General features: G+C 58.6%; 79 protein-coding genes and 2 tRNA genes (1 of these 81 only partly in view). 50 read left to right on the top strand and 31 right to left on the bottom strand.

Features of this window, described 5'->3' with window-relative positions; all coding sequences use genetic code 11:
• The 7 genes from rpmI to IE038_RS20285 form a co-directional block, all read left to right on the top strand.
• Positions 1-95 carry the final stretch of a 50S ribosomal protein L35 gene (gene rpmI / locus IE038_RS20315; RefSeq protein ID WP_009394045.1) on the top strand. Its footprint begins 100 nt before the window's first position, so the window shows 95 of its 195 coding nt (coding positions 101-195); the start codon falls outside the window, past its left edge; it ends in the stop codon at positions 93-95.
• Between the two features lie 28 nt (positions 96-123).
• Positions 124-480: a 50S ribosomal protein L20 gene (gene rplT / locus IE038_RS20310; RefSeq protein ID WP_009394046.1), complete on the top strand. Its 357-nt coding sequence runs from the start codon at positions 124-126 to the stop codon at positions 478-480.
• 107 nt (positions 481-587) lie between these two features.
• Positions 588-1,604: a phenylalanine--tRNA ligase subunit alpha gene (pheS, locus tag IE038_RS20305; RefSeq protein ID WP_189396185.1), complete on the top strand. Its 1,017-nt coding sequence runs from the start codon at positions 588-590 to the stop codon at positions 1,602-1,604.
• Between the two features lie 36 nt (positions 1,605-1,640).
• Positions 1,641-4,016 (top strand): phenylalanine--tRNA ligase subunit beta, encoded by a 2,376-nt coding sequence (gene pheT / locus IE038_RS20300; protein ID WP_189396184.1) that lies wholly within the window; start codon positions 1,641-1,643, stop codon positions 4,014-4,016.
• A 3-nt stretch (positions 4,017-4,019) separates the two neighbouring features.
• The gene (ihfA, locus tag IE038_RS20295; RefSeq protein WP_002553164.1) at positions 4,020-4,322 is read left to right on the top strand and encodes an integration host factor subunit alpha; all 303 of its coding nucleotides are present in this window, start codon (positions 4,020-4,022) and stop codon (positions 4,320-4,322) included.
• Positions 4,303-4,659 carry a MerR family transcriptional regulator gene (locus IE038_RS20290; RefSeq protein ID WP_010222411.1) on the top strand — a complete coding sequence of 119 codons (357 nt, stop codon included), beginning with the start codon at positions 4,303-4,305 and terminating at the stop codon, positions 4,657-4,659. The genes ihfA and IE038_RS20290 overlap by 20 nt, the downstream gene beginning before the upstream one ends.
• A 100-nt stretch (positions 4,660-4,759) precedes the next feature.
• A tRNA-Pro gene (locus IE038_RS20285) sits at positions 4,760-4,836 on the top strand.
• A 69-nt stretch (positions 4,837-4,905) separates the two neighbouring features.
• Here the strand turns inward: IE038_RS20285 and IE038_RS20280 are convergent.
• The 12 genes from IE038_RS20280 to IE038_RS20230 all read right to left on the bottom strand — a co-directional run bounded on the left by IE038_RS20280 (position 4,906) and on the right by IE038_RS20230 (position 13,228).
• The gene (locus IE038_RS20280) at positions 4,906-5,415 is read right to left on the bottom strand and encodes an HNH endonuclease (RefSeq protein WP_163932406.1); all 510 of its coding nucleotides are present in this window, start codon (positions 5,413-5,415) and stop codon (positions 4,906-4,908) included.
• Positions 5,412-6,536 carry a tyrosine-type recombinase/integrase gene (locus tag IE038_RS20275; protein WP_229775705.1) on the bottom strand — a complete coding sequence of 375 codons (1,125 nt, stop codon included), beginning with the start codon at positions 6,534-6,536 and terminating at the stop codon, positions 5,412-5,414. The genes IE038_RS20280 and IE038_RS20275 overlap by 4 nt, the downstream gene beginning before the upstream one ends.
• Positions 6,458-6,859, bottom strand: coding sequence for a hypothetical protein (locus IE038_RS24560; RefSeq protein ID WP_229775704.1), 402 nt, complete (start codon positions 6,857-6,859; stop codon positions 6,458-6,460). Before IE038_RS24560 ends, IE038_RS20275 begins: the two co-directional genes overlap by 79 nt.
• Before the next feature lie 45 nt (positions 6,860-6,904).
• Positions 6,905-7,234: a hypothetical protein gene (locus IE038_RS20270; RefSeq protein ID WP_163932413.1), complete on the bottom strand. Its 330-nt coding sequence runs from the start codon at positions 7,232-7,234 to the stop codon at positions 6,905-6,907.
• 52 nt (positions 7,235-7,286) lie between these two features.
• Positions 7,287-7,766, bottom strand: coding sequence for a class I SAM-dependent methyltransferase (locus tag IE038_RS20265; RefSeq protein ID WP_163932415.1), 480 nt, complete (start codon positions 7,764-7,766; stop codon positions 7,287-7,289).
• The gene (locus IE038_RS20260) at positions 7,763-8,161 is read right to left on the bottom strand and encodes a phage protein NinX family protein (protein ID WP_163932418.1); all 399 of its coding nucleotides are present in this window, start codon (positions 8,159-8,161) and stop codon (positions 7,763-7,765) included. The genes IE038_RS20265 and IE038_RS20260 overlap by 4 nt, the downstream gene beginning before the upstream one ends.
• Positions 8,158-8,358 carry a hypothetical protein gene (locus tag IE038_RS20255; RefSeq protein ID WP_163932421.1) on the bottom strand — a complete coding sequence of 67 codons (201 nt, stop codon included), beginning with the start codon at positions 8,356-8,358 and terminating at the stop codon, positions 8,158-8,160. The genes IE038_RS20260 and IE038_RS20255 overlap by 4 nt, the downstream gene beginning before the upstream one ends.
• Positions 8,355-8,603: a hypothetical protein gene (locus tag IE038_RS20250; RefSeq protein ID WP_163932424.1), complete on the bottom strand. Its 249-nt coding sequence runs from the start codon at positions 8,601-8,603 to the stop codon at positions 8,355-8,357. Before IE038_RS20250 ends, IE038_RS20255 begins: the two co-directional genes overlap by 4 nt.
• Entirely contained in the window at positions 8,600-8,896 is a 297-nt protein-coding gene (locus IE038_RS20245) for a hypothetical protein (protein ID WP_163932427.1), read from the bottom strand. Before IE038_RS20245 ends, IE038_RS20250 begins: the two co-directional genes overlap by 4 nt.
• A 429-nt stretch (positions 8,897-9,325) precedes the next feature.
• Entirely contained in the window at positions 9,326-10,102 is a 777-nt protein-coding gene (locus tag IE038_RS20240; RefSeq protein ID WP_189396183.1) for a DUF3850 domain-containing protein, read from the bottom strand.
• Between the two features lie 358 nt (positions 10,103-10,460).
• Positions 10,461-12,245, bottom strand: a complete 1,785-nt coding sequence (locus IE038_RS20235) for a DNA cytosine methyltransferase (RefSeq protein WP_163932430.1) — start codon at positions 12,243-12,245, stop codon at positions 10,461-10,463.
• 389 nt (positions 12,246-12,634) lie between these two features.
• A complete protein-coding gene (locus IE038_RS20230) occupies positions 12,635-13,228 on the bottom strand; it encodes a hypothetical protein (protein ID WP_229775703.1) in 594 nt (197 codons plus the stop codon).
• A gap of 113 nt (positions 13,229-13,341) precedes the next feature.
• Here IE038_RS20230 and IE038_RS20225 point away from each other — a divergent pair, with 113 nt between their 5' ends.
• The gene (locus IE038_RS20225) at positions 13,342-13,542 is read left to right on the top strand and encodes a hypothetical protein (RefSeq protein ID WP_163932436.1); all 201 of its coding nucleotides are present in this window, start codon (positions 13,342-13,344) and stop codon (positions 13,540-13,542) included.
• Here the strand turns inward: IE038_RS20225 and IE038_RS20220 are convergent, their stop codons facing one another.
• From IE038_RS20220 to IE038_RS20170, 11 genes are all read right to left on the bottom strand, one after another.
• Positions 13,543-13,854 (bottom strand): hypothetical protein, encoded by a 312-nt coding sequence (locus tag IE038_RS20220; protein ID WP_189396182.1) that lies wholly within the window; start codon positions 13,852-13,854, stop codon positions 13,543-13,545.
• 244 nt (positions 13,855-14,098) lie between these two features.
• A complete protein-coding gene (locus tag IE038_RS20215) occupies positions 14,099-14,644 on the bottom strand; it encodes a hypothetical protein (protein WP_189396181.1) in 546 nt (181 codons plus the stop codon).
• Positions 14,645-14,666: 22 nt separating this feature from the next.
• Complete coding sequence (locus tag IE038_RS20210; protein WP_189396180.1) at positions 14,667-15,338, bottom strand: 3'-5' exonuclease; 672 nt, start codon at positions 15,336-15,338, stop codon at positions 14,667-14,669.
• Positions 15,335-16,201, bottom strand: a complete 867-nt coding sequence (locus tag IE038_RS20205) for an ATP-binding protein (RefSeq protein ID WP_163932441.1) — start codon at positions 16,199-16,201, stop codon at positions 15,335-15,337. Before IE038_RS20205 ends, IE038_RS20210 begins: the two co-directional genes overlap by 4 nt.
• An 11-nt stretch (positions 16,202-16,212) precedes the next feature.
• Positions 16,213-16,359, bottom strand: a complete 147-nt coding sequence (locus tag IE038_RS20200) for a hypothetical protein (protein WP_167523954.1) — start codon at positions 16,357-16,359, stop codon at positions 16,213-16,215.
• Between the two features lie 120 nt (positions 16,360-16,479).
• Positions 16,480-16,674, bottom strand: coding sequence for a hypothetical protein (locus IE038_RS20195; RefSeq protein WP_163932444.1), 195 nt, complete (start codon positions 16,672-16,674; stop codon positions 16,480-16,482).
• A complete protein-coding gene (locus IE038_RS20190) occupies positions 16,671-16,910 on the bottom strand; it encodes a hypothetical protein (RefSeq protein WP_163932447.1) in 240 nt (79 codons plus the stop codon). Before IE038_RS20190 ends, IE038_RS20195 begins: the two co-directional genes overlap by 4 nt.
• Entirely contained in the window at positions 16,910-17,194 is a 285-nt protein-coding gene (locus IE038_RS20185; RefSeq protein ID WP_189396179.1) for a hypothetical protein, read from the bottom strand. The genes IE038_RS20190 and IE038_RS20185 overlap by 1 nt, the downstream gene beginning before the upstream one ends.
• Positions 17,195-17,278: 84 nt before the next feature.
• Positions 17,279-17,767, bottom strand: a complete 489-nt coding sequence (locus IE038_RS20180; protein ID WP_163932454.1) for an HNH endonuclease — start codon at positions 17,765-17,767, stop codon at positions 17,279-17,281.
• A gap of 343 nt (positions 17,768-18,110) precedes the next feature.
• Complete coding sequence (locus IE038_RS20175; RefSeq protein ID WP_163932457.1) at positions 18,111-18,464, bottom strand: hypothetical protein; 354 nt, start codon at positions 18,462-18,464, stop codon at positions 18,111-18,113.
• A gap of 30 nt (positions 18,465-18,494) precedes the next feature.
• Positions 18,495-18,752, bottom strand: a complete 258-nt coding sequence (locus IE038_RS20170; RefSeq protein ID WP_163932460.1) for a hypothetical protein — start codon at positions 18,750-18,752, stop codon at positions 18,495-18,497.
• Positions 18,753-18,892: 140 nt separating this feature from the next.
• Here IE038_RS20170 and IE038_RS20165 point away from each other — a divergent pair, with 140 nt between their 5' ends.
• Positions 18,893-19,354 carry a hypothetical protein gene (locus IE038_RS20165; RefSeq protein ID WP_163932463.1) on the top strand — a complete coding sequence of 154 codons (462 nt, stop codon included), beginning with the start codon at positions 18,893-18,895 and terminating at the stop codon, positions 19,352-19,354.
• Here IE038_RS20165 and IE038_RS20160 read toward each other — a convergent pair.
• Positions 19,322-19,492 (bottom strand): hypothetical protein, encoded by a 171-nt coding sequence (locus tag IE038_RS20160; RefSeq protein WP_163932466.1) that lies wholly within the window; start codon positions 19,490-19,492, stop codon positions 19,322-19,324. The two genes, IE038_RS20165 and IE038_RS20160, sit on opposite strands and share 33 nt — an antisense overlap.
• 509 nt (positions 19,493-20,001) lie before the next feature.
• On the opposite strand from IE038_RS20160, the gene IE038_RS20155 reads away from it, so the two are divergent.
• Positions 20,002-20,328 carry a DUF1654 domain-containing protein gene (locus IE038_RS20155; RefSeq protein ID WP_163932469.1) on the top strand — a complete coding sequence of 109 codons (327 nt, stop codon included), beginning with the start codon at positions 20,002-20,004 and terminating at the stop codon, positions 20,326-20,328.
• A 62-nt stretch (positions 20,329-20,390) separates the two neighbouring features.
• On the opposite strand, the gene IE038_RS20150 is transcribed toward IE038_RS20155, so the two are convergent.
• The 6 genes from IE038_RS20150 to IE038_RS20130 form a co-directional block, all read right to left on the bottom strand.
• Entirely contained in the window at positions 20,391-20,954 is a 564-nt protein-coding gene (locus IE038_RS20150; protein WP_163932472.1) for a hypothetical protein, read from the bottom strand.
• A 185-nt stretch (positions 20,955-21,139) separates the two neighbouring features.
• Positions 21,140-21,349: a hypothetical protein gene (locus IE038_RS20145; protein WP_189396178.1), complete on the bottom strand. Its 210-nt coding sequence runs from the start codon at positions 21,347-21,349 to the stop codon at positions 21,140-21,142.
• A gap of 203 nt (positions 21,350-21,552) precedes the next feature.
• Positions 21,553-21,960, bottom strand: a complete 408-nt coding sequence (locus IE038_RS20140; protein WP_189396177.1) for a PIN-like domain-containing protein — start codon at positions 21,958-21,960, stop codon at positions 21,553-21,555.
• The gene (locus tag IE038_RS20135; protein ID WP_189396189.1) at positions 21,957-22,544 is read right to left on the bottom strand and encodes a DUF433 domain-containing protein; all 588 of its coding nucleotides are present in this window, start codon (positions 22,542-22,544) and stop codon (positions 21,957-21,959) included. Before IE038_RS20135 ends, IE038_RS20140 begins: the two co-directional genes overlap by 4 nt.
• A gap of 216 nt (positions 22,545-22,760) precedes the next feature.
• Positions 22,761-23,051, bottom strand: a complete 291-nt coding sequence (locus tag IE038_RS24555) for a hypothetical protein (RefSeq protein ID WP_229775702.1) — start codon at positions 23,049-23,051, stop codon at positions 22,761-22,763.
• Positions 23,052-23,053: 2 nt separating this feature from the next.
• Positions 23,054-23,857, bottom strand: a complete 804-nt coding sequence (locus IE038_RS20130) for an XRE family transcriptional regulator (RefSeq protein ID WP_189396176.1) — start codon at positions 23,855-23,857, stop codon at positions 23,054-23,056.
• A gap of 103 nt (positions 23,858-23,960) precedes the next feature.
• On the opposite strand from IE038_RS20130, the gene IE038_RS20125 reads away from it, so the two are divergent.
• The 34 genes from IE038_RS20125 to IE038_RS19960 all read left to right on the top strand — a co-directional run bounded on the left by IE038_RS20125 (position 23,961) and on the right by IE038_RS19960 (position 43,950).
• Positions 23,961-24,176, top strand: coding sequence for a helix-turn-helix transcriptional regulator (locus IE038_RS20125; RefSeq protein WP_163938228.1), 216 nt, complete (start codon positions 23,961-23,963; stop codon positions 24,174-24,176).
• A gap of 28 nt (positions 24,177-24,204) precedes the next feature.
• Entirely contained in the window at positions 24,205-24,399 is a 195-nt protein-coding gene (locus IE038_RS20120) for a hypothetical protein (protein ID WP_028941800.1), read from the top strand.
• A 20-nt stretch (positions 24,400-24,419) separates the two neighbouring features.
• On the top strand, positions 24,420-24,656 hold the full coding sequence (locus tag IE038_RS20115) for a hypothetical protein (protein WP_099774147.1): 237 nt from the start codon (positions 24,420-24,422) through the stop codon (positions 24,654-24,656).
• Positions 24,657-24,739: 83 nt separating this feature from the next.
• The gene (locus IE038_RS20110) at positions 24,740-25,375 is read left to right on the top strand and encodes an HNH endonuclease (RefSeq protein ID WP_229775701.1); all 636 of its coding nucleotides are present in this window, start codon (positions 24,740-24,742) and stop codon (positions 25,373-25,375) included.
• Positions 25,375-26,223 (top strand): DnaT-like ssDNA-binding domain-containing protein, encoded by an 849-nt coding sequence (locus tag IE038_RS20105; protein WP_163938232.1) that lies wholly within the window; start codon positions 25,375-25,377, stop codon positions 26,221-26,223. Before IE038_RS20110 ends, IE038_RS20105 begins: the two co-directional genes overlap by 1 nt.
• A complete protein-coding gene (locus IE038_RS20100; RefSeq protein WP_189396175.1) occupies positions 26,220-26,981 on the top strand; it encodes a replication protein P in 762 nt (253 codons plus the stop codon). The genes IE038_RS20105 and IE038_RS20100 overlap by 4 nt, the downstream gene beginning before the upstream one ends.
• Complete coding sequence (locus tag IE038_RS20095; protein WP_163938234.1) at positions 26,978-27,247, top strand: hypothetical protein; 270 nt, start codon at positions 26,978-26,980, stop codon at positions 27,245-27,247. The genes IE038_RS20100 and IE038_RS20095 overlap by 4 nt, the downstream gene beginning before the upstream one ends.
• Positions 27,247-27,555, top strand: coding sequence for a phiTE_015 family protein (locus IE038_RS20090; protein WP_163938237.1), 309 nt, complete (start codon positions 27,247-27,249; stop codon positions 27,553-27,555). Before IE038_RS20095 ends, IE038_RS20090 begins: the two co-directional genes overlap by 1 nt.
• Complete coding sequence (locus tag IE038_RS20085; RefSeq protein WP_163938241.1) at positions 27,552-28,103, top strand: HNH endonuclease signature motif containing protein; 552 nt, start codon at positions 27,552-27,554, stop codon at positions 28,101-28,103. The genes IE038_RS20090 and IE038_RS20085 overlap by 4 nt, the downstream gene beginning before the upstream one ends.
• Positions 28,100-28,570, top strand: a complete 471-nt coding sequence (locus tag IE038_RS20080) for a hypothetical protein (protein ID WP_163938244.1) — start codon at positions 28,100-28,102, stop codon at positions 28,568-28,570. The genes IE038_RS20085 and IE038_RS20080 overlap by 4 nt, the downstream gene beginning before the upstream one ends.
• Positions 28,567-29,172, top strand: coding sequence for a recombination protein NinG (locus IE038_RS20075; RefSeq protein WP_163938247.1), 606 nt, complete (start codon positions 28,567-28,569; stop codon positions 29,170-29,172). Before IE038_RS20080 ends, IE038_RS20075 begins: the two co-directional genes overlap by 4 nt.
• A gap of 113 nt (positions 29,173-29,285) precedes the next feature.
• Entirely contained in the window at positions 29,286-29,789 is a 504-nt protein-coding gene (locus tag IE038_RS20070) for a hypothetical protein (RefSeq protein WP_229775700.1), read from the top strand.
• Positions 29,790-29,864: 75 nt separating this feature from the next.
• A complete protein-coding gene (locus IE038_RS20065; protein ID WP_189396174.1) occupies positions 29,865-30,455 on the top strand; it encodes a hypothetical protein in 591 nt (196 codons plus the stop codon).
• Between the two features lie 325 nt (positions 30,456-30,780).
• Positions 30,781-30,857 (top strand) — tRNA-Gly (locus tag IE038_RS20060).
• A gap of 82 nt (positions 30,858-30,939) precedes the next feature.
• Positions 30,940-31,251, top strand: a complete 312-nt coding sequence (locus IE038_RS20055) for a peptidase M48, Ste24p (RefSeq protein WP_163933492.1) — start codon at positions 30,940-30,942, stop codon at positions 31,249-31,251.
• Positions 31,251-31,520, top strand: a complete 270-nt coding sequence (locus IE038_RS20050; RefSeq protein ID WP_163933489.1) for a hypothetical protein — start codon at positions 31,251-31,253, stop codon at positions 31,518-31,520. The genes IE038_RS20055 and IE038_RS20050 overlap by 1 nt, the downstream gene beginning before the upstream one ends.
• Positions 31,521-31,593: 73 nt before the next feature.
• The gene (locus IE038_RS20045; protein ID WP_075044589.1) at positions 31,594-31,851 is read left to right on the top strand and encodes a hypothetical protein; all 258 of its coding nucleotides are present in this window, start codon (positions 31,594-31,596) and stop codon (positions 31,849-31,851) included.
• Positions 31,848-32,276 (top strand): Ntn hydrolase family protein, encoded by a 429-nt coding sequence (locus tag IE038_RS20040; RefSeq protein WP_189396173.1) that lies wholly within the window; start codon positions 31,848-31,850, stop codon positions 32,274-32,276. The genes IE038_RS20045 and IE038_RS20040 overlap by 4 nt, the downstream gene beginning before the upstream one ends.
• A gap of 176 nt (positions 32,277-32,452) precedes the next feature.
• The gene (locus IE038_RS20035; protein WP_229775699.1) at positions 32,453-32,974 is read left to right on the top strand and encodes an HGGxSTG domain-containing protein; all 522 of its coding nucleotides are present in this window, start codon (positions 32,453-32,455) and stop codon (positions 32,972-32,974) included.
• Entirely contained in the window at positions 32,955-34,202 is a 1,248-nt protein-coding gene (locus IE038_RS20030; RefSeq protein WP_163933487.1) for a terminase large subunit domain-containing protein, read from the top strand. The genes IE038_RS20035 and IE038_RS20030 overlap by 20 nt, the downstream gene beginning before the upstream one ends.
• 5 nt (positions 34,203-34,207) lie before the next feature.
• Positions 34,208-35,581 (top strand): DUF4055 domain-containing protein, encoded by a 1,374-nt coding sequence (locus IE038_RS20025; RefSeq protein ID WP_163933484.1) that lies wholly within the window; start codon positions 34,208-34,210, stop codon positions 35,579-35,581.
• A gap of 1 nt (position 35,582) precedes the next feature.
• Entirely contained in the window at positions 35,583-36,698 is a 1,116-nt protein-coding gene (locus tag IE038_RS20020) for a putative phage head morphogenesis protein (protein ID WP_163933482.1), read from the top strand.
• Positions 36,699-36,797: 99 nt separating this feature from the next.
• Positions 36,798-37,541: a DUF6651 domain-containing protein gene (locus IE038_RS20015; protein WP_163933479.1), complete on the top strand. Its 744-nt coding sequence runs from the start codon at positions 36,798-36,800 to the stop codon at positions 37,539-37,541.
• Between the two features lie 13 nt (positions 37,542-37,554).
• Complete coding sequence (locus IE038_RS20010; protein ID WP_163933476.1) at positions 37,555-38,523, top strand: major capsid protein; 969 nt, start codon at positions 37,555-37,557, stop codon at positions 38,521-38,523.
• A 99-nt stretch (positions 38,524-38,622) separates the two neighbouring features.
• The gene (locus IE038_RS20005; RefSeq protein ID WP_163933472.1) at positions 38,623-39,114 is read left to right on the top strand and encodes an HNH endonuclease; all 492 of its coding nucleotides are present in this window, start codon (positions 38,623-38,625) and stop codon (positions 39,112-39,114) included.
• Between the two features lie 60 nt (positions 39,115-39,174).
• On the top strand, positions 39,175-39,444 hold the full coding sequence (locus IE038_RS20000) for a hypothetical protein (RefSeq protein ID WP_163933469.1): 270 nt from the start codon (positions 39,175-39,177) through the stop codon (positions 39,442-39,444).
• Positions 39,445-39,447: 3 nt separating this feature from the next.
• The gene (locus IE038_RS19995) at positions 39,448-39,825 is read left to right on the top strand and encodes a hypothetical protein (protein ID WP_163933466.1); all 378 of its coding nucleotides are present in this window, start codon (positions 39,448-39,450) and stop codon (positions 39,823-39,825) included.
• A gap of 1 nt (position 39,826) precedes the next feature.
• The gene (locus tag IE038_RS19990; RefSeq protein WP_163933463.1) at positions 39,827-40,210 is read left to right on the top strand and encodes a glutamate 5-kinase; all 384 of its coding nucleotides are present in this window, start codon (positions 39,827-39,829) and stop codon (positions 40,208-40,210) included.
• A complete protein-coding gene (locus tag IE038_RS19985; RefSeq protein ID WP_163933460.1) occupies positions 40,210-40,761 on the top strand; it encodes a hypothetical protein in 552 nt (183 codons plus the stop codon). Before IE038_RS19990 ends, IE038_RS19985 begins: the two co-directional genes overlap by 1 nt.
• Positions 40,761-41,183 (top strand): hypothetical protein, encoded by a 423-nt coding sequence (locus tag IE038_RS19980; RefSeq protein ID WP_163933457.1) that lies wholly within the window; start codon positions 40,761-40,763, stop codon positions 41,181-41,183. Before IE038_RS19985 ends, IE038_RS19980 begins: the two co-directional genes overlap by 1 nt.
• Positions 41,184-41,369: 186 nt before the next feature.
• The gene (locus IE038_RS19975) at positions 41,370-41,885 is read left to right on the top strand and encodes a hypothetical protein (RefSeq protein WP_163933454.1); all 516 of its coding nucleotides are present in this window, start codon (positions 41,370-41,372) and stop codon (positions 41,883-41,885) included.
• 95 nt (positions 41,886-41,980) lie between these two features.
• Complete coding sequence (locus tag IE038_RS19970; RefSeq protein WP_189396172.1) at positions 41,981-43,141, top strand: phage tail tube protein; 1,161 nt, start codon at positions 41,981-41,983, stop codon at positions 43,139-43,141.
• A gap of 81 nt (positions 43,142-43,222) precedes the next feature.
• Positions 43,223-43,693: a phage-derived protein YdaY family protein gene (locus IE038_RS19965; RefSeq protein WP_163933447.1), complete on the top strand. Its 471-nt coding sequence runs from the start codon at positions 43,223-43,225 to the stop codon at positions 43,691-43,693.
• Between the two features lie 17 nt (positions 43,694-43,710).
• Positions 43,711-43,950: a hypothetical protein gene (locus IE038_RS19960; protein ID WP_163933443.1), complete on the top strand. Its 240-nt coding sequence runs from the start codon at positions 43,711-43,713 to the stop codon at positions 43,948-43,950.
• Between the two features lie 36 nt (positions 43,951-43,986).
• Here the strand turns inward: IE038_RS19960 and IE038_RS19955 are convergent, their stop codons facing one another.
• Positions 43,987-44,415 carry an Arc family DNA-binding protein gene (locus IE038_RS19955; RefSeq protein ID WP_163933440.1) on the bottom strand — a complete coding sequence of 143 codons (429 nt, stop codon included), beginning with the start codon at positions 44,413-44,415 and terminating at the stop codon, positions 43,987-43,989.
• 127 nt (positions 44,416-44,542) lie between these two features.
• Here IE038_RS19955 and IE038_RS19950 point away from each other — a divergent pair, with 127 nt between their 5' ends.
• The 6 genes from IE038_RS19950 to IE038_RS19925 all read left to right on the top strand — a co-directional run.
• A complete protein-coding gene (locus IE038_RS19950) occupies positions 44,543-44,698 on the top strand; it encodes an Arc family DNA-binding protein (RefSeq protein WP_163933437.1) in 156 nt (51 codons plus the stop codon).
• 74 nt (positions 44,699-44,772) lie between these two features.
• The gene (locus tag IE038_RS19945) at positions 44,773-45,693 is read left to right on the top strand and encodes a BRO-N domain-containing protein (protein WP_163933434.1); all 921 of its coding nucleotides are present in this window, start codon (positions 44,773-44,775) and stop codon (positions 45,691-45,693) included.
• Complete coding sequence (locus tag IE038_RS19940) at positions 45,690-46,496, top strand: KilA-N domain-containing protein (RefSeq protein WP_163933432.1); 807 nt, start codon at positions 45,690-45,692, stop codon at positions 46,494-46,496. The genes IE038_RS19945 and IE038_RS19940 overlap by 4 nt, the downstream gene beginning before the upstream one ends.
• A gap of 97 nt (positions 46,497-46,593) precedes the next feature.
• Complete coding sequence (locus IE038_RS19935; RefSeq protein ID WP_163933428.1) at positions 46,594-47,148, top strand: hypothetical protein; 555 nt, start codon at positions 46,594-46,596, stop codon at positions 47,146-47,148.
• Between the two features lie 58 nt (positions 47,149-47,206).
• A complete protein-coding gene (locus IE038_RS19930) occupies positions 47,207-50,098 on the top strand; it encodes a phage tail length tape measure family protein (RefSeq protein ID WP_163933426.1) in 2,892 nt (963 codons plus the stop codon).
• Between the two features lie 8 nt (positions 50,099-50,106).
• Positions 50,107-50,358, top strand: a 252-nt coding sequence (locus IE038_RS19925) for a phage tail protein (RefSeq protein WP_189396171.1), incomplete at its 3' end; no start/stop codon positions are given.

Below are 50,358 nucleotides of genomic sequence, written 5' to 3'. Positions count from 1 at the left end.
AAATGTCGACCAAGCGTAAGCGTCAACTGCGTGGTAGCAGCCTGCTGCACCCGTCTGACGTTGCAAAAGTCGAGCGCATGCTGCGCGTACGTTAATTTCGGTCAAAGATAGAGGAAGTTACTCATGGCTCGTGTAAAGCGTGGCGTCATCGCTCGTAAGCGTCACAAGAAAATTCTGAAACTGGCTAAAGGCTACTACGGCGCTCGCTCGCGCGTATTCCGTGTTGCCAAGCAAGCGGTCATCAAGGCAGGCCAATACGCCTACCGCGACCGTCGTCAGAAAAAACGTCAGTTCCGCGCTCTGTGGATCGCTCGTATCAACGCTGGTGCTCGTAACAACGGTCTGTCTTACAGCCGTTTGATCGCTGGTCTGAAAAAAGCGTCCATCGAGATCGACCGTAAGGTTCTGGCTGATCTGGCAGTGAACGAAAAAGCGGCGTTTGCTGCGATTGTCGAGAAGGCTAAAGCCGTTCTGGCTTAAGTACCCACGACAATCATTCGCCGTCGACGTTGGCGGCGAATGTTAAACGTCATAAATAGGGGAAGAGCCTGTAAGCTCTTCCCCTATTTCGTATCTGGAGTCTGTACATGGAAAACCTGGATGCGCTGGTCTCCCAAGCCCTGGATGCTGTGGAGCGCGCTGAAGACATCAATGCCCTGGAGCAGATCCGGGTTCAATTCCTTGGCAAGAAGGGCGAGCTGACTCAGGTGATGAAGACCCTGGGCAACCTGCCAGCCGAAGAGCGGCCGAAAGTCGGTGCGCTGATCAATGACGCCAAGGAACGTGTTACCGAGGTGCTCAATGCCCGTAAGGTCGCCTTTGAAGAGGCTGAGCTCAGTGCTCGCCTGGCAGCCGAATGCATTGACGTGACCCTGCCGGGCCGTGGCCAGACTTCCGGTGGCTTGCACCCGATCACCCGTACTCTGGAGCGGATCGAGCAGTTCTTCACCCATATCGGTTACGGCATTGCCGAAGGCCCTGAGGTCGAAGACGACTACCATAACTTTGAAGCGCTCAACATTCCTGGCCATCACCCGGCGCGGGCAATGCATGACACCTTCTATTTCAACGCGAACATGCTGCTGCGTACCCACACCTCGCCGGTGCAGGTGCGGACCATGGAGTCCACTCAGCCGCCTATCCGCATTGTCTGCCCAGGTCGCGTCTATCGCTGCGACTCGGACCTGACCCACTCGCCGATGTTCCACCAGGTCGAAGGCCTGCTGGTTGATCGCGGGATCAATTTTGCCGATCTCAAAGGCACCATCGAAGAGTTCCTGCGGGTGTTCTTCGAGAAAGAGCTGGCGGTGCGTTTCCGTCCATCGTTCTTCCCCTTCACCGAGCCTTCGGCTGAAGTCGATATTCAGTGTGTGATGTGCAGCGGCAAAGGCTGCCGTGTCTGCAAGCAGACCGGCTGGCTGGAAGTCATGGGCTGCGGCATGGTTCACCCGAACGTGCTGCGCATGTCTGGCATCGACCCTGAAGAGTATCAGGGCTTCGCCTTCGGCATGGGTGCCGAGCGCTTGGCCATGCTCCGTTACGGCGTCAACGATTTACGTCTGTTCTTCGACAACGATTTGCGGTTCCTTGCGCAATTTCGCTAGGTCGCGCACCCGTAACGAATCTTTCAGGAGAGCAGAATGAAATTCAGTGAAAAGTGGCTGCGCGGTTGGGTAAACCCGCAGGTATCCCGTGACGAGCTGGTTGCTCGTCTGTCGATGGCGGGCCTCGAGGTCGACAGCGTCACCCCGGCCGCCGGCCAGTTCAGCGGTATCGTCGTAGGCGAAGTGCTGAGCACCGAGCAACACCCGGATGCCGACAAACTGCGCGTGTGTCAGGTCAGCAACGGTAGCGAGACCTTCCAGGTCGTGTGCGGTGCACCAAACGTGCGCCCAGGCCTGAAGATCCCATTCGCCATGATCGGTGCCGAACTGCCAGGCGACTTCAAGATCAAGAAAGCCAAGCTGCGTGGCGTCGAGTCCAACGGCATGTTGTGTTCGGCAGCCGAGCTGCAGATCAGCGAAGAAAACGATGGCCTGTTGGAGCTGGCTGCCGACGCACCGGTTGGCCAGGACATTCGTGAATACCTGGACCTGGACGACGCCAGCATCGAGGTCGACCTGACTCCGAACCGTGGTGACTGCCTGTCCCTGGCCGGCCTGGCCCGCGAAGTCGGCGCCCTGTATGACGCGCCTGTCACCCGTCCAGCCGTGCCTGCAGTGGCTCCGGCCCACGATGACGTGCGTTCGGTTGAAGTGCTGGCCCCGGCGGCCTGTCCGCGTTACCTGGGTCGTGTTATCCGTAACGTTGACCTGTCGCGTCCGACCCCGTTGTGGATGGTTGAGCGTCTGCGCCGGGCCGACGTCCGCAGCATCGACGCTGCGGTCGACATCACCAACTACGTAATGCTCGAACTGGGCCAGCCGCTGCACGCATTCGATCTGGCTGAGATCAATGGCGGCATTCGTGTGCGTATGGCTGAGGAAGGCGAGAAGCTGGTCCTCCTGGACGGTCAGGAAGTGGCACTGCGTAGCGATACCCTGGTCATCGCCGACCATAATCGCGCCCTGGCCATCGCTGGCGTGATGGGTGGCGAACATAGCGGTGTATCGGCAACGACCCGTGACATCTTCCTCGAAAGCGCCTTCTTCGAGCCCATTTCGGTCGCTGGCAAGGCTCGTTCCTACGGCCTGCACACCGACGCTTCGCACCGCTACGAGCGTGGCGTTGACTCGCAACTGGCCAAGGAAGCCATTGAACGGGCTACTGGCCTGCTGCTGGAGATCGTTGGTGGCGAAGCGGGTCCGGTCATCGAAGCGGTCAGCGAGCAACACCTGCCGAACGTTGCGCCGATCACCCTGCGTGCCGAGCGCATCGACCAGATGTTGGGCATGGAGATGGACAGCGCAGAAGTCGAGCGCCTTCTCAACGCCTTGGGTCTGAAAACCGTTGGCGGAGCAGGGCAGTGGCAGGTCGAAGTGCCTAGCCACCGTTTCGACATCAGCCTGGAAGTCGATCTGATCGAAGAACTGGCCCGCCTGTACGGTTACAACCGCTTGCCGGTCCGTTACCCGCAAGCGCGCCTGGCGCCGCAAGCCCGTGCCGAGGCGCGTGGCGAGTTGCCGGCCCTGCGTCGCCTGCTGGTCGCCCGTGGTTATCAGGAAGCGATCACCTACAGCTTTATCGACCCGAAACTGTTCGAACTGTTCAGCCCTGGCGTCGAGCCTCTGCTGCTGGCCAACCCGATCTCCAGCGACATGGCGGCCATGCGTGCCTCCCTGTGGCCGGGCCTGGTCAAGGCTTTGCAGCACAACCTTAACCGACAGCAGGATCGCGTACGCCTGTTCGAAAGCGGCCAGCGTTTCGTTGGTCAGCTTGAAGGCCTTCAGCAGCAACCCATGCTTGCCGGTGTGGTCTGCGGTAGCCGCATGCCTGAAGGTTGGGCCAATGGTCGTGACAGCATCGACTTCTTCGACGTGAAGGCTGACGTTGAAGCGCTGTTGGGCTTCTCCGGCTCGCTGGGTGATTTCACCTTTGCGGCTGGCAAGCACCCGGCACTGCATCCAGGGCAGACCGCACGCATTGAGCGTGATGGGCGTGAAGTGGGCTACCTGGGTGCCATTCACCCAGAGCTTGCAAAAAACCTGGGTCTGGATCGTCCGGTGTTTGTCTTCGAGCTGGTGCTGGGTGATGTGGTCGAAGGTCGTCTGCCGAAGTTCCATGAACTGTCGAAATTCCCGGAAGTGCGTCGTGACCTGGCTTTAATCGCAGGACGTGATGTGGCTTCGAGCGCAGTGCTCGAGGTAATCCGTGAAAATGCAGGTGAATGGCTCACAGACCTCAGGCTGTTTGACGTCTATCAGGGTAAAGGCATTGATCCCGATAGAAAAAGCCTGGCCGTCGGCTTGACCTGGCAGCATCCATCGCGCACTCTTAATGACGATGAGGTGAACGCTGCGACTCAAAACATCCTCACCTCGCTCGAACAAAGGTTGAACACCACGTTAAGGAAATAGCGTATGGGTGCTCTGACGAAAGCTGAAATGGCCGAACGTCTGTACGAGGAGCTGGGCCTGAACAAACGTGAAGCCAAGGAATTGGTCGAACTGTTTTTCGAGGAAATCAGGCACGCTCTTGAAGACAACGAGCAGGTCAAATTGTCCGGTTTCGGCAATTTTGACCTGCGTGACAAGCGCCAGCGACCGGGCCGAAACCCGAAAACGGGTGAAGAGATCCCGATCACGGCACGTCGCGTCGTCACCTTTCGTCCAGGGCAGAAGTTGAAAGCCCGAGTTGAGGCATATGCTGGAACCAAGTCATAACGACGAGCTTCCGCCGATTCCTGGCAAACGCTACTTCACCATTGGTGAAGTCAGCGAGCTGTGTGCCGTAAAACCGCACGTGCTTCGTTATTGGGAGCAGGAATTTCCTCAACTCAACCCAGTCAAACGCCGCGGAAATCGCCGGTATTATCAGCGCCAAGACGTGCTGATGATCCGGCAGATTCGCGCCTTGTTGTACGACCAGGGTTTCACCATCGGCGGCGCGCGCCTGCGCTTGTCGGGTGATGAAGCCAAGGATGACACCACCCAGTACAAACAACTGATTCGGCAGATGATTGTCGAGTTGGAAGATGTACTGGTGGTTTTGAAGAAATAGCCCGGCGAAGGATCAGGAAAATAATACTTCCAAAATTCAAAAGCTTAAGGTAAATTCTTCAACGTTCTCAGCAACATCGAGAACGGGTTTCAAGCCCAGTCGGGGCGTAGCGCAGCCCGGTAGCGCACTTGCATGGGGTGCAAGGGGTCGAGTGTTCGAATCACTCCGTCCCGACCATATAATTCAATGACTTAGCCCAATCTTCACAGGTTGGGCTTTTTCATGCGTGGGGACTTTTTCGGGACATCATCCGATTTTCCGGTGGAACTCCCCAAAAAGCTCCGCTGCCGATTTCTCGTAAGCGGCAGATGCTTCCTCGGCCTTCTGAAACAACCCCAAGTGGATCTGCTTTCGATTCACTACGATGTAGGCTCTGAATTTCCCCAATTTACCTATGTAGCTGACTCCTTTGAATCCGGTGGAGTTGTTCTTCCGCATGCCAGTATTTCGACTCTGTTCAAGTCGAGTCGCAACCCGTAGGTTGCAGCGCCGGTTGTCCAAGGTGTCGCCATTGATGTGGTCGACCTCGGTTCCCGCCTCAGCTCCCATGATGAGGCGATGCATTCGAAGGTAGCGAGCATTTTTGCGCCCACCGACTCGAGTCCTCGCATATGCCAGCTTATATCCAGCGCCGCCCATGTATGCGATACCCCACTTGTACCCCGAAACCAGTTCAAGGTCTGCATGGTCAATCTTGCATTTGGCGTCGGGATAGGCTGCGGTGCCGATATCGAAAATCACGTAGCTATCTTTCATGCTCTATGCCTCAAAATCGTAAGCGTTGGCGTACTGCGCCCAACATTAGCGACAAGGTTGGCTGCATCAATCAGTTGCTTGAGCTCGGCCCCCGAGTAGTGGGTTGTCACATTCCCGCTCTTGTGACCGAGAAGTGACTGACGATCTTCATGGCTCACACCTGCTGCCCGCAGCCTTCGCCCGAAGGTCATCTTGAGGTCGTGAACCCTGAATGATGCGAATCCAGGGTGCGCGGGCCTCAAGTTCTCTTCCTGCCATTTCTTTGCCGCGCGCAATCTTGCTTTTCGCCAGGCCGAGTCGTTCATGCGGTGCATTGCGGTGCCGTTGTATGGGAAAACCCACTCCCGGCTGATTCCGCGCTGCTTCTCAATGATCGACTTGGCCACGCTGTTCAATACCACCAGGCGTTCGTCGCCATTCTTTACGCCCGACCGGGCGTGCCTCCCGCCGAAGTCAGCAGGTATCAGGAAAACACTGGTACCCAGTTCCGGCACTGATATCTCCCAATCCCACCTCAGTTTGCATACCTCCTGCTCCCGACACCCAGTGTTCACCTTGAACAGGGCCATGGTCTGCAGGTGGCCTGGAAGCTCACCAAATAGAATCGACTGCTCTTCCCATGACATTGGGTAGGGCTTTCGGCTCGACTTCTTCTCCTCCAGCTTTTTCAGCATTGGCACGCTATCCAGCCACGGCCGACGATCATCATCCCGCCACTTTCGAGCACACAGGGTCAACACCCTGACTGCTCGCTCGATCGCGATGTTGATCGTCCGGTTGCTCACTGGCTTCTGCACGCGCCCATCATCCAAGACCTTCGCCGTCTGCCGATCCTTGATGAACGGTTCAAGCGCCTGATCATCGATATGGGTGAGCGGCAGATGCCCGATGAATGGGTGAAGCTGTTTCATGCACAGCGCTGTCAGGTGAATGGATGGCTGGTCCTTTGACTCCAGGAGGTAGCGCGTAGCCGCTTCCTCCCAAGTTCTGACCTGACGAACCCCATAAACCTTCTGCTGCCGAAGCTGCTCCAGCTTGTGAATCAGGTACTGCTCTGCTTCTTCCCGGTCACCAGTGCCAGTGCTCTCTCGAATTCGCTCCCCCCTGTAGACTTTGTCGATTTGCCAGACACCGCCTTTCTCGTAGAGACCGGTGATCGTTTTTCGCGCCATATGGTGTCTCCTCGGCGCTCGCTGCGGGGCCGATTGTTGTCCTGAACCGATGCTTTTTCAATCGACTTTGCCTGCACATAGGCGTCTGCCCACTCGTCCAGCTCTAACCGGTCGAAGGCAACGCCCTGTTTTCCAATTGGAAACTCCTGTACGTGGGGTCTTACTGTTTTGTTGAATTCGTCTCGGCACATGCCGAGGTAGCCAGGGGCTTCGCCGAACCGGATGAATCGCGGGGCGATGGCGGAAACCCTGGCTGCACTTGCGTTTGCCATGGGTGCATATCTCCACGCCGCGCATGGCGGCAGAGGTGGGGAGGGTTAGTAGTCGGTGCTGGAGCTTGAACTGCTATCGCTCGAACTGGATGAGCTGCAGCTGTCGCTCGACGAATAGCTGCTGCCGCTGTCATGCCCGCCAGAACTGTGGCTTGAGCAACTGCTATGGGATCGGGGTGGCTCGTAGCTGTCGATCTGGTTGACCGGGTTCAGAGGACTGAACGGGCTCAGGGGGTTGAGCGGGTCAAGCATTGGGTCTGGTCTTCCGGCAGCCGTGCTGCGGCCAGCGGCGTAACCGGTTGATGCGGGCGCAGAGGGTGCCTGGCGCTTTGGCTTTGCCTTGCGGCGAAACAGGCGGGTCAGGAAATTGGGCATGACTCATCCTCGCCCGCCTACCGGCAGGCTTGAGTTGTTGTAGGGGGAGGGGTTAGGCGCGGTGCTTCATGAAGGTGATCCAGTGCGTTTTCTCGCGCTTACCGGACTTGTGGCCAAACAGCGGCTTTTCATCGGTCAGGGCGAGCAGTTCGCTTACCAGCACCTGTGTTTCATTCCACTTGAAGATTAGGATTCCCTCCGGCTCCAGCACCCTGAAGCACTCGGCGAAGCCTTGGCGAATATCTTCTCGCCAGTCGGAGGTGAGCACCCCGTACTTGGCCCGCATCCAGCTGTCGACGCCGGCGCGGGTTAGGTGAGGCGGGTCGAACACCACCAAGCGGAAGGTCGAGGCCTCGAACGGCAAATGCCGGAAGTCCATCAGCACATCGGGCTCAACCTTCAATACTCGGCCGTCGCAGAGCAGGTGCTCTTCATCGCGGATGTCGCCGAACAGTGCGCGCTGGTCCTGCTTGTCGAACCACATCATGCGGCTGGCGCTGCAAGGGTCGAGGACTTTGGCTACAGCGCTCATGGCAGCAACTCCCTCGGTACCTTGGCGATGTCGACAAATTTTGCAGCGACGATTGCACGGCATGCGGCGATCAGCGGCGTGCCGCCTCCACCGCTCGGCAACTGCTCTTTGCCGGCATCGCTGCAGACATAGGCACACCAATACTCTCCGGACGCGGTACGGAAGCCTTTGCCGTTAAAGCTGGTCTGGATGTGATGCTTCTCGATCAGCGGGCCACCCACTGCCCAATCTGTTGACGGCGAGTACTTCCCGCCAAAGTCAGGTTTGTAGACCCGCCAGTCGGTTCCATAGTGGAGAGCAGCGATGGCAACGGGTACTGCTTCAACCTGGGCGACCATCCAGTCCAGTGCCGCCCCAGTCAGGTCGGCTGTCTTCACTTCGATCAGGTCTGTCATGGCCGCTTCTCCAGAGAATCCTTCCAGTCGACACCAGAGGCGCTTTTGCCGGCCAGGGTATGCTCGGTGTCGTAGTCCGCGAGCCACAGAACTTGTCGGCAGTCCGGAAACGCCTGGAACCAATACCACTCGCCGAAGCTGTCCCTGGCCAACCATTCCGCCCATTGCGGGGCGTCCTTCCAATCTGGCTTGCTCACAGCGAATACCTCTCTTCATTCCAGAGCGCAGGCGCCTGTGTAGGGGTAGGGGTGTCTTGTTCGTGCGGGGAAAACTGGCGCTCGTTGCCGGCCTGTAGCTGGCTGTCGGGGATGCAGCTAATGCCGACCCCATTCAGCAGGTAGCAGGTCACACCGCGCTGGCTGTCGTGCTGCACATCGATGACGTTCTCGGTTGCGCTGGCGCCGGTGGCCAGCAGCAGGAGGCAGAGGGTTAGGCGGGTCATCGCTGCGCCTCGGCGTTGTAGCGTTTGTAGTCCTCGCCGAACTCCCAGCAGTAAGTGGCCGGCCAGGCGCCTGGCGTCCCTTCATCGACGAACACATACCGGCAATCAAATTCACCTGACCGGTCCGGTACTGTCTTGCACCATTTGTGCTGCGGGCCGCCCAGGAACCAACCCGGGCATTCCCTCACGGCCGCGACCATGAACTCTTCGAGGTCGTGGTGACCCTTGCTCATTGCGATGTAGGTGTCGCTGCCGACGCTCTGAACCTCTAATTGGTACTTTTTCTGAGGCATGACTTTATCCTTGCCCGACAGTCCTGCCGGGATGTCAATAAATTGGGAAAGTGGCAAGATAGAGCCTCGGCGCACTTGCCGAGCGATCTAGGAAACGTATGAAAAAAGCTATGTTGATGCTTGTGCTAGCGGCCCTTTCAGCCTGCAGTTCACATGATTCGAAAGTGACCTCAACCAATCCTGACTGGCTCAGAATTGGTGACGAGCCGAAGGGTTATCCAAGGACTTTTATCGAAAACATCAATGGAAACTGCAATCAAGTTACCGAGACATGGAGGAAGGGATCGTATAAAGATCAGGACATGTGGACTAAAGAGCAGCGCCGAGCACCGGTAGCTTGCCATTAGCGTCACGCAAGGCCGCCATATCGCGGCTATTCAATAGAGGGGAGAGGGGTATTTCGCGTTGGAGTACAAATGTACTCTTTGGTCAATTTGGCTTGGTGTCGGCGTTCAGGGAGTCATGGAAAGCAACCACTGCTCGATTGTATGCAGCTGAACCCTGCACGCTCATGCCGATGATCCGCAGCAGCTCTCGCGCCGAGTGCTCCTGCTCGGCCAGTTTGGCGCGCAGGGTGGCGATCTGGTTGTTGCGCCCTCCGCAGAGGAGCGCCCACTTTTCCTCGCGCCGCCGAACACTACGCAGCATCTTGCGAGCAAGCTCCAGCTCGCCAGCATCGGCGGGATTCACCGATGTTCGTTTCTCAGCTGGGTTTTTCGCATACCACGCAGTGTCATAGCCCGCCTGCCAAGAGCGCTGGAGAGAATCAGAATCGGCGTGGGTGTAGAGCGGTCCGAGTTTGGAAATTTCTTCGAGGCAGTCTTTCCAGCCATCGGAGTGCCCCTGATCCCAGTCGTGAGACATGCTCAACTTGGCTTTGCATGATGGAAGCGCCACCGGCTCGCCCTGGTGCTGCTCGGCTGGCTTCCCATAACTCAGCACGCACAGGTGATCAGGCAGTCCATAGTGTTTTTGGACATGGGTGATGGTTCGTCGTGCGGTCCTACCGGTATAGGAGCGGTCCTCGGCGACCTCACGAAGCAGGACGGTGTCGCCCACGGCGAAATCCCGGTCGTAGCAGTCACGGATTTCTCCAGTTTTGGCCCCGCTGAGCAGGTCATTGAGCGGGACCGTGTGAATCTTCAGCTCGTGCTCGCGGGGCCCGCCGGCCACCTCGGTGTTGCTGTATCGGTTTTCTGTGGGCATGGGTATATCTCAAACTGTTAGCTACAGTTGAACGAACACTCACAAGGAGGTAGGTATGGGTAAAGACAAATGTGTTATCTGTGGCGCGCCTGCACATCGGATGCTTCCAGTGGCGAACTTTGTCGAGTTCGACTGCCAGGACTGCCGCAATTACGCGATCAACGAAGATATTCTTCGAGCCCTTGTTGAAGATGGGCGAAGTTTCAACGTTGAACGAACACGGACGTATTTGGAATCTGAGCGCGTAGACGGGAGAGCCCCGACTATCACCAGATTAGAGACTGTGTTACACGATCTTCTGGGGCCGATCACCATCTGGGACTAGGCGGCCGTTTTTTGGCTTAGCCTTAGAAGCGAGTCAGGCGGCCAGGCGCTGATAGAGCTTGATGAGGTCCGATGCGTTGGCCTCAACCAGCGCCCGGGCTTCGTCCTTGCAGACGCTGTTGCCCAGCAGCTTTACCTGGTTGGCGCCTGAGATTCCTTTCCAGTACAGCTGGCCAGTTTCCTCATCGAGGAACAGTCCGCGATCAATGATGTAGTCAGCCCTGAAGCCTTGCGCACGCTTCAGCTCTTGCGGCTTGAGCATTCGTAGAGTGATGTCGACCATCACGTAGTCGCCGACCATCACCACGTCGGCGTGCTCGGTGAAGTGCTGTGGCAGATACTTGCGCAAGAAGGCTGCGCACTGGCGGGCGCCTGCCAGTTGATCGTCCGACAGCGTATGGCTGTGTAACTGGACGACCTGGACGACCGCCATCCGGTCCTTAGACGGGATGGTGTGCATTGGCTCTCGCATGGAGATGCCGTCTTTCTCCGCGCCGTAGTACTTGACCAGATAGGCAGTGACCAGCCGCTGGTTGGACCCTTTGCCCAGGATCGTCGAGAAGGGATCCACAGCGCTCCGCCCGTCGCCCTTGTAGAACCCGCCGTTCGCCTGCTCGAGGTGGGCTGAGGCGATGGCGTGGTGCCCACCGCTCTGGGTGATACAGCCGACCGGGTTGGCCATTGGAGCCCCGACGCAACCGCTGCGCAAGGTGACTAAGCTGGCGGTGATCAGCGCAAAGTGTCCGCCCTTGATCTGGGCCACTTGCGTCCGAAGCGGCTCCTCGGCGTCGAAGGTGCGCTGTGTTGAGCCGTTAGCATGCTCGGTCAGGCAACCGGCCACAGCCATTGTTGACTGTACCAACGCGTGGTGGGTGCCGCCGCCGCTGATGGTCGATACGGGATCCTCGACGCTGTGCGTGCTGGTGTGTGATTTCGAGGTGCCGCGCAGCGGGACAATGAATGGATCGTTGCAGGCCAGCGTGTGGCGCCACAGGCCCTTGGCGATACGGTTCATGGTGTTCTCCACCAAGGCGTCTTCGCGGAAGATCGTGCGGCCCTCCAGCTCCCAGTCGATGCACTCGGCGGCAGAACGCCAGGCTTTCTGGCCCTTGGCTGGATTCTTGTGGTATTTCGGCGACGGCCAGACGATTGGCTTGCTGTCGCGCCGGGCGATACCGTACAGGCGCTTGCGGATGGTTGGGGCGCCCTGATCTGCAGCTACCCGTACCTGGTGATCGAAGTTGTAGCGTAGGCCGCGAACCAGCGCTTCCTTCGGTACGTGCTCGCCGATCTCGGCCAAGATCTCTGGCAGGTCTGGGTGATCCTCCGGGATGCCGCTGCCCAGAACGTTGACGAAAGCCTTGAAGGTACGGCCCTTTTCGGCCTTGACCGGCTTGCCCTCATCGTCGAGCGGCCCCCAGTCGGCGAACTCTTCAACGTTCTCAAGGAAGATCAGGCGCGGCCTGGTCTGGTAAGCCCAGCGGATGATGACCCAGGCCAATCCGCGAATCTTGCGGTTGCGTGGCTTGCCGCCTTTGGCCTTGCTGTGGTGGCGGCAGTCGGGCGATGCCCACAGGATTCCGACTGGCTGACCCTTCGTGGCTAGGATTGGGTCGACCTCAAACACGTCGGCCACGTAGTGCTCGGTGTTCGGGTGGTTCGCGCGGTGCACGGCCAGAGCGATGGGATTGTGGTTTACCGCCACGTCTGGCTCGCGGTATGCCTCGGCGATGCCGCTGCTGGCGCCGCCGCCGCCGGCGAATAGATCGACAACCAGCTCTTTTTCGAAGGGCAGGGCGAGGGAGGTCATACAGGTCATGTTGTGGTCCTTGCGTGCAGGCGCCGCCCTCGCCGGGGTGGCGTGATTCGTTGAAGTGGGCTATTCGTATTCGTTATGGAACTGTGCCGAAGGGAGCTATACCGATGCGCGGCGCGCCAACAAACAGAGAAATTGCACTTGCAATCGGAATAGATGAGCTTGAAGTTGAGCGATATCGTGGCGATACGTTCCTGTTAGGGGACGGCTCATGGCTGATCCATTTCGCGTTCGAGATGCCGAGGGGACTCCGTCAACGGCTTACCGGTAGCTTCACGCTGATTTTTAAGCGGGCTCCTGCGATGGCTGACGCTCGGCAGGAAGACTGAGCGGATGGTTTCGCCGCTTTGATTCTTTGAGGTCGTGATGGGCTGGCGGGCAGCACTGGATGGTCAGGCAGCTTCGGCGTTGTCAGCTGCTGGCTTTGGCTGGTAGATCAGCGTGCCGTCGAGAATGGCTGCCTTGATCGCTTCAAACTCCCAGGCGTAGTACTGGGACTCGACGTAGACCCTCAGCTCTGGGTAGTCATGCTGCTTGCGGCGAATGAACGCTTCGGCCGCTTCCTTGGTGAAGTGACTGTTCACGATTTCCCATCTCTTGTTCCAGCCAGTGACGGTGTGGTCGTCTAGCTCGGCCAGGAATTCCCACTGGTCATCGGCATCAAGCTCAAGAAAATCACACTCGTTCCTGTCCTGGATTGTTCGGTTTATTTCCTCCCGCTCATCCTCATCGAGATCCGCCCAGTACTCATCTGGGCTGAGCCACGACCGGTCTTCCAGGCAGACCACCAATCCCTCGGCGTAGTCAGGCTCGAAGCCGTAGTCGATTCGTTTCTGCTCCACGGTGAACAGGGCGCACGCCGTGTGGTGCCATTTCACACCCTGGCCGTTGCAGTGGTGACGAAGTCGGGCCACAAAGTCAGACCAGGTGTCGGCTGATAAAGGGTGGCCTGTTGCCAGGCTCTGGCTGGCTTCGGTATCGCTCATGGCTTTCTCCATGCATGCGCCGCCCTCCGTGGCCGGATTGGGCATGGTGGCAATTTGGTTTGGGATGGGGTATTACGGGTGACCGGCATGGGGCCGGATACAAGGAGGAAAATATGAGTCAACAGGCACAAATTGACGCTCTGGAGCACCTGGTGTTTACGCTGATCAAGAAGAATCGATCCAGCCTTACCACCGCCGAACTCTTTGCTGATGCCAAGTCTTCGGTAATGGGTGAGAAAAATTCCAGCGGCACTGAGCACAAGGCTGCGTCCCATACTTATCTGGAGCATCTGGAGACGATCTGGAAGATCTAATTAGGATTCGCTTCCAATCCGCAGCGCTTCACGCGCCCGGAAATTCTCAAGCTTCCGCACCACAGCCGGTGACACCGTGATTTCGTGGCGCGGAGGTGTCAGCAGCGGAACAGCAGCGCCCGGGCCTAACCCATGTAGGTGATGAATCATCAGCGTCATCGCCTCGCCCTGTTCCTCGATCCCGGCCCACTCCATCAGTTCCAGCAGGGCCTGCTTAGTCCCTGGTCGAACCTTCAAGCGCAGGTCTTCTTCCTGAAGCTTGGCGGCCTTCAAGCGGCGGCGCTCGTCGCGCTGTGTTTGCGTCATCGCCATTCGGAACCCCCTTAAATCCGCTAGGCGGCAAGTGAACCTGTGCCCGGCGCTGGTGGCGCTGCAGGGCCATTCGTTTGAGTTTCATGGGATAGCTCCATATCAGTGTCGTGCCAGCCCGCGAGCCACCACCCGCCGTCTACGGTCATATTGCCGTAGGGCTGGGAGAGGCGGCACTTCCCATCTTGGCGGCAGGCCCGGCCTTGGTAATAGGCCGTGGGATAGATGAGGCGAAACCGTCGAGCCTTCATGATGATTCTCGACTGGAGGCTTCACGTCGTTCACCCCGCTTCGGGAAATCGGTGTCGAACTCTTTGAGGATTCGAACCAGTGTCCCGTTGCCGATCCCGATCTTCTTCTCCACCTGGTGGCGAGTCAGGCCGGCATCCCGAAGGGCGGTGATTCGTTCTGCCAGCTTCGCGTCTGCCGCCGCGTCGGTGTATGGCGTCTTCCGCTTACCCTGGCAGCCCGGGGCAAACGTGAAGTCTTCCCGCTGCGACATCGTCCACAGGGTGTTCTGTGGGATGCCTAGCTTCTGGGAGACTTCCCGGCAGGTCATCGTTTTGGCCATTTCGGCGATCAAGGCTGCACGCTCTTTTGAACGCTGTTGCCGGGCGCCGTGCTGAACGCCTTTCGGGATCTTCTGGGCTGGCTCTGGGTGCCGCCGGAAGGGAAGCGGCTTGTAGGTGAATCCAGCCAGCTTGACTGCCCGACCTCCAGATGCGAAGAAGGCAGCTTTCGCTGCCTCCAGTTGCGCCTGGCGTTCTGCATAGGACTGGGTTAGGTAGTCCATGTGATCTCCTTGGCTTAACGCGTCAGCGCATCAGTGCTTTTCGGACGAATGGGTCAAGGTCAGGCTGATTCAACAGCCAGCGGCGATAGTCGACTGGCAATTCAGCGAACTTGGCGCCGCGGTGTTTGCCGAAGCCGATAACAGTGGGGATTCGCGCATCTTCGGAGATGGTCCAGAGCTCTTCCCAGTCAGCAACGGGTCGACCAAGCTCAGCCGCGAGGGCTTCGAGGATTTTGATCAGCAGCAGTCGGCAGTTTTTCACGTCGTCCAGCGCGGCGTGGGCGTTGCGCAGCAGTCCAGGAGCCTCACTGCGGTAGTGCAGATAGATCATTGCCGACTGCGTGTGGGTGTCGGCGTCTGGCCAAAGACGACGGCTCAGAGCCGCAGTACAGATCCGCTTGATCTCTGGTCGACCGATGACTCCCCAGTCGTAGTCGACGTTGTGCCCGATCAGGTACTCGATCTCGGCAGGCAGTTGGAATTCAGTGTGGTCCGGGCAGTCCGCCAATTCCTCGTCGAGGATGTGGCTGGTGGCCAGGGCGCCGAGCTCGATCGGCTTGCCCGGCTTGTAGCGTTGAAGGAACTCGGTGGCCACCGGCAGATCAGGAATGGCAGCCAGTTGCAGGTACGCAGCCTCGACCAGTTGAGGGTCGTTCAGGCCAGTGGTTTCGCTGTCGAAGATGCAGGCATTCATGCCGATTGCTCCTGAGGGGTGAGTTCGTGCTTGCGTTTGTCTTTTGCGGCTATGACCTGGGCAATTAGGTCGTCGAAGCCCATGGCAATGGATTTGGCAGCGTTGAAAGCTGCCTGAAGGTCTGCCATGTTCGGAGCCTTGGCGATGTCAGCGATAGAGTCGACGAGAAGCTCTTTGGCTCGTTGCTCCGGGTTTACGCCGGAGTTCAGCCAGTTCAGCAGCATCCGCCCCGTTTCTTCGCTGATCAGCTCAGGGCCCGAAAACAGCTTTGTGCGATCCTTGCTGGCGATAGCGCTGTGGTCGTCGTGCGAGAGATCCATCACCACGGTGAACTCGTAGTCCGTCCCGTCGCGCTGCTCTGACTTCATGCCGAGCTTGATCACCTTTTTGCCTTCACCCTGGACCGTCTCCGTCTTGCTGCGCATGGTGCAGATGATGTGCAACGGGCTGGTCAGGATCTTGTCGGTGAGCTTGCGGTGACGCGGCGTGGTTTCGTTCCAGGCCGCCCAGGTGTTGCCCTTGAATTTCTGGTGGGCCAGCTTCTCGTTGGCCTCCAGGCATCCTCCGGAACCCGTCCACTCATGCGAGTAGCTATCAATGATCAGAACGCCATAGCCGGCCTGCTCGGCGGCGGTGATCGCCTCGGCATATCGCTCAGGCGAGTAAGGCGCGTGTAGCTCAAGCACGTCGAAGTCAGCGATATCGGCGTACAGCGACGCGCTGCCGTGTTCGGTGTCGATTACCGCGATACGACCGCCAAGGCCCTTGGCCATGAGCAACGCGGAGAAGGTCTTACCTGATCCAGATGGCCCGGCAAGTGCCAGCCGTAGCTTGGCCTGCTTGCGTTCGGCTTTCTTGAACATCGTGTGTTACCTCAGTTCGGTTGGTTGTCCCACTGCCGCTCGATCCGGGCGGCCTCGTCTTCGTACTCTTTGCGCTCATTGCCTGAGTACTGCTCAGGCGTGAACGATCCGGCCGTCATCCAGTCGTACTGGGCGGCCAGGCGGGGTGCTGTGTACATGGGAGCCTCAGTGGGTGAGGGTGTCGGCGTACGCGCTAGCTAGCATCCAGGTGGTGCAAAGCAGGAGGGTGATGGCTGATCCGCGACAGCAGGCAATGCGCTTGGCTCTTCGGTAGCTGGTCATGGGCGCACCCGAATGGCGATCCGTCGTCCCTTCATCGTCGGGGCAAGGCGCCGAGTAAGGCTGGTTACCGGGGTTTCCCGAGGAAGGCCAACGACCTCATTGAAGGGGATGCCGAAACTGATCACTGCCAGGGTGCGCTCGATCTGTTCGAGCTGTTCGTCGATCAGGGATTTAACCGGTGCGGTGCTCATGCTGTAACCCTCTGCTCAGTGATACCCATGAAGCGGGCGTCTATCGTCCGAATGCGTTCGCAGTAGTGCAGGTACTCAGAGCCATTGATTGCCTTCAGCTCATGGCTAACGCTTACTGCGGTGTGCGCTGCGCTTGAGTGGACCAGGTGCATCTCAGGCTTGGAGTTGGCCAGCGTTTTGATTGCGGTGTCGATCAGGCCGACGGCCTTCAGGTGAAGGCGATCTTGCTGATTCATCAGATCCCCCTTGCGGCAGCGCTGCGTCCGCACATGGCTTCCATCTTGGCGAGAGCCGCGAGGCGAACCTTCTTCGCGCTTGCTGCCCTTGATTCGTTCTGTATGCGCAGTCTTTCCAACCAAGCGCGGTTGTTCTCTGCAGCTTCCTCTGGAGTGATGCCTTGCGACCAGTGAAGGTCGTCATCACTGGACATGCGCCGGTCCAGAGCTCGGGCCTGAGCGCTGTCTGCGTAGAGTTCGTGGTCCATGGTCGCCTCCAGAGTGGCGGTACAGTGCAACCGCATTGGCCAGATACCAAGCATGGGTGACCAAACCCAGCCGTGAGACTGGCCTGGCACCTGCCTAATGCGGTCGATTGTTGGAAAGGGTTAAAGGTGGCAAGCGAACTCGCCGTGGAGCCTGTCGCGCGCCGTTGCAACCTCAAGCGCCGCGGCTTGCACGTCAGTGAAATGACCAAGGACGTGAACCACCTTGTTGCAGGTAATGGCTGCGCGCCACATACCCTCATGCTTGTCCCAGGTGACCCCCTTCACGCCGCTGACGCTGCGGTAGGATCTGCTGGTGTTCTGGCTGTTCTGCGATGCAGTGGCTTCGCGCAGGTTCGCCCAAGCGTTGTTATTGGGGTTTCGATCGATGTGGTCTACCTGATCGGCCGGCCATTTTTTGGTCATATAGAACCAGGCGAGCCGATGGGCGCGGTAACCCTTCTTGTCGATGGTCACGTACATGCCCTTGTCCAAGCAGATGTAACCGGCAGGCTTGCCAGCTACGCGTGTTCCTTTCGATTGGAGCCAGGTGAAGACCCCGCTTTCCGGGTCATACGCCAACAGCTCACGCAGGCGCTCATGCGTCAGCATTTGCGTCTCCTTGGGTCGTATTTAAGGGAAGGGGATACAGAGACTGGGCACTACCCCAGCAGCTGGCTTGGCGTGGACCCATCCAGCGGCGCAATTCGTTTACCCCCAGTGCGAGGGAAGGGACGTCCACAGGTACTTCGGTAACCGCGCCCGGAGCTGGGCGCTTCTCTGCATCGGGGTGTGATCTGGCCGGTGCTGCGTTCTCTCCGGCTTGGCGGCCTAACTCTGTGATGTCTCAGTAGCTCGCCAACGAGACTAGGTTTGCGCATCAGCCTGCGCATTCAGATCACACTCCGATGCAGCCTGCGATGGGTAGCAGGGCATCGGGCCGTCTTTCCGGCTGTCAGGGATTCATTACCTCGGCGATTCGTTGTTCAACCAAATCGCCAATCTTGAATGTGTCGTCGATTGAGTAATGCGGGTTGCACTCAGAGCAGTGCCCGGCAACCTCGATTTCTGCAGCGTGCAGAACCAGGCCTTGGTCGCGGTAGCATGATGGGCACCGGACGGTTTCTGCGCCGCGGGCCTTGATCTTGCCGGCGCAGCAATTCACGGCGTCTTCCTTCTCGTCGTGTGCTTCGTCGCACGCATCGCACAGCCAGACGTCGTTGACTTCCGGCTGGCAGCACATTTCTGCTTCGTGGTGAAACTCATGCACTTCGTTGCAGGAGCCGCACTCATAGGCCTTTTTAGGCATTGCCGCGCCCTCCAGGACGGTCGATTTGGATTACTCGGCTTCCAGCTTCGCGAGTTCAACGCGGAGATTTTCGATACGCTCTTGTTTCGCCCTGGCCTTCGCCACTTCAGCACCTTCAGAGAGGCTTTTCCGGAATCGGGGATCAGCCATGGTTGCTACAACCAGCCGACTCACATACTGGCTAAGCGCAGCCTCCAGGATTTGGTTTCCTTGAGCCCTGCCAATGGCATCACTCAACTCTGCCAGTTCCGGTGCGTCAGCCTTGATCTTGACCGTTCTCGTTTTCATGGCTCTCTCCAGGTTCGTCCGGTTACTTCCAGCCGTCTCGATCAAGCCAGGCCTTCGTCGACTTGATGACAGGCTCTATGTTGCAAGCCAGGAACACTCCGGCACACAGCGCCATAGGCAGGGGAAGAACGATCCCCCAGATGGTTCCCAGTGCGGCTGCCCAGGCGATGAAAGAGGCGATGAATCCCGCAAGCGGTATCCAAAACTTCTTCTGTTTTGAAGTGATTCTCATGCTGCTGATCCTTTGTGATTTCCCTGATACCCCTCGTGAGAAGGGCATCGAGGAAATCAGGTGCCGGTCAGCCCCGGCTGCTCACCACTGCGCAGGTGACGCGATCCGCGATAGGATGGAAGTGCCAACAACCAACCTGCGAATAGGTGAAAAAATGGAAGTTTCAGCAACTTGCAAGGCATGCGGCAGCAAGAGCTTTATGGTTCCCGATGAAGGCGAAGCAGACCAGATGGTCCGCTGCGCAGAGTGCGGAATCGATGTAGGCGATAAACAGGAAGTAATGGATGCCCTGCGAGCCAAGGCAGAGCAGGAGGTTCAGGACATGATCAAGAACACCCTAGGTAAGAGCGGGGCTTTCAAGATCACCTGATTCGGCATCCTCTGGTTCGGATAGCCGGCGGGTGACCTTCCGGTAAACGGCCTCTGCAATCTGATCAACAAGCGCTTCAAACGCTTCATCGCCAGGCTGCGGAAGCTTTACTTCGATCGATAGAGTTTCTTTGCTCATGGTTTGCTCTCCGCGTGACCCTGGGATAGGGTCACCTGGAGAGCATCCGGCCTACACTCGGCAGGCCGGTAATCTCTTTCTCTTGCATAGGCCGACGGTCGCTTTCCCGTCCGTGATTTTCAGGGCGCCCGTTAGGGCCAAGCCGCCGTACTAATCACCACGCAGCTTTACCAGCTACGCCCTCCGAATGAGGTCTCCTATGCCCAGCGCCGACATGAGGTCGAATCGCTGCGTACCGTTGCGCGGTACGTCCGCTGGCTATGCATCGGCCAGCTCGGCGTCCATCTGGTTGTTAAAGAGCGGTTGGCCTTGAGGGCCTGCGCGGTCCCTGTTGGGTGACTGCGTGAAGTAAATATCACGCATCGTGTTTTTAATGTCAACACGCATCGTGATTTATTTTTCCATGGGTGTGTTAAAGATTTTCCCTACGAGGCGGGTTCACGTTTCACGAGGCGTGATGTATCCTCGTGCTTAATGCTGGATGGATATACAGTAAAGGAGGTTGAGTTATGGCCAAGCAGAGGAAGGCGGCACCACAAGCTCGCCAGGAGATGACCGGACTAGAGCGACTCGGGCTACGGGTCTCTTCGATGATCAACCACCCAATTGCTCAGTCTCAGCGATGGGTGACGATCCATCGGCTAGACACGGATGGCGATGCGGATTGGGAGGAGGTGATGGGGCTGCTTGCTGAAACGCCGGAGCTGGACCTGACGTTCAACGATGACGAGAGCGTGACAGTGCGGTGGGAACAGCAGAACGCCGAGGATCGCGACGACTTGATCGTTGAGAAGGATTGGGAGGAGGGGTTGCTGGAGGAAGAGGCGCCGTTCTGACAAGCATAAAAAAGCCCGCTCAGCGGCGGGCTCCTTGACGTGGCATGCGAGACTAAAGGCTGCTACCGACCATCATCATAGAGAAGCTCGCCAAAGATAGAGTGCCGTGTTCTCAGGTGTCGAAGCACCTCTACAGCTTCTTCTTTCTCCTGGTACGGGCCAATAACCACGACGCTTCCGTCAGGATTGGCAAGCGGAAGAGAGTCTTTCTCGGCCAGAGTGCGGGTCGCCTCAAACTCGTCGCCAGGTCGGCAAGGTAGTCGAACTGTCCAGCCAAATGCAGGAGTCTCCCTCTCGACTGCATCAACATCCGCTCCGCAGTGCTTGCACTTTATGGCGGCGTGCTTGATTGGCTCTGCGCAGAATGGGCATGGTCGAGAGTCTTTCGCTTCCCAGGTGCTCGCCAGTTGCTGAGTGCTGACTTGCTTCTTGCTGCCGAAAAGCATCAAGAGAATCCCGCCAAGGGTAATCAGTCCGCCGACGATAATGAAGTTCTGCTGTTGAGCCATCAGCCCAATATTGTTGACCCTGCCCCCCATTCCAGTTGATACGGACACGTCCATTGCCATTGCTCCGAAGACAACGATCACGCCGACGATGATCGCCAGAATTCCAAATCCCCGCATAGGTATCCCTCCCAAAATAGATCCGCCATCCTATCACTCTGGCCATCAGCCATCACGCAGGCATGAAAAAGACCAACGCTAGGCCGGACTTTCTGTTGACGGGGCCAAATCCCTTTGGCCTAGTGATGATCCTGATGCGTGAAGGGAGTGTGACAGGCATGAAAAAGCCCGAGATGAACGACCCATCAATCGTTCATCAGCGTCGCAACGCCGCGCGTGATGAACTCCAGATTGTCGTCCAGCTTCGCCAGTGATTGACGAATCTTGATCGACCCGTCGGCGGGCCCATGAATCTGCTCGATCCATTTTGAAAGCTCTTCGACGGCTTCGGCGATGGCGAGCTGGTTCTCGTTGAGCTTGAAGATGAGAGAGGGAATGAGGTCGTTGGTTGGCATGACGCGATCCTCCATGTGGCAAGGAAAGCGTAGCAGGCATAAAAAAACCCGGCACTTGGCCAGGCTCTCTGTAGGCGGGGCCAAATCCCTTTGGCTGAGCTCATTGTGTTCTGGCGGTGTGACGAGCGGATGACAGGGCATCAAAGATGCCTGCCGAGGCGTGCCTGCACGAGGGAGTGTTGTTGCCTCTGTACAGTTCTAACCTAAATTTTGATCTGCTCGAATTTTCCTGGAGCAGTAAATCTCCATGGGACTCGGAATGCAGCGCCGCCACTGATCAATCCAGCTTGCTGGGTTATGGCTGGCCACCACCGCACGAGATTTTCTGCTTTGTTCCAGTAAGTCATCTGGCCCCATTGCTTCGCCAGACAGAAAATCGGCAGGCCGCACTCCCTAAATGCCAGCCTCTCGGCGTCACCTTTAGAAAATTTGTCCTGTGACACTACCGCCCACCCGCCTTCGGCCTTAAGCTCAGAGATCCAATAGATATCTGTTGCGTTTGAGGGGAATTTGTCTTTGAGGGGGATTACTAGATGCCCCTCACTCTTGGATAGCTCGTGAAGGGCTCTGGCGATTGCTGGTGGTAGATTGTTATCAATCAGAAAATTCAAGCAGCAATCCTATGCTCAAAGGTTACTGCTGCATCCACTGCCGCAGTCGATATTTCGAAGATCATTGCCACGCGTTTGGAGTCTTGACCTTCTGCTTGATAAGTATGGTAGATGGCAGCTGTATCAATACCCGCAGAAGATAGGACCGGCTTCCCAAAATTTCTGGCTGGGTCTAGCACAACTGCTTTGCTTCGTTTTATCGGATACCATCGTTGGGCTGCCCCCTCACCGGTGTAGTCGATGCCTTCGTAAAGTGAAGGTTTGATTACCTGCTTGAAGGCGTATTGCCTCTTCACTAGGTCGAGAAGTGCCTCGTCACCAGTCTCGTCTAAAACGGTAGCGAAAATGTCGCGCCCATCAGTTTGGAATCGCTTACAAGTGAATGGGTACTGTTGGTCAAAAAGCTCTCTAGCCTGCCGGGAAGCGCTTCGAATAGCTTGAAGACTGACGCCGTGCTGCCTAAATGCATGCACAAAGCGAATCTCTAACAAGTCATGGAAGCCAAGCAACTTCTCATCCAAGAAGGATAGCTCTGGAGTCCAAAGCCCCGGGTGGTCTACGCCATGAGCGCTGTAACCGAACATCCAGCGCCTGATGTCTTTTGCCGAGATACCAGTATAAAGAGATGCCTCTCCAGCTGTGTACAGGCCCACCCCAATGAGGCGGCTTGGCGAGTCTACTTTTTTCATTTGCCCCTCCCTTGTCCGTGGGTTAAACCTAAAATCCAATTTTGGGCTTTCACTACAGCACGATCAATAAACTTTAGACGAGTAGCTTGCCATCAGGTCACATCTGCCTACTCAGTCCTCTCTACCCAATCCTCTCCCATCGTCAGACAGCTCCATTTCGGCGCAAGGTGTCTTGACCCGGACAATGAGGCCTAGGTGCGTTTCCTCTGCATATCCGGTAAGCCTTTCCTCGCCATCCTGAAAGATACGGCACATCCTCAGAACGGCTTGGGCATCAGCATCATTCCCGGCCAGGCTTAGTCGCTCGGCGATCCTTAGCAGCTCAACCGCTGACCACTTCAGGTCAGATGCAAGGCCTTGGAGGTCGCGGCGTAGATCTTGGTTGGGTTTGGTGAGGGGCATGGCTACACCAGGTGAGCATTCCAGACCAGAAGGACGCGGGCCTGGATATAAGTCATATCCCGGCGAATCAGCCGATCCTTGTGCCTGGTGTTATCCGAAATCATCTCGAAATGGTCCTCATCAGCGACCTGCAGGCGCTTGATGTAGATGTGGTCATCCCAGTAGAAGAGGTAGATCCCGTCGCCCACGAACTCGCGGATGTTGATGTTCACTATCAACGGATCGCGGTGCTTGATGGTGGGCTCCATTGACTGACCCCAGCCGGTCACCATCTTCAGGTGATAGTGCTCTTCAAACTCAACCCCGAGCTCGCGCAGGTGGCTTGGGCTGACACGAATGTCCTTAAGCATCTCAGGGAAGTCGTGTGCACTCTGCCCGCCACCCATGGCGGCTCTCACGTCATAGTGAGCAATCCATACCTCGTCACCAACCAGGCCTGGTCGCGAGAAGTCCCCGGTGATCACATTGGTATCATCTGACTCTTCTGCGGCCGCTAGAAGCCTGTGGCGCGCTTCAGCCGACAGGTTCTTGCCAGACTTCGCGAGCATCTCGCGCACCACATCGGCGGCAGATGCGGGCTGATTTTCGGAGGCGACGCCTATCGGAGCATTGAGTAGCAGTTCCGATTGGTCCACTTTCATGGCTGCTGCCATGGTTGCGATGTCGGCCAGGCTCGGCTCACGAGTACCTGCCTCGTAGTTGCCGACGCGCGACTGCGACCATCCGCAAGCTTCAGCAAGAGAAGCCTGCGACATCCCGGACGTCTTCCGTAAGCGCTTCAAGCGCTGAGCTAGTGATTCGTTCATTCGCGGGATTTCATCACGAATTGAAATACCCGGCTTTCACTTATTGTGTTTGCAATTAACACGATGCGTGTTTATCCTTCGGTAATCAATGGAGGAAGACCGCATGAACCAAGTCCGAACGATTCGCGAAAGGGCTGGCGTTACCCAGGCAGCGCTGCGACGTCAGCTCGGCTGGAACCAGTCTCGATTGGCCAACTACGAATCAGGCCTGAGAAATCCAGGCCTCCAAGAGGCGCGCCAGATTGTAGAGGCACTCAACGAACTCGGCGCCAAGTGCGCTTTGGACGACGCCTTTCCACCAGAAAAAGCAGCCGCCTAACCCTTTCAACAGCAAGGAGCAATATCGCATGGCATATCACGACCAAAGTCACCTGAAAGACCGGGAGATTAAGTCGCGCTACGACGAGGAAACCTACGAGGCGCTGAAGGCCGTGGCGCGACTCCACAAGCTGCAGCTGGCTGTATTCGTGCGTATGTGCGTCGAGGAGAAGCTGGAAAGCATCATCGAGAGCGATGTTACCGACAAAAGCCAGATGGCCTGAAGGCCCGGAAGGAGGCCTACGTGCCCGAAACCACGATCTGCCACGGGATCGATGGACGCCTCTACGAGAAGCTTGAGCGGTTGGCAAATAAGGCGGGCGTCTCGCCTGAACAGTACGCCGCACAGCTTGGAGCAGAGCGTTTTTTCGAGAAGACCAGGCCAAAAGGTGCCGGAAAAATCCGGAATCTACCGGTGCCAAAGCGAGGTTCGGACTCAATAGTCCCTGAAAAAGGCGGGACTGATGAAGACCTCAACTAAATCACCAAATCGCAGGCACAAAAAAACCGACGGGCAAGGTCGGCTTTTTCAACTGCATTCGTTACAACACTGTGAGGTCGATTATGCACACCCATCACAATGATGTACAGGCCCTCAAAAATCCCGCGCCACGAAACGCGAGTAATGAAAACATGGCGCTGGAAAATATTGAGCGACTTCTTACCGCCGATCAAGCGCGTGAGCTATTCAAGATTCAGGATGGAAGGCTTGTAAATCTTGTCAGGCGTGGCAGTCGGGCTATGCCCGGCATGTTTGCTGGGTCTGAAAACAATGACGGTTATCTTCGCGTAAAAATCAACAACGTCGCTTTCCGGGTACACCGCGTTATCTGGCTCATCACTTATGGCCAATGGCCTGAAGGGCAGATCGACCACATTAACGGTGTTCGTGACGATAACCGTATTGAAAACCTGCGTGCAGTAAGCGTCACGGGAAATCAGCAGAACCAGCATATGCGTGTCGACAACACTTCAGGTGTTACCGGCGTGCTTTCAGATCGTGGTGGCTGGACCGCAAAGATCCGTGCGAACGGCAAGCGATTGCACCTGGGGCGCTTTAAAACTCTGGAAGAAGCTACTGCAGCGAGAAAAGCCGCTGAGCTTCTTTATGGATTCCACCCAAACCATGGGCGAACAGATTCAGCGCGCCGCAAAGGCCTGCCATCGCTGAACGCTCCTCGAATCCAGAGGACCGCGTAATGGCCCGCGCACGCAACATCAAGCCTGGCTTGTTCAGTAACGAGCTGCTGGCCGAACTCCCTGCCTTCGACCGCCTGCTGTTCATCGGCATGTGGTGTCTTGCTGATCGGGAAGGGCGCCTTGAGGATCGTCCCAAGCGTATCAAGATGGAATTGTTCCCTTGCGACACCTACGACGTGGACGAGGGGCTGAACAGCCTCGCCAAGGCTGGCTTCGTCAATCGTTACCAGGTGGAGGGCTTCACGGTCATCGAGATCGTGAATTTCCAGAAGCACCAGAATCCACATGGCTCTGAAAAGGACAGCGTCCTGCCGGATCAAGACGGTTTTCTCACCGTTAACGAACGGAAGAAGAACGTTGTTTTACCCGGCAAGCAACGCAAGGTTCACGTGAAAGAACAGGAGTTTAACGTTAACCCACCGTTAGAGACTGTTAACCCACCGTCCACTAACGCCCTGATTCCTGATTCTCCGATTCCTGATTCACTGATTCCTGAAGAAGATCAACACAACACTCAACGCACGGAGCAGGCAAATTCCGGCGACCCAAAGGCGCCCTGCGAAATGACCCTTGAGTGGGTTCCCGACCAGAAGCTCCTGAAGGCCTACGCCGCACGCATGGGTATCTCTGTTGACCTGTTCACCGATGAAGCCACCGCCGCGTTCGTCTGCCACTACTCGGCATCTGGTCGCTGCGAGACTCAGGCGTCCTGGGTGAGCCTGCTGGTCAAGTGGGTGAAGCGAGACATGGCTACTGCGAGCAATGTTCGCCCGTTCCCAGTGAAGCGCCAGGCCAATGGCCCTGACTTCAACGACACCAGCTGGGCTGATGACCTGGGGGGTTTATGAGCGCGCAACCAAAGCTGAGAAGCGTCACGCAGATCATGGCCAAGGCCGCCAACCTGCCATCCGAGGTACAGGCCCCTGCCAAGCAACTCGACCCAGGCACCACCGAAGTGGTCAACGCCCTGTTCAAGGAGCTGCAGGCCATCTTCCCGGCGTGGAAGCAGGCATGGCCGGACGACGAGTCGCTGAAGGCTGCCAAGCGCAGCTGGATCAAGTCCTTCGTCGCAGCGGGCATCAACACGCTCGAGCAGATCCGCTTCGGCATCCAAAAGTGCCGGGTGCTGGGTACCGACTTCGCCCCGAGCAGCGGCAAGTTCATCAAGCTGTGCCAGCCGACCCCGGAAGAGATGGGTATTCCGCCGCTTGCGAGGGCCCTGGCAGAAGCGCTGGAGAACTTCCACCCCAGTCGTGCGGGTTCGCGTGTCTGGTCGCATCAGGCCATCCGGCACGCTGCCTTGCAGTGTGAAGGGCATAACCTGGGCTACATGGAGCCAGAGCGCGCCGAGAAGGTCTTCGCCCGGGCCTACGACATCACGATCCGGATGATGGTCGCCGGCGAGCCTCTAGGCGATATCGCGGCAGGCATCGGGTATGACGGCCAGAAGGGCGAGATTGACCTGGCGAACGAATACGCCAGCCACCGCCAAGCCCGCCTGCTGGAGATTCAGCAGATCCCGTCGGGTGCCGCCGCGTGCCGTGCACACCTGCTGGCCAAGTTGAACATCAAGCGCGCCGGGCAGCCGGCCGGGGAGGGGGTGTGAGCCTATTCCAGTGTTACGCCTGTGGCTGCCGAGAGAACACGGCCACCAGCAATTTCTGGGTCCGCATGGAAGGGCAGTGGCGCGGCCTGCCAAGCCAGCCTTGGATGCTGTGCTCCGCATGCGATCCAAGCATCCACGAATGGCACGGCGAGTTCGATCGCCTGTACCTGCCGAAAGGCGAGTTCTGCACCAACGCCCAGGGAAACCTTGAACACATCGCGACCGGGAAATCGGTATCGGACTTTCTGGCCGGGGAGAAGCACTGATGGACACCAACAAGATGCGCGAGCAGTTCGAGGTGGCATATGCAGCCAAAAGCACGGCCCGGAATGGCCGCTTCTACCCGGCAGTGCTTACTCGTGGTGATGACGGCGAGTACGTCATCCCATCCGTCCAATCTGCATGGTGGGCCTGGCAGGCCTCCCGCGAGGCAGTGGTTGTGGAGATGCCAAGTCGTGCGAGCGAAGCCTACCGCGAGTACTTCGACGATGTCGAGGGCGGCAGCTTCAATGAGGCGGCCTATATCCGCGACGTACGCAAGGCGATCGAGGCCCAGGGAGTGAAATGCAAATGATCTCTATCGAATACCTGGCTGAGTGCCTCGATTACGACCCACTGAGCGGCCAGTTGACCTGGAGGTCTCGCCCTCTCGGTCATTTTGGCTCCAGTAGGTCAGCGTCTGTTTTCAATTCGCAGTTTGCAGGGAAGGAGGCGGGGTCAGTTTCTTTCAAGAAATCCGCAGGAGCCGACTATCGCAAGGTGTGCATTTCCGGGCCATTTGGCTCAAAGACCATTGAGGCGCACCGCCTTGCCTACGCGATCTACCACGGCGACTGGCCTGAGATGGTTGATCACTTCGATGGAAATACGCTGAACAACAGGATTTCCAATCTTCGACCTGCAACAAGATCAGTCAATGGCCGCAACCGCCGATTAGCGCGCCACAACACAAGCGGTGTACCAGGCGTGTCGAGGAACGGTAGTGGCTGGATTGTCTATGGCGGAGGGTCGCCCAAGGAGTACCTGGGCCGATTCACCACCATCTTCGAAGCCGCATGCGCGCGCAAAGGCTATGAGCTGAGGAGCCGGTATACCTTGCGACACGGGGAGATCAGGCCATGACCGAGAAGATCAGCGTCAACAGCACCACCAAGCTCTCTGAGGCCATCAGCAAACTGACCTCGATGTTCCGTGACAAGAAGTTCGTGGTCGTCAGCCTTCGTCCGGGCAAAGACCGCACGCTCGACCAGAACGCACTATGGTTCGCGTTCTACAAGCGTATCGCGGAGATGACTCAGATCGGCGACCCGGCGGACGCCCGCAAGTACTGCAAGCTCCATTTTGGCGTGCAGATCCTGCTGAACAGCGACCCTGACTTTCAGGCGGCCTGGTACCGAGTAATGCGCCACCTGCCGTATGAGGAAAAGCTGGCCATGATGGGCGATTGCAAGCTGTTCGGCCCGGACGGGTTCCCAGTGACCAGCTTGTTCAATCGCGCCCAGGGCATCGCTTACACCGACCGCATCGTGGCTGAGTTCTCGGCCAAGGGTGTTTTCTTCGATGACTTGCTGAGCCAGGAGGCTGCATGATCACCAAGCAACCCCGACCGAAGACGTGCAATAACCCAGCATGCGGCATCAGTTTCTCGCCTCGGCGCCTCGGCCAAGCCGTTTGCAGTCCCGCTTGCGGCCTGGCCATCAAGGACGTGAACCAGGACAAAGCCCGCAAGGCCATCGCTCAACGCGAGCGCCGTGAGATCAAGGTGCGGAAGGATAAGCTCAAGGGGCGGGCTGACTACGCGAAGGAGGCGCAGGCGGCGATCAATCGCTACGTGCGCCTCCGGGACGCCCATCTCGGCTGCATCAGCTGCGACAAGCCAGCGTCCTGGCAGGGCCAATGGCACTGCTCGCATTTCCGTAGCGTCGGCGCAGCGCCGCACCTGCGCTTCAACCTATGGAACATGAACAAGTCCTGTAGCGCCTGCAACAACTTTCTCAGCGGAAACATCATGGCCTACCGGCCAGCGCTAATCGAGAAGATCGGCCAAGACAAGGTCGATTGGCTGGAGTGCAGCAACGGCTTGCTGCGCCATGACATTCCGTACCTGAAAAGGGTGAAGGCGATCTTCACCAAGAAGGCCAGTCGTATTGAGAAAAGAATTGAGGGGGTGCAGTCATGGGTGGCCGTGTGATTTTGGTCCGCAAGTCGATCTCAGAGCGATCCGGGGCTAGAAGGTCGATTGGCGTGTTCCGGTGCCCTGAATGCGAGACCGAGTTCGAGTCAAGGATGGAGCGGGCGAAGGTCATGACTGGGCTTTGTAAAGCTTGCGCAAACAAGGCAGCCGCACGTAAGCGCGTGACGCACGGCCACAACAACTCGAACAGCCGGTTGCATGTGACCTGGTCAAACATGAAGCGCCGATGCCTAAGGCCCAAGGGCAGTGAAGTTGAGAAATATGCTGGGGTCACCGTTTGCGATGAGTGGATGGCGTTCGAGCCATTTATGGAGTGGTCGCTGAAAAATGGATACACCGACCATCTGACCCTTGACCGCATTGATTCGAGCAGGGGGTATGAGCCGAGCAATTGCAGGTACACCGATTACAACGTTCAAGCGGCGAATCGACGGATCACAGACAAAAACACCAGTGGGCACGTTGGCGTTTCTTGGGATGGGCGCAAGTGGGTCTCGAAGGTGCAGTGGCGCCGGAAGCAGATCCACCTGGGAAGGTTCGATGACATCCAGGAGGCGGTCAAGGCGAGAAACGACTACATCGACGCCAATAACCTGCCGCACCTGAGGGCCTAGCGCGATGAGTTACGACCTGAAGGCCATCAAGGCCGAGTACCGGGCAAAGATCAAGGAACTGAAGGAGCAGGCAGTATGCAACTGAACAGCGCACGCCAAGTCTGGCACGACTGCACCTATACCGCCTGGGACAGCCAAGGCGCATTTATCGAGCAACTCGGCTTGCTGGGTGCGATGGTGCAAACCACTGACAAGCAGCGCAGTGCGAGCCATGCAGTTCACCAGGCGCTGGCCGGGAGGGTGCAGTCGGCGATCGGCAAGCTGCATGGTCAGGTCCGCGCCTTCGGGGACTTCATGTACAGCCCGCGACTGGATGACGACACCCGCGAGACTGCCGAGGAGGTGATCTTTAACCTGGTGCAGAGCAAGTCACCGCGCATGACCGCCGCCAAGCGCGAAAAACTCGAGTACGTGGTGAAGGGGGTTATGACCCGGTACCGCTACATGCACCAGGGCGGGCAATCGGCCAACGCTGACCCGCTGGAGTCGCCGGAGACCTTTCGTGCCTGGCTGAATGCTCACTACGGGATCAAGCTGGAATCGGTCCGCTGGGAGCGTGAGTGGGGCGGCTATGTACGTCTGGCCTTTGACTGCTGCGAGGACGTAGACAAGATGGCGCTCGGGCCTGTGGCGGCCGCAATCTACGAAATGAAGGAGGCCGCTTGAGGGCCTATTGCGTTCCCGCTCGGCTGGTGGCATGATTTCGCCATCGTGATAATTTCGCCTTTGGCGAACATCACAAAAAGAACCCGGCCAGCGCGCCGAGTTTTTTATTGCCTGCAGAAAAATTCACTGCAGCCAGGGCAGCCTTCGGGGAGGCCTGGACACTGATAAGCCGGTAGTGCAGTGCTACGGAAAAACACCGGCAGCCCGCGCACCCTGACCTCATATGCTTCCAGGGTGGCGCGTGACTGGATCGGCGATACTGGTGCATTGGGGTGCCAGCGCTGCAATGGTCTTCGGTGGGCGGCGTGGGAAGACACGCAAATCAGCGGATGTAGCTCAATCGGTTAGAGCGCCGTCCTTCCAAGTCGGAGGCTCAGGGTTCGAGTCCCTGTATCCGCTCCATATTCGTTATGTGCTGCTCCGCACCTCTGCCCGGTCCCTCAATAGGGCCTCCCCTCCGGGCCTTTTCTTCTAGGAACCACTCATGGCCGAACCAGCAAGCACGACTGCCGGCGTCCTGCTGGTGAAGTACGGCGTGATCATTGGCGGCTTCGCAGGAGCGATCCTCTCTCTGACTTTTCTGCGCGGGCTCACCCGAGGGCAGGCAGTCGCCGCCTTCTTCACCGGCTTCACCTCCGCAGTGTTCTGCACCCCGCTCGCAATCAGCTTCTTCAAGCTTGAGGCAGGCGGAGAAACCCAATACGGCGTGGCCTTTCTGATAGGCCTTCTGGCAATGAACATCATCCCGGTGCTGAAGTCGCTGGTTGGGTCGTTCGGAGCCAAAGGAGCTACCTGATGAGCTCGACCCTGATTTCAGTCCTGATCGGCGCCAATGCCTTCCTGAGCGTGCTGGTGGTGATCGCTGCGTGCGACTACCTGCGGCGGATCAAGCCGATGGATGCGCCACTGCTGGCCGTCGCGTTCTACCTGGTGGCCATCGGTGCGTTCGGCGCCTTCGTCCTGGCCATGAACGGCCATGTGCCCACCCTGTACGGTGTGATCCTCAAGCTGGGGATCGTCCTGTACGCGGTCGCCAGGCGCGGCCATGTGTTCCAGCCGGGGTAGGGCGCCACAAGTTCCCAATGCGCCGACCTGTGGCGCGTCATCACTCAGCCTGTGCGCAGGCCGGAGATAACCCATGAAGACCGAGTACCGAGTTCGTCCAGTCACCCGTTACATCGTCACTCGATTCGCGACCGAGCAAGTATCGGAAGGCGGATGCTGTGGCGCGTCCTCTTCCGCAATCGGCGAGTTCGCCAGTGGCCAGCAGGCCGACCTGGTTGCTGACGCGATGGTGGCAAGGGATCAAGCTGACGGCATTGAGTCCATCCGCACCCGCCACGGGCTGAGCATGGGCGAGGTTATCTCTGGCCAGCGACTGGAGCAGGGTGAATGACGACCATCGCATACAAGGACGGCGTAATCGCCTACGACTCCCGCCAGACCCGCAGCGGCTCCATCGTTTCCGATGACTGCCAAAAGCTAACCGTCGTGGATGGCGTCAGCTTCTTCCTGTCCGGTGCCGTATGCGATGAAAAGGCACTGATCGCCGCCTACTTCGGTACGCCATCGGCGGCGCCTGTCGAATGCTCGGGTTACGCCGTCGATGGCGGAAAGCTGCTGATGGTCGGCTACGACGACAAGACGGGCATCTGGAAGCAGGAGCTCGACCCGGCCAACCCTGACGCCATTGGCAGTGGCTCAGCCTATGCCCTGGCTGCAATGGATATGGGTGCAAGCGCAGAGGGCGCGGTGCGCGCCGCTATGAAGCGGGACATCTACACGGGCGGCACGATTCGCACGATGACCATCAAAGCATGACCGTATCCCCTGAGCGCATTCCTTGAGTGCGCTGACGAGATACCTAATCGTCATTCGAAACCCTATTGGAAGCCTTGCGCAACAAGGGCTACAGCCAATCGGAGGCGCATCGAATGACGTTCGAACGATGTTGAATGAGTCGTTCTGCGAAAACACCCCATGAATGAGGTCCGCCCATGGCCCAGTGCGGCGCTAAGACGCGCGGCGGGGAACCATGCAAGAGACACGCTGTTCCGGGTTCCTCGCGGTGCAAGTTACACGGTGGCGGCGCTGCCAAAGCCAACAAGGGCAACAAGCACGCCGCTAAGCCAGGTTCGATCTATAGCCAGTTCCTGACCGATGAAGAGAACGACCTGCTCGCCAGCATTGAGCTGGGCAAGGTTGACGACGAGCTTCGGCTGACCCGAATTCGCCTGATGCGCGCCCTGGCCCGTGAAAACGAGTTCGGCAACACGCTTGAGGTTGAGAGTGAAAAGGAAGAGACAGGCGAGCAGGGCGGCGTCACGACCACCAGCAAGGTGCGCGACTATGCCGGCCTGATCGATCGCCTGACTGCTCGCATTGAGAGCCTGGAGCGCACCCGCGCCGACCTGCTGAAGGCGAACCCGCCTGAGCAGGAGCCTGTCGCCAAGATCAAGATCGAGGTAGTCCGTGGAAGGCAGAACCCTAGCGCTCACGATGACCGAGCCGCAGTATGAGTTCTATGAGCTGACGGACAAGTACCCGGCCTTCGTCGGCGGGTTTGGTACTGGCAAGACCGAGACGCTGGCCAACTGCGCCGTCCGCGACGCCTTGGAGTCCTCCAGCGCGCTGATCGCCTTATATGAGCCCACATACGACCTCGTTCGCCTCATCCTTGCCCCGCGCATGGAAGAGAAGCTGAGCGACCTGGGCATTCGCTACAAGTACAACAAGCAAGAGAACATCATCTACACCAGCTCCGGGCAGTGCGGCGACTTCGTCCTGCGCACCCTTGAGAATCCGGCGCGGATCGTCGGCTATCAGTCGTACCGGGCGCACGTCGACGAGATCGACACCTTGAAGAAGGATCAAGCGCGGCTGGCGTGGCAGAAGATCATCGCCCGTAACCGCCAGCAGCCTGCCGGTGCTGACCCGCTGAACCGGGTATCGGCCTATACGACGCCTGAAGGCTTCCGCTTTGTGTACGACACTTGGGGCCGCAACCCGAAGCCGGGTTATCGGATGATCCAGGCTGCGACCTATACCAACCCGTTTCTGCCTGACGACTACGTCGATTCGCTGAGGGATAGCTACCCGCCTGCGCTGATCGCCGCCTACATCGAAGGCAAGTTCACCAACTTGAACAGCGGCAGCGTGTACCCGGACTTTTGCCGCAAGCTGAACCATACCGATGAGGTGGAGCGCGAGCGCGAGCCGCTGCTGATCGGCATGGACTTCAACCGGCTGAAGATGAGTGCGGTGGTGTATGTCCAGCGCGAAGGCGTGCCGGTGGCGGTGGCTGAGATCACCGATGGGCGCGATACGCCCTACATGGCCAACCTGCTCAAGCAGCAGTACGCCGACAAAGGCCACCCAATCCAGATATTCCCGGATGCCTCGGGCGCCAACTCCAGCAGCAAGAACGCCAGCGAGTCTGACCTGAGCATTCTCAAGCAGGCCGGATTCTCGATTCGCGTGAACAGCCGCAACCCGGCCATTGCCGACCGAGTGAATGCCGTGAACGCGCTGATCCTGAATGGACAGGGTGAGAGACGGTTGAAGATCAACACCAACAGGTGCCCGCACCTCACCGACGGCCTTGAGCAGCAGGCCTACGACAAGAACGGCATGCCGGATAAGTCGAGCGGCGTTGACCACTTGAATGACGCCGCTGGCTACCCGCTGGCCTTCCTGTATCCGATCGTCAAGCCGACCCCAACCCAAACCCAAGACCTGAGAATCTGACCCGTATGAGCAACGACAACCCTGCCATCACGCTACCGGCAGTCGACCGCATGCGCGAGCACTGGGCTATTGTCGACCCGCTGATGGGCGGCACTCAGGCCATGCGAGCGGCTGGCAAGGCCTTGCTGCCGCAGTATCCGGCAGAGAAGGACGATACATACGCCGAGCGCCTGAAGCTGTCCACGCTGCTCCCTGCCTACGCCGAGACGGTGGGTAACAATACTTCCCGCGTATTTGCCGAGCCGTTACAGCTGGGCGAGGACGTGCCGGAGCAGATAAAGGCCCTTTGCTCTGACATCGACTTGGGCGGCAACGACCTGAACTCGTGGTCGGTCGAGTGGTTCCGCGAGGCATTGGCGAAAGGTCTGTGCCATGCCCTGATCGAGCACCAGCCAACCCGTGATGCCGAAGGCAACAAGCTGTACAAGACCGTGGCAGAGGAGGCCGCTGCCGGGGTTCGCCCGTATGCGGTGATCATCAAGCCGGGCCAGGTGCGCGGCTGGCGCTTCGCTGGAAGCAAGCTGGTTCAGTTCCGCTACTCCGAGATGGTTGAGGAAGAGGACGGTGAGTTTGGCGTCAAGTGCGTCGAACAGATCCGCGTTCTTGAGCCTGGCCGCTGGCGCACCTACCGCAAGCCCGATGGTGGCGGCGAGTGGGTGCAGAATTATCAAGGCGCCACCAGCCTGACCTACATCCCGCTTGTGACGTTCTACACCGGACGCACCGGCCCGCTGACGGCCAAGCCGCCACTGCTGGAGCTGGCGCACCTGAACGTCAAGCACTGGCAGAGCCAGAGCGACCAAGACAACCTGCTGCACGTAGCCCGGGTGCCGCTGCTGTTCGTGTTCACCGACAACGACGAGTTCCAGCTGACCATCAGTTCCGCCAGCGCGACCCGGATGCCGAAAGATGGCGACGCCAAGTACGTCGAGCACACCGGGGCGGCCATCACTGCCGGCCGCGACTCGCTCAACGACCTGGTCGAAGACATGCGCATGGCCGGGGCCAAGCTGCTGCAGAAAGACAAGCAGCAAACCAAGACGGCGGCGCAGGCCAATGAAGAGGCGGCGCAGGAGCTGTCCCCGCTGGCGCGCCTGGCTGGCCAGTTCGCTGACTGCCTGGCGCAGCTGCTGCAAATCATCGCCGACTACCAAGGTCAGTCTGAGGGCGGGCACGTCGAGATGCGCGGCAACTTCGACTCTGACTTCGCGCCAGAGGTATCGCTGCCGAACCTCATCAGCATGGCCAACGCAGGCAAGATCAGCGACGAAACCCTGTACTCGGAAATGCAGCGCCGTGGCGTCATCAGCGACGAGCTCAACTGGGAGCAGGAGCGCGCCCGCCTGGAAGAGCAGGGGCCGGCATTAGGAGCTATCTGATATGCCAACGGTCAACGAGCAGCTACAGGCAGCCGCGATCAGTCATGCGGTCGACCTGCAGCACCTGAGTAACGCCGAGGCGCGCAAGATCATCAAGCTGCTCAACAGTGTCGACTCTGACCTGCGGGCGCAGCTGATCGCCGCCATCGAGCGCCTGGGCGCAGAATCGTACACCGCCCGGCACCTCAACACGGTGCTGTCCTCGGTGCTGGCGCTGAACAAAGAGGTCTACGCCACCATTGGTGAGGCACTGACGCAATCGGTGCTGGACATCGGCCATTACGAAGTTGGCTATCAGGAGGCGCTGTTCCGTCAGGTCATCCCCGAGCAGGTAATCGTGCAGGTCGACCTGGCCTCAGTGAGCGCCAGTCAGGTGCGCGAGATTGCGCTAGCCAGGCCGTTCCAGGGGCGCTTGCTCAAGGAGTGGCTGACCGGGCTGGAGGACAACCGCGCAGCCCGTATCCGCGACGGCATCCGCATGGGCATGGTCGAGGGTCAGACCACCGACCAGATCGTGCGCCGGGTGATGGGCATCAAGGCCGATGGCTACAAGGATGGTCTGCTGGAGCGAAGCCGCCAGGACATTGACTCAATGGTCCGCACGGCGATCAGTCACACAGCCCAGGGCGCACGCGATGCGTTCTACAAGGAAAACGATGACATTGTTGGCGAGGTGCGCTGGCTCAGTACGCTGGATAATCGCACCTCGGCGCCGTGTCGGCTTCGCGACCGTCTCGTCTACACCAACGACGCCAACCATGCTCCGGTAGGTCACAAGGTGCCGTGGGGCGCGGGCCCTGGGCGCCTGCATTGGTGCTGCCGCAGCACATCATTGCCGATTGTCAGGTCATACGAAGAGTTGCGCCTGGCCAAGGGCCTTCCCGAAAGCACCCGCGCCAGCATGGACGGCCAAGTGCCTCAGTCCACCACCTATGGCGCCTGGCTCAAGGCGCAGAGCGCGGCGCGGCAGGATGAAGTCCTCGGGCCGGTGCGCGGGAAGCTGTTCCGCGATGGCGGGCTAAGCATCGATTCGTTCTACAACGACCGTGGGAAATACCTCTCGCTCGACCAGTTGCGAGAGCGTGACGCCGCCGCCTTTAGCCGCGCTGGCCTGTAATCACCAAATCATCAGCCTCGGCAATCGCCGGGGCTTTTTACTGCCTGTCTGTTCGGATGAGCGGGGCGCACTGGGCCGGATGGCCTGCAAGGAGAAGCAATGAAGATCAAGACAGTTGAAGTGGATGGCAAGCAGTACGCTGAGATCCAGGATGGTAAGCCGGTCTACATCGAGGACGATGGCAAAGAAGTCGCTTTCGACGCGGTAGGCACGCGCAACACCATCACCCGCCTGAACGCCGAGGCCAAGAGCCACCGCGAGCGCGCCGAGAATGCCGAGAAGATCGCCAAGGCGTTCGAAGGCATCGAGGACGCTGGTGCGGCACGCAAGGCGCTGGAAACCGTCGCCAATCTCGACGCCAAGAAACTCGTGGATGCGGGTGAGATCGAGAAGGTGAAGGGCGAAATCAGCAAGGCCTTCCAAGCCCAGCTGGACGAAGCCAACGGCAAGGCAACGACCTTCGAGCAGCAGCTGTACGCCGAGATGATCGGCGGCAACTTCGCCCGCTCCAAGTTCATCGCTGACAAGCTGGCGGTACCGGCGGACATGGTGCAAGCCACGTTCGGCCGCAACCTGAAGATCGAAGAGGGCAAGGTCGTCGCCTATGACGGCCAAGGCCAGAAGATCTTCAGCCGTTCCCGCCCGGGCGAGCTGGCCGACTTCGATGAAGCGCTTGAGACCCTTGTTTCTCAGTACCCCCACCGCGACCACATCCTGAAAAGCTCCGATGCCAATGGCGGCGGTGCACGGGACAGTGGCAACCCCAACGGCGCCAAGGGCAACTTTGGCGGCAGCAAAGCAGATCGCGTCGCGGCCATCAAAGCAATGACCGCGAACACCTAATCTAGGAGCGCCTATGTCTCTGTCTAACATGAAGGTATTCAACGAATACCTCAAACAAACCACCATCGAGACCCTGCAGCAGGACGTCGAGAAGTTCAACGCTGCCTCGGCCGGGTCGATTCGCCTCACCACTCAGGGCATCGACGGTGACTTCCTGCAGGAATCCTTCTGGGCTGGCCTGCACAGTGCTCAGCGTCGTGTTGACCGCTATGCCGCCAACGGCGCGCAGGCTGCAACCCCGCTGACTCAGAAGCAGTACGACTCGGTGAAGATCGCAGGCGGCTTCGGGCCGATTCTGTGGGAGCCGTCGCAGCTGTCCTGGGTGCAGAAGAATCCGGAAGAAGCGCTGGAAGTGATCAGCCGCAACCTGTCCGAAGCCATCATGTCGGATCAGCTGAACACCGCCATCGCGGCTCTGGTGGCAGCCATCGGCAACCAGCCATCCGCCACCAACGATGTTTCTGCCACTGCCGGCGTGAACTACATCGCCATCAACAACGCGCACGCGCTGTTCGGCGATGCCTCGCAGCGCCTCATTGCGCAGGTAATGACCGGCGCCATGTACCACAAGCTGATCGGCCAGAACCTGGCCAACGCCGAGAAGCTGTTCAGCTTCACCGGTGTGCAGGTGGTCGACATCCTGGGCAAGGCGGTGATCATCACTGACGCCGCGGCACTGTACGAGGCTGGCACCCCGAACAAGCAGAAGGTGCTGAGCCTAGCTGACGGCGCCGCGATGGTGATGGATGGTTCCGACCTGATCACTAACATCCAGACCTCGAACGGCAAGGAGCGCATCGAGACCACCATGCAAAGCGATTATTCGTTTGGCCTGGGCCTCAAAGGGTTTACATGGGACGTTGCTGGCGGCGGCAAATCCCCGACTAGCGCCGAGATCGCAACTGGCTCGAACTGGGATCTGGTGGCAAACACCATCAAGATGACCGCAGGCGTTCTTACCATTGGCGACGCCACCAAGTAAGGCGTAAAATGATCGTGTCAGGACAGCCCATTGCAAGGGGTTTTCGGCTCCGATAAGCCGGATTACTGACACTCATTTCTAGCCTTATCGGAGGCCGCCATGCTTGATCAATCTCGTCTGAAAGAATTGCTCCACTATGACCCGGAATCGGGCGTATTCACCTGGCTAAAGCCTACATCCAACAGGGTGAGGGTCGGCGCCGTGTGCGATACCGTAGGGCCTATCGGGTATGTCGTTATCGGCGTATTGGGTAAAAGGCAATACGCTCACCGCCTTGCTTGGCTCTATATGACAGGCGAGTGGCCATCCGATCAGGTTGATCATGTCAATTGCATCAAGCTGGACAATAGATGGTCGAATCTGCGAGTTGCTGGCAAATCCAAAAACATGCAGAACATCGGACTGAGATCCAATAACTCAAGCGGCTTTACGGGTGTTGGGTTCCATGCTCAAACAGGAAGATGGCGCGCCTTCATCGTTGTCGCTGGGAAAATGGTTCATGTTGGCCTGTTCGACACTATAGGGCAGGCCTCTATAGCCAGAGAGAATGCAGCGATCAAGCAATACGGCGAGTTTTATCACGCCGGATAACCACTGAAATCCACGAAAGGCCGGCCATTGCGTCGGCCTTTTTCGTTTCTGGAGATAACCATGTCCGAGAAAGTCGTTTACGAGAAACACCCAGTCACAGCTGAGCGCAAGGCTGAGCTGCGCCAGAAGGGCTACAAGATCATCGACGCTCAGTTCGCGCCGGAAGGCTACGAGCACCCCGAGCCGATCAAGGTTCGCGGTGATAAGCCGTCCAAGGGCCTGAAGGTCGACGAGATCAAGGCGAAGCTGACCGAGAAAGGCATCCAATTCGACGCAGGGGCTGAACGACCTGCACTCGCTGAATTGCTCGACAAGTCTGCCCAGGAATAACCCATGACCGACTTCATCACTGTTGCCGACGTGGACGCGCTGCTGGGGTCGGGCTGGGCCGGGGCCGGTGATCCGGCCCTTTCTGTGATGCAGGCCAACGCCTGGCTGACCAGCAAGATTAAGCGTCCGGTGCCCGATCCGGTGCCGGCCGAGATCAAACAGGCCGGCGCCCAAGTGGCAAAGGTCGCCTCGACGGGCGCTCTTTACAAGGCTACCGAGCGCGAGACGGTGAGTGAGACGGTATCCGCTACCTCTGGCACGTCGGTGAGTGAAACCTACGTGCAGGGATCTGTCGCGCTGTCTGCTGGCGAGAACTTCGCCCTGGCGCTGCTCTATCCGTGGATGACCGGCAATAACGCCATCCCGATGGTGAGGGGCTGACATGGGCCTGCGCGACAAGATTCAAACCAAGCTCGGCAAGGCTTTCGACGGCAAGCTGGCGGACGCAGTGAATGCCTTCACTGGTACCTACATCGGGCCAGGTGAGTACGATCCGATCACTGAAACCAGCACTGCCCAGCCGGTGACCTACACCGGGCGCGGCGTCCTCGCCGGCTACGACAGCAAGCGCATCGACAACGTCAACATCAAGGTGGGCGACGTGAAGCTGATCGCCTTGACCAATGAAGTGACTGACACCCCCATGGTTGGACACCAGATCACCGCGCCTGACCTGGTGACGGGCGAGCAGGTGACCTACCGCGTCGAATCCGTCAACGCCGACGCCGCGCAGGCGCATATCGAGCTTCAACTCAGGAGGTCGTGATGGCCAGCAAAAGCGGATGGAGCACACCACCCACCAGCTTCAAGGAAACCATTGACGATGCCGTGGGCAAACGGGCGCGGGAGATGGCGCTGGCCATCCTCAGCGAGGTCGTGGAGCGCTCGCCTGTCGGCAACCCTGACCTGTGGAAGGCCAACATCGAGCTGAAGGCCAAGAACACCGCCCTGGCCGATGCCTACGACGCCCGAGCGGCCGAGGCGGGGCGGAAGAAGCTGACCAAGCGCGAGCGCAAGGAAAACTACTTCGTCGGCGCCAGGGCAGCCGGGCAAGGCTACGTCGGCGGCCGGTTCCGGGGTAACAACTTCGTCACCATCGATGAGCCTGGCTACTACGAAGTCAGCCGGGTCGACCCGTCAGGCTCGGCCACCATTCAGGCCGGGTCCGCGACCATCTATGCCGCGCCGCCGTACTCGACGATCTACATACAAAACAATCTCATTTACGGACAGCGTTTAGAATCGGGTCACTCGACCCAAGCCCCTGATGGCGTCTACGGGCTGGCCTTTGCGTCCGTGGCCGAGGCGTACCGCTAATGACCTACGAACAGATAAGGCAGGCCATTGTCAGTCGCATGAAAGCCTTCACCGGCATTGCGCAGGACCGGATCTTCTACCCGAACGCCCAGGTGCCGGCGCAGAACCTCGACACCTCGGGCGTCTTCAAGCCGCCAGCCGCCGGCCTGTGGTGTCGGCTGAATATCGGCCACGCCACTGCCTTTATGGCTGGAATGGCAGATCAGCCATACACCCGCAAGCCCGGCATCATCACTGTGCAATGCTTTGCCCGCGCCCAGACTGGAATCAGCGAACTGAACAAGCTTGCCGACGCCCTGGAGGCACACTTCGCCTACTGGAGCAGTGGCGAGCTGGAGTGCCTGGAGGCCAGCCAGATCGATACTGGCGAGTACGAAGGCTTCTACCAGATCAACGTAAACACCCGGTTCCGCGCCGGCTGACAATTTTCTGCCGCAAGGCAACCAAACACGCAGCCTAGGCCCGTACAGCCGAACGGTGGATGTTCGTTCATCCGTCCGCCCCGGCTGCGTTCTTTTTCAGGCTACAGCTAGGGGGCACCCGAAAGCGCCTTCCCTGGGGCGTTGCTGTGGCCGATCTATTTTCAGGGCTATTGCAGGGGATGCACCATGGACAAACTGATAATCGGCGACACCGAACTTAGCGTGGTTGATCACGGCGGTCAGCCATGCCTGACATTGGCCGAGGTTGCGACTGCCCTTTATGGCAAAGGGGGTGACGGAAGTGCGACCCCCTTTGAGACGCGAGTGCGAGACCTTTACCGCCGGCACGCTGACGAGTTCACCCCAACAATGACTGCCCTGGTCAAGATGAAGACCAGGGGCGGCGAGCAGGAGGTACGGGTTTTCAGCCTTCGCGGCGCTCACCTGCTGGGCATGTTCGCCCGGACCGATCGAGCCAAGGCTTTCCGGCGCGCCGTGCTGGATGTCCTCGACGATCAAGTTCGCCAGGGCGAGACGCTGAGCGCCGAATTTCAGCGCACACTGCTTGAGTACAGCGGGAAGCAAGCGCTGGCCAGCCTTTGCGGTAAAGGGCTTCGCCAATGGCAAAGCCAGAAGCCGCCGCTGGAAGCCAAGTTGAGCCAGCTTTCCGACCAGATTCAACCTTCGCTGCCGCTGCACTAAATACGCTTAGAAAGCGGGACTTCCACACTTTTAAACCAGATTCACCCGTACCCCGCCGCGAGCGGGTTTTTTATGCCCGCAGAAAGGAGACTCAAATGAGTTCTGGCGCCCAGCAAACATCGTACTTGATCCCGGAAGTGACGCCGGGCGTAACGCCCACCAGCGGAGCGTGGGACACCCTGCGTCTGACCAGCAACACCCTGTCGCCGACAGTCAGCACCCAGGTCAGCGATGAGATCACCGAATCGCGCATCAGTCAGGGCTCGGTCGCCACTGGCGTCGAGATCGCTGGCGACCTGGTGGGCGAGTTGTCCTACGGCACATTCGACAAGCTGCTGGAGGCTGGTTTCTACGGCGACTGGGCAGCCAACGTGCTGACTGTGGGTTCGGCCCGCAAGACCTTCACCATCGCTAAGAACTTCGCTGACGTTGGCGTGTACACCCTGTTCAAGGGCATGCACGTCTCGACCTTCGCGCTCGACATCCCGTCCGACGGTAAGGTCACTGCCACGTTCACCCTGGCCGGCCTGGATTATGCTGACAGCGCGGTAAACTCGGTTGGTACCACCAATCCGCCGACCACCACGCCGTTCATGTCGAACATCAACGTTGGCACGCTCAAGATCGACGGCGAGTCGATGGAAGGCATCGCCTGCGTGTCGGCAATCAGCATGAGCCTCGACAATAGCCTGCAAGCGCAGCGCTGCATCGGCACTGACAAGCTCGGGCCTGGCGCGCAGATCGCCACCGAAGCGGCCATCACTGGCAGCCTCACCATGGCCTGGTCGAACAAGTCCTGGTCAATCTGGAAGAACACCTTCACGCGCAAGACTATTGCCGTTGAGTTCCCGATCATCGACAGCGCCGGCAACCGCTACACCCTCAATCTCCCTTCGATTGAAGTGGATGGCGACCTGCCGAACGGCGGCAAGCGTGATTTGATCGAAGTCACCTTGAACTACACCGTGGCAAAGGTGGCGCCGACCATCACCCGCGCGCCGTACGTGGCACCGACCAGCGTGGCCGTGGCGCCAGCTACCGCGACCATCGCCGTGGCCGGCACCCAGCAGCTCACCGCCACCGTGTCGCCGGCTGGCGCCCCGCAGGATGTTATCTGGACCAGCTCTGCACCAAGCAAGGCGACGGTCAGCAGCACCGGTCTGGTCACCGGCGTGGCCTCTGGCTCGGCAACCATTACCGCGACCAGCAAATGGGACGGTGCCAAGCTTGGCACCTCGACCATCACCGTGTCGTAACACCGCATCGCTCTTTTGGCCGCACCGGGCACAACGCCACTCGGTGCGGTCCTTTTCTGGCGTGGCGTAAGGAATTCAAGTATGGCTTTGCGACTGACCAAGAACGAGCAGAACACCTCGGAAACCAAGTGGGTCGATTACGACGCCGACACCAAGGTGCGCCTGGCGCGCATCGACAACCCGCATTACGCGGTCGCCCTGGAGCGCGAGCGGCGCAAGCTGCGCAACACTGACGCCCAGTTTGCTACCGGTGTGGTGGGTATCGTTCCTGGTGAGACCACCGAGCACCAGACCCAGTGCAAGCTGCTGAGCCAGTTCATTGTGCTGGACTGGTCCGGCGTGCAGGATGAGGACGGCAACCCGCTGCCCTACAGTCCAGAGGTAGGCGAGCAGATGCTCGATAGCAACGTGGAGTTCTTCCTGTTCGTACTGCGTGAAGCCTCCGCATCGACCCTGGAGGCGCAAGAAGCCATGGCGGAGACGGTGGGAAAGTCGTCGCCCGGTTCGAGTGGGAAAAGGAGTGGGGCGGCGGTGGCGAAAAGCGCCAAGTAATTTACCAGCGCCTTGGCATGGCCGTTCCGGATGAGCCGGAAAACGATCCTGTCACCGCCTACCTGCTGAGCACGTTCCGCAACATCACCCGTGGCCGGCGCTTCCTGACGACGATGGCTGGGGCATTCCCGTTGCCCTTGTCAGCTCGCGAGATATCCGATTGGCTGGAGGCGTACCCTCCGGCAATGGCGAGGGCAGAGATTGACGAAGTCGTGTTCACCCTTGACGCGCTGTGCCTGGCTGAGGATGAAGATTGAGGCATGAAAAAGCCAGGCGCTGGGCCGGGCTTGGGGTTACCACTCGTCAAATCTGACAGAGAGATGGTCAGGGCCATCCCACTCGACGTTGTATCCCGCTGCCTCTAGCCATTCTGTGAAAGCGTCCATCAAACCGTTCATATCGGCTTCAGGCATGGCTTCAATTTCTAGGTCGCCTAATTCAATCAGTGCCGAGGCATGGCCCATCGAAACAGCCTGATTCAAGCCATCAAGCACTCGCTTCTTCACTACGGCAGGGATGCTCTGTCTAGCAATGGACGACATTTCCTTTGCTTTAGCCGCAGGAATCAATTCCTGCTGCGGAGCTTCACCAATAAAGCTCAGCTCAAGCCGCGCGAGTATTTCGGCGGTAGCTGAGCGCCCGTTTTCCTTGGCGGCGGCCATGACTTGGTCACGCAAGGATTCAGGAATACGAAGATTGAATTGGGGGTCGGTGCGGCTCATGTGGTTTTTCGTAAAACTCGATTTTACGGAATATTGATCAAAAGGATGCATCACGGTGGTATTGACATCAATGCATCACCGTTCTACATTTAAATTATGCACAACGGTGATGCATCAGGAGGGGCGCATGGCCAGAAAAGATCCGCAGTTCAATCTGCGGTTACCAGAGGATCTGAAGCAGTGGGTGGAAATTCAGGCACAGAAAAACCATCGCTCTCAGACAGCAGAGCTGGTTTATTTGATTTCAGAGGAAAAGCGGCGGCAGGAACAGGCGGCAGCCTAAAAACGAAGAAGCCCCAGTGCGGGAACACTGAGGCTTCGGAGATCAACGCAGTTAACGATCAGGAAAACAACGTCATGGCGAATCATAGCACAAACGTAATCCCGTTCAATTTCGGAAAGCAGCAGGTCCGCACGATGCTGGTAGGTGACCAACCTTGGTTTGTCGCCAGCGACGTGTCCGCAGCGCTTTTGTATAGCGAAGCATCGGCGATGACTCGCCACCTGGATGAAGATGAAAAGGGTCTGTCAATTGTGCAGACCCTTGGTGGTGAGCAAGAAATGCTGGTCATCAACGAATCTGGGCTGTACTCGGCCATCCTGCGTAGCCGTAAGGCTGAGGCCAAGTGCTTCAAGAAATGGGTGACCGCCGAAGTCCTGCCTGCGATCCGAAAGCATGGGCGCTACGAAGACTCCAAAAACGTCATGGTACCGATGGTCGAGGACATCCTCGGCAAGACTGGTGCTTTGCGGCTCAGCAACGTCATACGTTGCCGGGTAGCCAAAATGAGCTCGGAGCATCAGCGTAGCGCAACTGCGAAGCTCGCTTCCGCTTTGCATGCCTGTTTCGGGGTGCCGCGCGTCGAGCTGATTCCCGCTGCCCAGTTCCAAGCCGCCGTCAACTTCGTCGCGAGCTACGCGATTGAGGGTGAGTACCTCGGCCCGGAGCAAGCCAAGCCACAGTTGGACATTCATTACCCACTTGAGGCGCTAGTCCAGCGCCGCCCGGAAATGCTTGAGCATCGCGGCATGGGCCAGGCTTGGCTTGACGTGAGCATGGGCGACATCTGTGCACGCCCTCAGGACCTGTCGTTGTGCGAGAAGATCCTGTGCGAACTGCGCGATGCCGGTTACGAGATCGATGGAGCCTGGTTCGAAGTTCGTAGCCTGCGCAACAGGTTGCATCAGCTGAATTCGTTTCTGACGGGGTTGGGGGCTGCGATGCAGCAACCGACACGTTATGCGGTTGAGGTGTCCGATGGGAGGGCTGCAGCATGAGTACGCTGATGATCGCAGGCATTGAGATCCATCAGGACCATGACGGGCGCTTCAGCCTGAATGACTTCCATAAAGCAGCCGGTGGCGAGGCGCGGCACAAGCCGAGCGAATGGATGCGGGTTGGCCAAGCCCAGGAGCTGGTTGACGAGATTGGCAAAGCGGGAATTCCCGCTTTGAGGATTGTCCGTGGTGGTCGGTCGCCTGGAACCTACGCTTGCAAGGAGCTGGTGTATGCCTACGCCATGTGGGTCAGCCCTACGTTCAGCTTGCATGTGATCCGCTCATTTGACTCGGCATCTGCCAATGACGCGGTTATCCCACAGGAAAAGCGACTTCCGATTGCCGCCGATAATCTGGATGCAGCCAAGCGCATTGCGGAAAGTTTTGGTCTGGAAGGTAATCAGGCTCTGCTGAGCGCCAACAGTATGGTCCGCTCGGCCATCGGCATCGATCTCATGGAGATGGCTGGCGTGAAGCGTTTGGTCAACGAAGCCCAGGAGCTCAACTATCTGCCGACCGAGCTTGGCGCGAAGTTCGGAATGAGCGGTAACAGCATGAACAAGCTACTGGCGCAGTGCGGCCTGCAGCATCACGTGACGTACAAGCCTGGCAAGAAGCGCTGGGAGGTTACGCCGGATGGCAAGGAGTTCGCTGTCATCACCGATACAGGCAAGAAGCACAGCGACGGCAAGCCGGTTCAGCAAGTCCTCTGGAAGGAGTCGGTGGCCAATCCGCTGAAGCGTCTCGCTGAGAAGCTGCAGGCCGAAATTCCTGAGGTCGTCGCGCACGGTCTTTCGCGGTAACCCTACATACGAAACCGAACCCCGCCTGCGCGGGGTTTTTGCGCTTCCTGATGATGGTGGTAGATTGCTGACTTCATCAGGGAATAGGTGGTGGTTTATGCGCTCAGCCGCAGTAACTTTGCTTGCAATTATGATTTCTGGATGCGCAACTAGCCCGTCAGACCTTGCCAGGTATGGGGATGTTGAGCTTGAGTCGCAGAACGTTAAATCTCTCACCGTCAATCGCGACGGACCAGTAAAGTCAGGCAGCCTTCCGAAGTGCGTTGCGATCACGATCAGGAACGATTCAGTAACGATGACGCAGTCTGGCGGCTATGCTGGGTCATACACCGGCAATTATTATCAGGCATCCAGCAGTCGAGAGGTTGGCGGAGGGTCGGTCGCGCAATATGTGGCGGCAGATGGCTCTGAGATAGTCGCGCGCGGGGAGACTAGATTCACTACATCCCTTGTTGAGCGATCACTGCGTTACACGGTTAACGTCAATCAGACAGCAGGCTCTCGGATTTATAAATTTACCGGTATTGAGCAAGCTGGGACAACTAACGGTTATGGTTACCACAAGATTGCCGCTATGACCGGTACTGGTGTTGAAACGGCACTTGCATCTCTTGGTGGCGTTGTGGACGAGCTTGAGTCCTGCATGAAGTAATCCCAAAGAATCCTTTAAAACCCGCTCCGGCGGGTTTTTTATTGCCCGGAGAAACGTAATGAACCAGACCTCGCGCCTGTCCATCGAGATCGATAGCCGGAATGCCGAGCAGAAGGCGGTCGATGTCCAAAAGGCGCTTGAGGGCATGGAGTCGGCCGGCCTGCGCATCAAGCCGGCCATGGACAAGGCTGGAGCAGGCCTTGAAGGGCTGTCCAAGAGCACGGAGAAGTCAAAGGACTCTGTCGAAGGTCAGCGCGAAGAGCTGGAGCGCCTGCTGGGCAGCATTGATCCTGTCACCCGCAAGCTGGGCGAGCTGGACAAGCAAGAGCAGGCGCTGAACAAGCATCGAAAGGCGGCCGGAACCACGCTGGACAAGTCCACCTACGACGAGTACCTGGCCAAGATCAACGCTACCCGCGAATCGCTGACTGGCTTTAGTGGCGACCTGAACAAGACCGGCATGTCGGCCAAGCAGACGGCAGCGGCTCTGCGCGGTGTGCCGGCGCAATTCACCGATATCGCTACGTCGCTCCAGGGCGGTCAGGCACCGCTGACCGTCTTCCTGCAGCAGGGTGGCCAGTTGAAGGATATGTTCGGTGGCGTCGGGCCGGCCGCCAAGGCGCTGGGAGGCTATGTCGCCGGTCTGATCAACCCGTTCACCCTGGCCGGCGCGGCCATCGCCGGTTTCACCCTAGCGGCGTACAAGGGATACGAACAATCCGAGCAGTACCGAAAGGCGCTCACGCTGACCGGCGATGCGGCGGGCAAGACTGCTGACGACCTGATCGCTATGTCCAATGCCATTGCTGGCGGGCGCAACTTCGATCAAGCCAGCCAGGCGGTACTGGCACTGGCCAGCAATGGCCGGCTGACTGGAGAGGTGTTCACTCAAGTAGCGCGCGCAGCCACCGAGATGTCCGTGGCCACCGGAAAGAGCTCTGCCGAGATCGCTGATCAGTTGTCCAGCACCAAGGGCAGCGTGACTGACTTGGCCGCCGAGTACAGCGACAAATACGGCGTCATCACCCAGGCAGTGTTCGACCAGATCCGTTCGCTGGAGCAGCAAGGCGACCGGATGGAGGCAATCAAGGTCTTGTCCGGCGCCGTGGCCGACGAGATGGGTGCGCGCAACAAGGAAATGGTCGAATCCACGCGCGGCCTGGCTAAGGCTTGGGATGACGTGAAAATCAGCGTCGCTGGCGTGTGGAGCGAGCTGAAAGATCGCCTGGCCGCCAGTCCCGAGCTGTTCAAGCTGCAGCACCTACAAGGTCAACTGCAAGACGCCCAGCAGATCGGCGACAAGGCATTGATTGCCGGTCTTGAGCAGCAAGTGGCGCTGGCGCAGGCAGCCGTCGATGCGCAACGACAGAAGAGTGAAGCCGCCTCAGCTGAGCAGCAGGCGCGCAAGGCCGCCATCGCCGCTGACAAGCAGTGGAACGAGGATGGCCTGAAGTACCGCAGCAACCAGCAGAAAATGGAAGACGAGATCACCAAGGCGCGCACCAAGGGTCTTGAGGCGAAAGTCTCAGAGGCCGAGATCGAGAGGCGCATCGCGGACATCCGCAAAGAGTACGCCGATAAGGAGAAGAAACCAGCAGCACCAAAGGCCTACACCGAAGATGCCGGCATTAGGATGCTGGATTCGGCTCGGCAGACCAATGCCGTGCTGACCCAGCAATTAGCCTCGATCAATGGCCAGGGCATCGCGGTCGAGAAGATCGGCACCCAGGCGCAAGCCTTGGTCAAGTGGGAGCAGCAACTTGCCGACATCAAGGCCAAACAGACTCTGACCGCCGACCAGAAGTCGCTGCTGGCCAATCAGGACCTGATCACTGCCCAGCTGAAGCGCAACGCTGCACTAGAGCGAGAGGCCGAGATTCAGAAGGGCATCAAGCAGGCGAACGACGACCAGGTAAAGCTGCTGACCCTAACCGGTCAGCTGCGCGAAGCGAACAATCTGAAGTCCAGCCTTGACGATGCCGCGCAAATGGCTGAGTACGAGCGGCAGGGCAACACCGAGGCCGCCAAGCGCCTGGAAACACTGATAAAGATCCGTGATATCAACCTGAATGCGGCGCAGAAGCCTGGCACCGTCGAGGGCGTCAGCAAGGCTCCGACCACTACCGGGCTTGATCCGTCCATAGGCGGCGCTAACAGCGAGATCACTCGGCTGAATGATGAGTCGGCCAGGCTGGATCAGTGGCGAGCCATCGAACTTGAGAAGCAAAAAGCCTACCTGGACCTCAAAGCCATCAATGAAGAGATCTACGCCGAGCGCGTGGCCAACATCAACAACCAGGCCGCAGAGAACAGGGCCAAGATCGAGCAGGCAAAAAACTCTGCGATCCTCAGCTCAAGTGCTGACTTCTTCGGGAATTTGTCTGCTCTAAGTCAGTCGGAGAACTCGAAGCTTATGGCCATTGGCAAGGCGGCCGCCATTGCTCAGGCGACCATCCAAGGTTATGTCGCAGTTCAGAATGCTCTCGCTGTACAGCCGTACCCGCTTGGCGTTGCACTAGCTATTTCCGCTGGAGTTGCTGCAGCTGCCAACGTCGCAGCTATCGCTGGTATTGGATTCTCAAGTGGCGGCTACACCGGCCCTGGCGGTGTCAATGACCCGGCCGGCATCGTCCACAAAGGCGAAGTAGTCTGGTCGCAGGCGGACATTCGTCGCTTCGGCGGCGTTGCTGCGGTTGAGAGCTTGCGCACTGGCAATGTAACGCCGATCAGTTCGGCGCGCTCTGCCTCGCCAGCAAGCAGTGGCGGCACCAATAGCCGATTGACAAGTGGCGGCCATGTCAGCATCCCCATTGCCGTCAACATCCAGGCCCAGCCTGGCATGAGCGATACGGAGGCTCGGCGTCAGGGTCAGCAAGCTGGCGAAGGCGTCCGCGACATTGTTCGGCAAGTCATACAGGACGAGCAGCGTCCTGGCGGCATGCTCGCATAAGGAAACCCATGGAAACGCTACCTGATATTGGCAGAAACCCTGATTACGGGCTGACTGCGGCAGGCACCTTTGCGCGGGATGTAGCAAGCTTTGGCGACAGCTATGAGTTGCGCCGGGCATCTGGCCTTCAATCATTCCGGCGCAGCTGGTCAGTCAAGTGGTCGCTCCTAACGGAAGCGCAGCGGGATACCCTGCGTAACTTCCTTAACGCCAGACTTGGCGTATCTGCCTTCCAGTGCACGATTCCGAGCGAAGGCGTG

Origin of the sequence: Pseudomonas laurentiana, from assembly GCF_014648275.1 — a bacterium.
Classification (GTDB): domain Bacteria; phylum Pseudomonadota; class Gammaproteobacteria; order Pseudomonadales; family Pseudomonadaceae; genus Aquipseudomonas; species Aquipseudomonas laurentiana.
This window is presented reverse-complemented; position numbering and strand designations above follow the sequence as displayed.

Bases quoted from the DNA above. Each gene is read 5' to 3' on its own strand.
- IE038_RS19940 (WP_163933432.1), top strand. From the start codon at position 45,690: ATGAGTACGCTGATGATCGCAGGCATTGAGATCCATCAGGACCATGAC.
- IE038_RS24560 (WP_229775704.1), bottom strand. From the start codon at position 6,859: ATGGCAAACGCAAGTGCAGCCAGGGTTTCCGCCATCGCCCCGCGATTC.
- IE038_RS20000 (WP_163933469.1), top strand. From the start codon at position 39,175: ATGTCCGAGAAAGTCGTTTACGAGAAACACCCAGTCACAGCTGAGCGC.
- IE038_RS19980 (WP_163933457.1), top strand. From the start codon at position 40,761: ATGACCTACGAACAGATAAGGCAGGCCATTGTCAGTCGCATGAAAGCC.
- IE038_RS20035 (WP_229775699.1), top strand. From the start codon at position 32,453: ATGGCCCAGTGCGGCGCTAAGACGCGCGGCGGGGAACCATGCAAGAGA.
- IE038_RS20075 (WP_163938247.1), top strand. From the start codon at position 28,567: ATGATCACCAAGCAACCCCGACCGAAGACGTGCAATAACCCAGCATGC.
- IE038_RS19955 (WP_163933440.1), bottom strand. From the start codon at position 44,415: ATGAGCCGCACCGACCCCCAATTCAATCTTCGTATTCCTGAATCCTTG.
- IE038_RS20090 (WP_163938237.1), top strand. From the start codon at position 27,247: ATGGACACCAACAAGATGCGCGAGCAGTTCGAGGTGGCATATGCAGCC.
- IE038_RS20050 (WP_163933489.1), top strand. From the start codon at position 31,251: ATGAGCTCGACCCTGATTTCAGTCCTGATCGGCGCCAATGCCTTCCTG.
- IE038_RS20235 (WP_163932430.1), bottom strand. From the start codon at position 12,245: ATGACCTGTATGACCTCCCTCGCCCTGCCCTTCGAAAAAGAGCTGGTT.
- IE038_RS20100 (WP_189396175.1), top strand. From the start codon at position 26,220: ATGAGCGCGCAACCAAAGCTGAGAAGCGTCACGCAGATCATGGCCAAG.
- IE038_RS20205 (WP_163932441.1), bottom strand. From the start codon at position 16,201: ATGTTCAAGAAAGCCGAACGCAAGCAGGCCAAGCTACGGCTGGCACTT.
- IE038_RS20230 (WP_229775703.1), bottom strand. From the start codon at position 13,228: ATGAGCGATACCGAAGCCAGCCAGAGCCTGGCAACAGGCCACCCTTTA.
- IE038_RS20155 (WP_163932469.1), top strand. From the start codon at position 20,002: ATGGCCAAGCAGAGGAAGGCGGCACCACAAGCTCGCCAGGAGATGACC.
- IE038_RS20010 (WP_163933476.1), top strand. From the start codon at position 37,555: ATGTCTCTGTCTAACATGAAGGTATTCAACGAATACCTCAAACAAACC.
- IE038_RS20130 (WP_189396176.1), bottom strand. From the start codon at position 23,857: ATGAACGAATCACTAGCTCAGCGCTTGAAGCGCTTACGGAAGACGTCC.
- IE038_RS20085 (WP_163938241.1), top strand. From the start codon at position 27,552: ATGATCTCTATCGAATACCTGGCTGAGTGCCTCGATTACGACCCACTG.
- IE038_RS19935 (WP_163933428.1), top strand. From the start codon at position 46,594: ATGCGCTCAGCCGCAGTAACTTTGCTTGCAATTATGATTTCTGGATGC.
- IE038_RS20210 (WP_189396180.1), bottom strand. From the start codon at position 15,338: ATGAATGCCTGCATCTTCGACAGCGAAACCACTGGCCTGAACGACCCT.
- IE038_RS20070 (WP_229775700.1), top strand. From the start codon at position 29,286: ATGACTGGGCTTTGTAAAGCTTGCGCAAACAAGGCAGCCGCACGTAAG.
- IE038_RS19930 (WP_163933426.1), top strand. From the start codon at position 47,207: ATGAACCAGACCTCGCGCCTGTCCATCGAGATCGATAGCCGGAATGCC.
- IE038_RS20180 (WP_163932454.1), bottom strand. From the start codon at position 17,767: ATGCTGACGCATGAGCGCCTGCGTGAGCTGTTGGCGTATGACCCGGAA.
- IE038_RS20020 (WP_163933482.1), top strand. From the start codon at position 35,583: ATGCCAACGGTCAACGAGCAGCTACAGGCAGCCGCGATCAGTCATGCG.
- IE038_RS24555 (WP_229775702.1), bottom strand. From the start codon at position 23,051: ATGCCCCTCACCAAACCCAACCAAGATCTACGCCGCGACCTCCAAGGC.
- IE038_RS19965 (WP_163933447.1), top strand. From the start codon at position 43,223: ATGGCTTTGCGACTGACCAAGAACGAGCAGAACACCTCGGAAACCAAG.
- IE038_RS19960 (WP_163933443.1), top strand. From the start codon at position 43,711: ATGGCCGTTCCGGATGAGCCGGAAAACGATCCTGTCACCGCCTACCTG.
- IE038_RS20055 (WP_163933492.1), top strand. From the start codon at position 30,940: ATGGCCGAACCAGCAAGCACGACTGCCGGCGTCCTGCTGGTGAAGTAC.
- IE038_RS19950 (WP_163933437.1), top strand. From the start codon at position 44,543: ATGGCCAGAAAAGATCCGCAGTTCAATCTGCGGTTACCAGAGGATCTG.
- IE038_RS20290 (WP_010222411.1), top strand. From the start codon at position 4,303: ATGCTGGAACCAAGTCATAACGACGAGCTTCCGCCGATTCCTGGCAAA.
- IE038_RS20025 (WP_163933484.1), top strand. From the start codon at position 34,208: ATGAGCAACGACAACCCTGCCATCACGCTACCGGCAGTCGACCGCATG.
- IE038_RS19970 (WP_189396172.1), top strand. From the start codon at position 41,981: ATGAGTTCTGGCGCCCAGCAAACATCGTACTTGATCCCGGAAGTGACG.
- IE038_RS20220 (WP_189396182.1), bottom strand. From the start codon at position 13,854: ATGGCGATGACGCAAACACAGCGCGACGAGCGCCGCCGCTTGAAGGCC.
- pheS (WP_189396185.1), top strand. From the start codon at position 588: ATGGAAAACCTGGATGCGCTGGTCTCCCAAGCCCTGGATGCTGTGGAG.
- IE038_RS20170 (WP_163932460.1), bottom strand. From the start codon at position 18,752: ATGAAAACGAGAACGGTCAAGATCAAGGCTGACGCACCGGAACTGGCA.
- IE038_RS20225 (WP_163932436.1), top strand. From the start codon at position 13,342: ATGAGTCAACAGGCACAAATTGACGCTCTGGAGCACCTGGTGTTTACG.
- IE038_RS20240 (WP_189396183.1), bottom strand. From the start codon at position 10,102: ATGCCCACAGAAAACCGATACAGCAACACCGAGGTGGCCGGCGGGCCC.
- IE038_RS20145 (WP_189396178.1), bottom strand. From the start codon at position 21,349: ATGCCAACCAACGACCTCATTCCCTCTCTCATCTTCAAGCTCAACGAG.
- IE038_RS20265 (WP_163932415.1), bottom strand. From the start codon at position 7,766: ATGAGCGCTGTAGCCAAAGTCCTCGACCCTTGCAGCGCCAGCCGCATG.
- IE038_RS20015 (WP_163933479.1), top strand. From the start codon at position 36,798: ATGAAGATCAAGACAGTTGAAGTGGATGGCAAGCAGTACGCTGAGATC.
- IE038_RS20165 (WP_163932463.1), top strand. From the start codon at position 18,893: ATGGTTCCCAGTGCGGCTGCCCAGGCGATGAAAGAGGCGATGAATCCC.
- IE038_RS20160 (WP_163932466.1), bottom strand. From the start codon at position 19,492: ATGAGCAAAGAAACTCTATCGATCGAAGTAAAGCTTCCGCAGCCTGGC.
- IE038_RS20195 (WP_163932444.1), bottom strand. From the start codon at position 16,674: ATGAGCACCGCACCGGTTAAATCCCTGATCGACGAACAGCTCGAACAG.
- IE038_RS19985 (WP_163933460.1), top strand. From the start codon at position 40,210: ATGGCCAGCAAAAGCGGATGGAGCACACCACCCACCAGCTTCAAGGAA.
- IE038_RS20110 (WP_229775701.1), top strand. From the start codon at position 24,740: ATGCACACCCATCACAATGATGTACAGGCCCTCAAAAATCCCGCGCCA.
- IE038_RS19990 (WP_163933463.1), top strand. From the start codon at position 39,827: ATGGGCCTGCGCGACAAGATTCAAACCAAGCTCGGCAAGGCTTTCGAC.
- IE038_RS19995 (WP_163933466.1), top strand. From the start codon at position 39,448: ATGACCGACTTCATCACTGTTGCCGACGTGGACGCGCTGCTGGGGTCG.
- IE038_RS20045 (WP_075044589.1), top strand. From the start codon at position 31,594: ATGAAGACCGAGTACCGAGTTCGTCCAGTCACCCGTTACATCGTCACT.
- IE038_RS20135 (WP_189396189.1), bottom strand. From the start codon at position 22,544: ATGTTCGGTTACAGCGCTCATGGCGTAGACCACCCGGGGCTTTGGACT.
- ihfA (WP_002553164.1), top strand. From the start codon at position 4,020: ATGGGTGCTCTGACGAAAGCTGAAATGGCCGAACGTCTGTACGAGGAG.
- IE038_RS20105 (WP_163938232.1), top strand. From the start codon at position 25,375: ATGGCCCGCGCACGCAACATCAAGCCTGGCTTGTTCAGTAACGAGCTG.
- IE038_RS19945 (WP_163933434.1), top strand. From the start codon at position 44,773: ATGGCGAATCATAGCACAAACGTAATCCCGTTCAATTTCGGAAAGCAG.
- pheT (WP_189396184.1), top strand. From the start codon at position 1,641: ATGAAATTCAGTGAAAAGTGGCTGCGCGGTTGGGTAAACCCGCAGGTA.
- IE038_RS20005 (WP_163933472.1), top strand. From the start codon at position 38,623: ATGCTTGATCAATCTCGTCTGAAAGAATTGCTCCACTATGACCCGGAA.
- IE038_RS20175 (WP_163932457.1), bottom strand. From the start codon at position 18,464: ATGCCTAAAAAGGCCTATGAGTGCGGCTCCTGCAACGAAGTGCATGAG.
- IE038_RS20150 (WP_163932472.1), bottom strand. From the start codon at position 20,954: ATGCGGGGATTTGGAATTCTGGCGATCATCGTCGGCGTGATCGTTGTC.
- IE038_RS20030 (WP_163933487.1), top strand. From the start codon at position 32,955: ATGACCGAGCCGCAGTATGAGTTCTATGAGCTGACGGACAAGTACCCG.
- IE038_RS20200 (WP_167523954.1), bottom strand. From the start codon at position 16,359: ATGTACACAGCACCCCGCCTGGCCGCCCAGTACGACTGGATGACGGCC.
- IE038_RS20280 (WP_163932406.1), bottom strand. From the start codon at position 5,415: ATGAAAGATAGCTACGTGATTTTCGATATCGGCACCGCAGCCTATCCC.
- IE038_RS20120 (WP_028941800.1), top strand. From the start codon at position 24,205: ATGGCATATCACGACCAAAGTCACCTGAAAGACCGGGAGATTAAGTCG.
- IE038_RS20260 (WP_163932418.1), bottom strand. From the start codon at position 8,161: ATGACAGACCTGATCGAAGTGAAGACAGCCGACCTGACTGGGGCGGCA.
- IE038_RS20270 (WP_163932413.1), bottom strand. From the start codon at position 7,234: ATGCCCAATTTCCTGACCCGCCTGTTTCGCCGCAAGGCAAAGCCAAAG.
- IE038_RS20245 (WP_163932427.1), bottom strand. From the start codon at position 8,896: ATGCCTCAGAAAAAGTACCAATTAGAGGTTCAGAGCGTCGGCAGCGAC.
- IE038_RS20040 (WP_189396173.1), top strand. From the start codon at position 31,848: ATGACGACCATCGCATACAAGGACGGCGTAATCGCCTACGACTCCCGC.
- IE038_RS20215 (WP_189396181.1), bottom strand. From the start codon at position 14,644: ATGGACTACCTAACCCAGTCCTATGCAGAACGCCAGGCGCAACTGGAG.
- IE038_RS20080 (WP_163938244.1), top strand. From the start codon at position 28,100: ATGACCGAGAAGATCAGCGTCAACAGCACCACCAAGCTCTCTGAGGCC.
- IE038_RS20250 (WP_163932424.1), bottom strand. From the start codon at position 8,603: ATGACCCGCCTAACCCTCTGCCTCCTGCTGCTGGCCACCGGCGCCAGC.
- IE038_RS20125 (WP_163938228.1), top strand. From the start codon at position 23,961: ATGAACCAAGTCCGAACGATTCGCGAAAGGGCTGGCGTTACCCAGGCA.
- IE038_RS20185 (WP_189396179.1), bottom strand. From the start codon at position 17,194: ATGCGGTTGCACTGTACCGCCACTCTGGAGGCGACCATGGACCACGAA.
- rplT (WP_009394046.1), top strand. From the start codon at position 124: ATGGCTCGTGTAAAGCGTGGCGTCATCGCTCGTAAGCGTCACAAGAAA.
- IE038_RS20190 (WP_163932447.1), bottom strand. From the start codon at position 16,910: ATGAATCAGCAAGATCGCCTTCACCTGAAGGCCGTCGGCCTGATCGAC.
- IE038_RS20065 (WP_189396174.1), top strand. From the start codon at position 29,865: ATGCAACTGAACAGCGCACGCCAAGTCTGGCACGACTGCACCTATACC.
- IE038_RS19975 (WP_163933454.1), top strand. From the start codon at position 41,370: ATGGACAAACTGATAATCGGCGACACCGAACTTAGCGTGGTTGATCAC.